The sequence below is a fragment of the Rheinheimera muenzenbergensis genome, from assembly GCF_036984005.1.
Taxonomy (GTDB): domain Bacteria; phylum Pseudomonadota; class Gammaproteobacteria; order Enterobacterales; family Alteromonadaceae; genus Alishewanella; species Alishewanella muenzenbergensis.
This window is the reverse complement of record NZ_JALAAR010000013.1, coordinates 57,672-114,076: the sequence shown is the minus strand read 5'-3', so window position 1 is coordinate 114,076 and position 56,405 is coordinate 57,672. Positions and strand designations below refer to the sequence as shown.

56 protein-coding genes (1 of these 56 only partly in view) are annotated in these 56,405 nt (G+C 49.8%); 11 read left to right on the top strand and 45 right to left on the bottom strand.

Going from position 1 to position 56,405, the window contains the following annotated elements; genetic code table 11:
- Positions 1–289: 289 nt before the first annotated feature.
- A complete protein-coding gene (locus MN202_RS15115; RefSeq protein ID WP_335736971.1) occupies positions 290–1,255 on the top strand; it encodes an integron integrase in 966 nt (321 codons plus the stop codon).
- A 41-nt stretch (positions 1,256–1,296) separates the two neighbouring features.
- On the opposite strand, the gene prpF is transcribed toward MN202_RS15115, so the two are convergent.
- The 19 genes from prpF to yceD form a co-directional block, all read right to left on the bottom strand.
- Entirely contained in the window at positions 1,297–2,484 is a 1,188-nt protein-coding gene (prpF, locus tag MN202_RS15110; RefSeq protein ID WP_335736970.1) for a 2-methylaconitate cis-trans isomerase PrpF, read from the bottom strand.
- A gap of 292 nt (positions 2,485–2,776) precedes the next feature.
- Complete coding sequence (gene acnD / locus MN202_RS15105; RefSeq protein WP_335736969.1) at positions 2,777–5,374, bottom strand: Fe/S-dependent 2-methylisocitrate dehydratase AcnD; 2,598 nt, start codon at positions 5,372–5,374, stop codon at positions 2,777–2,779.
- A 196-nt stretch (positions 5,375–5,570) separates the two neighbouring features.
- A complete protein-coding gene (prpC, locus tag MN202_RS15100) occupies positions 5,571–6,698 on the bottom strand; it encodes a bifunctional 2-methylcitrate synthase/citrate synthase (protein WP_335736968.1) in 1,128 nt (375 codons plus the stop codon).
- Between the two features lie 45 nt (positions 6,699–6,743).
- Positions 6,744–7,628 carry a methylisocitrate lyase gene (gene prpB / locus MN202_RS15095; protein ID WP_335736967.1) on the bottom strand — a complete coding sequence of 295 codons (885 nt, stop codon included), beginning with the start codon at positions 7,626–7,628 and terminating at the stop codon, positions 6,744–6,746.
- Position 7,629: 1 nt separating this feature from the next.
- Entirely contained in the window at positions 7,630–8,310 is a 681-nt protein-coding gene (locus MN202_RS15090; protein WP_335736966.1) for a GntR family transcriptional regulator, read from the bottom strand.
- Between the two features lie 530 nt (positions 8,311–8,840).
- Entirely contained in the window at positions 8,841–9,623 is a 783-nt protein-coding gene (locus MN202_RS15085) for a TatD family hydrolase (RefSeq protein WP_335736965.1), read from the bottom strand.
- Positions 9,624–9,661: 38 nt separating this feature from the next.
- Positions 9,662–9,988 carry a PilZ domain-containing protein gene (locus tag MN202_RS15080; protein ID WP_335736964.1) on the bottom strand — a complete coding sequence of 109 codons (327 nt, stop codon included), beginning with the start codon at positions 9,986–9,988 and terminating at the stop codon, positions 9,662–9,664.
- A gap of 11 nt (positions 9,989–9,999) precedes the next feature.
- Positions 10,000–10,893, bottom strand: a complete 894-nt coding sequence (holB, locus tag MN202_RS15075; protein ID WP_335736963.1) for a DNA polymerase III subunit delta' — start codon at positions 10,891–10,893, stop codon at positions 10,000–10,002.
- Positions 10,893–11,519 (bottom strand): dTMP kinase, encoded by a 627-nt coding sequence (gene tmk, locus MN202_RS15070; RefSeq protein WP_335736962.1) that lies wholly within the window; start codon positions 11,517–11,519, stop codon positions 10,893–10,895. The genes holB and tmk overlap by 1 nt, the downstream gene beginning before the upstream one ends.
- Complete coding sequence (gene mltG, locus MN202_RS15065; RefSeq protein ID WP_335736961.1) at positions 11,519–12,526, bottom strand: endolytic transglycosylase MltG; 1,008 nt, start codon at positions 12,524–12,526, stop codon at positions 11,519–11,521. Before mltG ends, tmk begins: the two co-directional genes overlap by 1 nt.
- Complete coding sequence (gene pabC / locus MN202_RS15060) at positions 12,520–13,272, bottom strand: aminodeoxychorismate lyase (RefSeq protein WP_335736960.1); 753 nt, start codon at positions 13,270–13,272, stop codon at positions 12,520–12,522. Before pabC ends, mltG begins: the two co-directional genes overlap by 7 nt.
- A gap of 122 nt (positions 13,273–13,394) precedes the next feature.
- A complete protein-coding gene (gene fabF, locus MN202_RS15055; protein WP_335736959.1) occupies positions 13,395–14,633 on the bottom strand; it encodes a beta-ketoacyl-ACP synthase II in 1,239 nt (412 codons plus the stop codon).
- 79 nt (positions 14,634–14,712) lie between these two features.
- Positions 14,713–14,949: an acyl carrier protein gene (gene acpP, locus MN202_RS15050; RefSeq protein ID WP_008223041.1), complete on the bottom strand. Its 237-nt coding sequence runs from the start codon at positions 14,947–14,949 to the stop codon at positions 14,713–14,715.
- Between the two features lie 136 nt (positions 14,950–15,085).
- On the bottom strand, positions 15,086–15,832 hold the full coding sequence (fabG, locus tag MN202_RS15045) for a 3-oxoacyl-ACP reductase FabG (RefSeq protein WP_335736958.1): 747 nt from the start codon (positions 15,830–15,832) through the stop codon (positions 15,086–15,088).
- A gap of 9 nt (positions 15,833–15,841) precedes the next feature.
- Positions 15,842–16,777, bottom strand: a complete 936-nt coding sequence (gene fabD / locus MN202_RS15040) for an ACP S-malonyltransferase (RefSeq protein ID WP_335736957.1) — start codon at positions 16,775–16,777, stop codon at positions 15,842–15,844.
- A gap of 50 nt (positions 16,778–16,827) precedes the next feature.
- Complete coding sequence (locus tag MN202_RS15035; protein ID WP_335736956.1) at positions 16,828–17,787, bottom strand: beta-ketoacyl-ACP synthase III; 960 nt, start codon at positions 17,785–17,787, stop codon at positions 16,828–16,830.
- A gap of 6 nt (positions 17,788–17,793) precedes the next feature.
- Positions 17,794–18,834, bottom strand: coding sequence for a phosphate acyltransferase PlsX (plsX, locus tag MN202_RS15030; RefSeq protein WP_335736955.1), 1,041 nt, complete (start codon positions 18,832–18,834; stop codon positions 17,794–17,796).
- Between the two features lie 6 nt (positions 18,835–18,840).
- Positions 18,841–19,005: a 50S ribosomal protein L32 gene (gene rpmF, locus MN202_RS15025; protein WP_008223049.1), complete on the bottom strand. Its 165-nt coding sequence runs from the start codon at positions 19,003–19,005 to the stop codon at positions 18,841–18,843.
- A 16-nt stretch (positions 19,006–19,021) separates the two neighbouring features.
- The gene (yceD, locus tag MN202_RS15020; protein ID WP_335736954.1) at positions 19,022–19,549 is read right to left on the bottom strand and encodes a 23S rRNA accumulation protein YceD; all 528 of its coding nucleotides are present in this window, start codon (positions 19,547–19,549) and stop codon (positions 19,022–19,024) included.
- A gap of 129 nt (positions 19,550–19,678) precedes the next feature.
- On the opposite strand from yceD, the gene MN202_RS15015 reads away from it, so the two are divergent.
- On the top strand, positions 19,679–20,278 hold the full coding sequence (locus MN202_RS15015) for a Maf family protein (protein WP_335736953.1): 600 nt from the start codon (positions 19,679–19,681) through the stop codon (positions 20,276–20,278).
- Here MN202_RS15015 and MN202_RS15010 read toward each other — a convergent pair.
- Both MN202_RS15010 and rluC read right to left on the bottom strand, forming a co-directional pair.
- Entirely contained in the window at positions 20,271–20,930 is a 660-nt protein-coding gene (locus MN202_RS15010) for an HAD family hydrolase (protein WP_335736952.1), read from the bottom strand. The two genes, MN202_RS15015 and MN202_RS15010, sit on opposite strands and share 8 nt — an antisense overlap.
- Positions 20,930–21,883 (bottom strand): 23S rRNA pseudouridine(955/2504/2580) synthase RluC, encoded by a 954-nt coding sequence (gene rluC / locus MN202_RS15005; RefSeq protein WP_335736951.1) that lies wholly within the window; start codon positions 21,881–21,883, stop codon positions 20,930–20,932. Before rluC ends, MN202_RS15010 begins: the two co-directional genes overlap by 1 nt.
- A 499-nt stretch (positions 21,884–22,382) precedes the next feature.
- Here rluC and rne point away from each other — a divergent pair, with 499 nt between their 5' ends.
- On the top strand, positions 22,383–25,508 hold the full coding sequence (gene rne / locus MN202_RS15000) for a ribonuclease E (protein WP_335736950.1): 3,126 nt from the start codon (positions 22,383–22,385) through the stop codon (positions 25,506–25,508).
- A 150-nt stretch (positions 25,509–25,658) separates the two neighbouring features.
- On the opposite strand, the gene MN202_RS14995 is transcribed toward rne, so the two are convergent.
- Positions 25,659–26,816 (bottom strand): DcaP family trimeric outer membrane transporter, encoded by a 1,158-nt coding sequence (locus MN202_RS14995; protein WP_335736949.1) that lies wholly within the window; start codon positions 26,814–26,816, stop codon positions 25,659–25,661.
- Between the two features lie 252 nt (positions 26,817–27,068).
- Here MN202_RS14995 and acs point away from each other — a divergent pair, with 252 nt between their 5' ends.
- Positions 27,069–29,033 (top strand): acetate--CoA ligase, encoded by a 1,965-nt coding sequence (gene acs / locus MN202_RS14990; RefSeq protein WP_335736948.1) that lies wholly within the window; start codon positions 27,069–27,071, stop codon positions 29,031–29,033.
- A gap of 120 nt (positions 29,034–29,153) precedes the next feature.
- On the top strand, positions 29,154–29,831 hold the full coding sequence (locus MN202_RS14985) for a response regulator transcription factor (protein ID WP_335736947.1): 678 nt from the start codon (positions 29,154–29,156) through the stop codon (positions 29,829–29,831).
- Here MN202_RS14985 and MN202_RS14980 read toward each other — a convergent pair whose 3' ends face one another.
- Positions 29,832–33,377: a PAS domain-containing hybrid sensor histidine kinase/response regulator gene (locus tag MN202_RS14980; protein WP_335736946.1), complete on the bottom strand. Its 3,546-nt coding sequence runs from the start codon at positions 33,375–33,377 to the stop codon at positions 29,832–29,834.
- A gap of 161 nt (positions 33,378–33,538) precedes the next feature.
- Between MN202_RS14980 and MN202_RS14975 the strand changes: the two genes are divergently transcribed.
- The 5 genes from MN202_RS14975 to MN202_RS14955 all read left to right on the top strand — a co-directional run bounded on the left by MN202_RS14975 (position 33,539) and on the right by MN202_RS14955 (position 38,721).
- On the top strand, positions 33,539–33,802 hold the full coding sequence (locus MN202_RS14975; protein ID WP_335736945.1) for a DUF4212 domain-containing protein: 264 nt from the start codon (positions 33,539–33,541) through the stop codon (positions 33,800–33,802).
- 7 nt (positions 33,803–33,809) lie between these two features.
- Complete coding sequence (locus MN202_RS14970) at positions 33,810–35,594, top strand: sodium:solute symporter family protein (RefSeq protein WP_335736944.1); 1,785 nt, start codon at positions 33,810–33,812, stop codon at positions 35,592–35,594.
- Between the two features lie 88 nt (positions 35,595–35,682).
- The gene (locus MN202_RS14965) at positions 35,683–36,201 is read left to right on the top strand and encodes a hypothetical protein (RefSeq protein WP_335736943.1); all 519 of its coding nucleotides are present in this window, start codon (positions 35,683–35,685) and stop codon (positions 36,199–36,201) included.
- A gap of 28 nt (positions 36,202–36,229) precedes the next feature.
- Positions 36,230–38,056, top strand: a complete 1,827-nt coding sequence (locus tag MN202_RS14960) for a DUF294 nucleotidyltransferase-like domain-containing protein (RefSeq protein ID WP_335736942.1) — start codon at positions 36,230–36,232, stop codon at positions 38,054–38,056.
- A 2-nt stretch (positions 38,057–38,058) separates the two neighbouring features.
- Positions 38,059–38,721 (top strand): 3'-5' exonuclease, encoded by a 663-nt coding sequence (locus MN202_RS14955; protein WP_335736941.1) that lies wholly within the window; start codon positions 38,059–38,061, stop codon positions 38,719–38,721.
- A gap of 10 nt (positions 38,722–38,731) precedes the next feature.
- Here the strand turns inward: MN202_RS14955 and MN202_RS14950 are convergent, their stop codons facing one another.
- The 9 genes from MN202_RS14950 to MN202_RS14910 form a co-directional block, all read right to left on the bottom strand.
- A complete protein-coding gene (locus MN202_RS14950) occupies positions 38,732–39,055 on the bottom strand; it encodes a hypothetical protein (protein WP_335736940.1) in 324 nt (107 codons plus the stop codon).
- Positions 39,056–39,145: 90 nt separating this feature from the next.
- Positions 39,146–39,724 carry a sugar O-acetyltransferase gene (locus tag MN202_RS14945; RefSeq protein ID WP_335736939.1) on the bottom strand — a complete coding sequence of 193 codons (579 nt, stop codon included), beginning with the start codon at positions 39,722–39,724 and terminating at the stop codon, positions 39,146–39,148.
- Between the two features lie 59 nt (positions 39,725–39,783).
- Positions 39,784–40,344 carry an elongation factor P gene (gene efp / locus MN202_RS14940; RefSeq protein ID WP_215399119.1) on the bottom strand — a complete coding sequence of 187 codons (561 nt, stop codon included), beginning with the start codon at positions 40,342–40,344 and terminating at the stop codon, positions 39,784–39,786.
- Positions 40,345–40,362: 18 nt separating this feature from the next.
- The gene (gene earP, locus MN202_RS14935) at positions 40,363–41,544 is read right to left on the bottom strand and encodes an elongation factor P maturation arginine rhamnosyltransferase EarP (protein WP_335736938.1); all 1,182 of its coding nucleotides are present in this window, start codon (positions 41,542–41,544) and stop codon (positions 40,363–40,365) included.
- A 14-nt stretch (positions 41,545–41,558) separates the two neighbouring features.
- Positions 41,559–41,930: a hypothetical protein gene (locus MN202_RS14930; protein ID WP_335736937.1), complete on the bottom strand. Its 372-nt coding sequence runs from the start codon at positions 41,928–41,930 to the stop codon at positions 41,559–41,561.
- Complete coding sequence (locus MN202_RS14925; RefSeq protein ID WP_335736936.1) at positions 41,930–42,469, bottom strand: hypothetical protein; 540 nt, start codon at positions 42,467–42,469, stop codon at positions 41,930–41,932. Before MN202_RS14925 ends, MN202_RS14930 begins: the two co-directional genes overlap by 1 nt.
- The gene (locus tag MN202_RS14920) at positions 42,444–42,770 is read right to left on the bottom strand and encodes a rhodanese-like domain-containing protein (protein WP_335736935.1); all 327 of its coding nucleotides are present in this window, start codon (positions 42,768–42,770) and stop codon (positions 42,444–42,446) included. The genes MN202_RS14925 and MN202_RS14920 overlap by 26 nt, the downstream gene beginning before the upstream one ends.
- Positions 42,771–42,790: 20 nt before the next feature.
- Positions 42,791–43,420 (bottom strand): LysE family translocator, encoded by a 630-nt coding sequence (locus MN202_RS14915; RefSeq protein WP_335736934.1) that lies wholly within the window; start codon positions 43,418–43,420, stop codon positions 42,791–42,793.
- A 30-nt stretch (positions 43,421–43,450) separates the two neighbouring features.
- The gene (locus MN202_RS14910) at positions 43,451–44,287 is read right to left on the bottom strand and encodes a type 2 periplasmic-binding domain-containing protein (RefSeq protein ID WP_335736933.1); all 837 of its coding nucleotides are present in this window, start codon (positions 44,285–44,287) and stop codon (positions 43,451–43,453) included.
- A 139-nt stretch (positions 44,288–44,426) separates the two neighbouring features.
- Between MN202_RS14910 and MN202_RS14905 the strand changes: the two genes are divergently transcribed.
- The gene (locus MN202_RS14905) at positions 44,427–44,621 is read left to right on the top strand and encodes a DUF3185 family protein (RefSeq protein WP_335736932.1); all 195 of its coding nucleotides are present in this window, start codon (positions 44,427–44,429) and stop codon (positions 44,619–44,621) included.
- Between the two features lie 76 nt (positions 44,622–44,697).
- Here MN202_RS14905 and glnS read toward each other — a convergent pair whose 3' ends face one another.
- The 13 genes from glnS to sucD all read right to left on the bottom strand — a co-directional run.
- Positions 44,698–46,365, bottom strand: coding sequence for a glutamine--tRNA ligase (gene glnS, locus MN202_RS14900; protein WP_335736931.1), 1,668 nt, complete (start codon positions 46,363–46,365; stop codon positions 44,698–44,700).
- 118 nt (positions 46,366–46,483) lie between these two features.
- Positions 46,484–47,194: a hypothetical protein gene (locus tag MN202_RS14895; protein WP_335736930.1), complete on the bottom strand. Its 711-nt coding sequence runs from the start codon at positions 47,192–47,194 to the stop codon at positions 46,484–46,486.
- Positions 47,191–47,916: an FTR1 family protein gene (locus MN202_RS14890; RefSeq protein ID WP_335736929.1), complete on the bottom strand. Its 726-nt coding sequence runs from the start codon at positions 47,914–47,916 to the stop codon at positions 47,191–47,193. The genes MN202_RS14895 and MN202_RS14890 overlap by 4 nt, the downstream gene beginning before the upstream one ends.
- Entirely contained in the window at positions 47,906–48,301 is a 396-nt protein-coding gene (locus tag MN202_RS14885; protein WP_335736928.1) for a cupredoxin domain-containing protein, read from the bottom strand. The genes MN202_RS14890 and MN202_RS14885 overlap by 11 nt, the downstream gene beginning before the upstream one ends.
- Positions 48,292–49,602 (bottom strand): ATP-binding protein, encoded by a 1,311-nt coding sequence (locus tag MN202_RS14880; RefSeq protein ID WP_335736927.1) that lies wholly within the window; start codon positions 49,600–49,602, stop codon positions 48,292–48,294. Before MN202_RS14880 ends, MN202_RS14885 begins: the two co-directional genes overlap by 10 nt.
- Positions 49,599–50,258 carry a response regulator gene (locus MN202_RS14875; protein WP_335736926.1) on the bottom strand — a complete coding sequence of 220 codons (660 nt, stop codon included), beginning with the start codon at positions 50,256–50,258 and terminating at the stop codon, positions 49,599–49,601. The genes MN202_RS14880 and MN202_RS14875 overlap by 4 nt, the downstream gene beginning before the upstream one ends.
- 24 nt (positions 50,259–50,282) lie before the next feature.
- Positions 50,283–50,921, bottom strand: a complete 639-nt coding sequence (locus MN202_RS14870; protein ID WP_335736925.1) for a tetratricopeptide repeat protein — start codon at positions 50,919–50,921, stop codon at positions 50,283–50,285.
- A gap of 46 nt (positions 50,922–50,967) precedes the next feature.
- Positions 50,968–51,753, bottom strand: coding sequence for an SDR family oxidoreductase (locus MN202_RS14865; protein ID WP_335736924.1), 786 nt, complete (start codon positions 51,751–51,753; stop codon positions 50,968–50,970).
- Positions 51,750–52,430: a TenA family transcriptional regulator gene (locus MN202_RS14860; RefSeq protein WP_335736923.1), complete on the bottom strand. Its 681-nt coding sequence runs from the start codon at positions 52,428–52,430 to the stop codon at positions 51,750–51,752. Before MN202_RS14860 ends, MN202_RS14865 begins: the two co-directional genes overlap by 4 nt.
- Entirely contained in the window at positions 52,405–53,901 is a 1,497-nt protein-coding gene (locus MN202_RS14855; protein WP_335736922.1) for an AMP-binding protein, read from the bottom strand. The genes MN202_RS14860 and MN202_RS14855 overlap by 26 nt, the downstream gene beginning before the upstream one ends.
- On the bottom strand, positions 53,901–54,608 hold the full coding sequence (locus MN202_RS14850; protein WP_335736921.1) for a thermostable hemolysin: 708 nt from the start codon (positions 54,606–54,608) through the stop codon (positions 53,901–53,903). The genes MN202_RS14855 and MN202_RS14850 overlap by 1 nt, the downstream gene beginning before the upstream one ends.
- 85 nt (positions 54,609–54,693) lie before the next feature.
- On the bottom strand, positions 54,694–55,731 hold the full coding sequence (nadR, locus tag MN202_RS14845; RefSeq protein ID WP_335736920.1) for a multifunctional transcriptional regulator/nicotinamide-nucleotide adenylyltransferase/ribosylnicotinamide kinase NadR: 1,038 nt from the start codon (positions 55,729–55,731) through the stop codon (positions 54,694–54,696).
- A 130-nt stretch (positions 55,732–55,861) separates the two neighbouring features.
- A protein-coding gene (sucD, locus tag MN202_RS14840) for a succinate--CoA ligase subunit alpha (RefSeq protein ID WP_335736919.1) crosses the window boundary here: on the bottom strand, positions 55,862–56,405 show its 3' portion. Its footprint extends 329 nt past the window's final position; 544 of the gene's 873 nt are visible here — the last part of the coding sequence; the start codon falls outside the window, past its right edge — the gene reads right to left on this strand; the stop codon is at positions 55,862–55,864.

Sequence of the window (56,405 nt, the reverse complement as noted above, 5' to 3'; positions counted from 1 at the left end):
AACATTCCCGGAGTAAGTGTGGTTCAATAACAGGTAGTGGCTGAGAGCTCCGCGCAGCGGCTTAGTTCAACAGCTTATTCAAAGGATCAGAACCCGCGAGTTGCGTGTTTAAGATCCCGCAAGTTACAAATTAGGATTGAGTTTATTCCGCTAGTTAAATGTAAATCAAGCATTTTTATCTTGTAGCAATTATTGAGCTTCAAAACTCGGGTTTTGCACCCGCGAGTTGTTGATAAAAAACTCAAAGCAAACTACTGTTTATTTAAACAGCTATTGTGAGCAGGTTATTATGGCTTCTATGTTTCTAAATTTTGTCCGCGAGTTTATGACTACACGGCGTTATGCGAGGCGTACGATTGACACTTACGAACACTGGATTCGATTTTATATCTTGTACCATGGTAAGAAACATCCGTCGCAAATGGCTGAAGCTGAAGTCGAAGCATTTTTGTCATATCTAAGCAATCAACGTAATGTTGCAGTGAAAACCCAGGCCACTGCACTTAATGCGCTGGCATTTTTATATCGGCATATTATTCAGCGTCCGTTATCCCTTGAAATGCGCTTTCATAAGGCACAGGTTGCGACTAAATTACCTATTGTATTAACCCGAGATGAAATTCAGCGTTTGCTGCTGTCAATTGATCCAAAGTATAAATTAGTCGCTCAGCTATTATATGGCAGCGGACTGCGTTTGATGGAAGCCGTGCGATTGCGGGTAAAGGATATAGACTACGACTATATTTCGCTGATGATTTGGCAAGGTAAGAGCAACAAAAACCGCAGAGTAACACTGGCACCTGAATTATTAGCTTTGCTACGCAGTCAATCTGATTTGGTGCAGCAATACTGGCTGCGGGACCGCCAAAGCCCCGAGTACAGTGGTGTTTGGCTGCCTAATGCACTTGCGGTTAAATATCCATCCGCCCCTTTTGAAGTGGGTTGGCAGTATCTGTTCCCTTCTGCGCAGCTTAGCGTTGATCCTGAATCGAAAACGGTTAGACGCCACCATATTGACGAAACCACGTTAAGAAAAGCGATTAAACAAGCAGCAAAGCTGGCCAGAATTCAAAAACAGGTGACTTGCCACACATTAAGACACAGTTTCGCTACCCACTTGTTGGAGTCCGGTGCCGATATCCGCACCGTACAAGAGCAATTAGGCCATACCGATGTTCGCACTACACAAATTTACACTCACGTTTTAAATCGCGGTGCAGCGGGCGTTAAAAGCCCGCTATCCCAACTGCTGTAAAAAAAGGCGCCGCAGCGCCTTGTTCAACTTATACAAAGTCGTTAAAAACAATCACCTGGCACGCGCACATAGCCTTCCATCAGTACCCGCGCGCTGCGGCTCATTATGGCTTTGGTTACCGTCCAGTGGCCGTTAACCTGGGTTGCCGCTGCACCAACCCGCAAGGTGCCTGACGGATGGCCAAAGCGCACGGCTTCACGCTCAACCCCGCCCGCTGCCAGGTTTACCAGGGTGCCGGGTATCGCGGCGGCGGTGCCGATGGCTACCGCTGCGGTGCCCATCATGGCATGGTGCAGTTTGCCCATTGATAGCGCCCGCACCAGTAAATCAATTTCACTGGCGTTTACCGGTTTGCCGCTGGACGCTACATAGCTTTGTGGTGGCGCAACAAAAGCAATTTTCGGCGTATGGGCCCGTGCGGCTGCTTGGCTGATATCCGTCATCAGGCCCATTTTAATGGCGCCGTAAGCACGGATGGTTTCAAAGCGCGCCAGTGCGGCGTTGTCGCCATTTATCGCATCTTGCAGTTCAGTACCGGTATAGCCAATATCAACAGCATTAACGAAGATGGTTGGAATGCCGGCGTTTATCAGTGTGGCACTAAAGCTGCCAACGCCGGGTACGTCGAGGGTGTCTACCAAGTTGCCGGTGGGAAACATGGCGCCACCGCCCTCGCCTTCATCTGCTGCCGGATCGAGAAACTCAATTTGCACTTCTGCTGCCGCAAACGTAACACCGTCCAGCTCAAAGTTGCCGGTTTCCTGCACCTCACCATTGGTTATTGGTACATGAGCAATAATGGTTTTGTTAATATTGGCCTGCCAGATGCGCACGGTACAAATGCCGTTTTGCGGTATGCGCTCTGCTGCGACCAGGCCATTACTGATAGCAAAAGAGCCTACCGCTGCGGTTAAGTTACCGCAGTTGCCGCTCCAATCGATAAACGGCTTGTCTATGGCGACCTGGCCAAACAGGTAGTCGACATCGTGATCTGTTTTGCCACTTTTGCTTAAAATTACCGTTTTGCTGGTGCTGGACGTCGCGCCGCCCATACCGTCGGTGTGTTTACCATACGGATCCGGGCTGCCGATAACCCTTAGCAGCAGGTTGTCGCGCGCTATACCCGGCACCTGAGCGGCCTGAGGTAAGTCGGTCAGTTTAAAAAACACGCCTTTGCTGGTACCGCCACGCATGTAGGTGGCTGGGATTTTTATTTGTGGTGCAGTCATAGTTGTTACCCATTAAAAGCTATACATTTGCGTAGAGTACGAGCCGACAACCCTATTTTGCTCGTCGCAGCAACTCGTTCCCGCTTGCGCGTTCACTCAGACACTCTGCGCCGACAAAACAGGGCATCGACTCTCCATTCGGAAAATCAATGCACTCTGCCAGCGAAGGTTAGAACCGCTGAAATGTTGTCACAGAGTGTCTGAGCCCTGCCGTAGGCATAAGGGCGAGTTGCTGTGACAAGCAGTTCAGAGCGTTGTAACCGTAGCCATATACTGCTTGAACCGCTATTGGTTAAACAGCCCCTTGCAAAAAGTCCTGTGCAAAACGCTGCAGTACACCGCCGGCTTCGTAAATCGACACCTCTTCAGCGGTATCTAAGCGGCAGGTTACCGGCACGTTTAGCGATTCACCGTTAGTGCGGTGAATAACCAGGGTTAACGTCGCCCGGGGTGTACGCTCGCCTACCACATCGTAGGTTTCTGTGCCATCCAGCGCCAGCGTAAGGCGCGTGGTACCGGCTTTAAACTCCAGCGGCAACACGCCCATACCAATTAGGTTAGTGCGGTGAATACGCTCAAAGCCCTCAGCGGCGATGGCTTCAACACCGGCTAAACGCACGCCTTTAGCCGCCCAGTCACGCGATGACCCCTGGCCGTAATCAGCACCGGCAACAATAATCAGTGGCTGTTTACGCTGCATATAGGTTTCAATGGCTTCCCACATGCGGGTAACCTTGCCCTCTGGCTCAATCCGCGCCAGTGAACCTTGTTTAACCTTGCCATCGACAATGGCCATTTCATTAATCAGCTTGGGATTGGCAAAAGTAGCACGCTGCGCCGTTAAGTGGTCACCACGGTGCGTTGCGTAGGAGTTAAAGTCCTCCTCCGGCAAACCCATTTTATGCAGATATTCACCAGCGGCACTGTCGAGCATAATGGCGTTAGACGGCGATAAATGATCGGTGGTAATGTTATCCGGCAACAACGCTAAAGGCCGCATGCCTTTTAAGCTACGCTCACCTGCCAATGCGCCTTCCCCCTCTGTCTGCCAATAAGGAGGCCGGCGAATATAGGTGCTTTGCGGCCGCCAGTCGTACAGGGGGGTTACTTTGTCGCCGTAATCAACCTCGACGGCAAACATCGGCTCGTACACTTTACGGAACTGCTCCGGCTGTACACTGGCTTTTACGACGGCATCAATCTCAGCATCTTCCGGCCAGATATCTTTTAAAGTAATGGCCTTACCGTTATGGTAACCCAGTACGTCTTTTTCGATATCAAAACGAATGGTGCCGGCAATGGCATAAGCCACCACTAAAGCCGGTGAGGCCAAAAACGCCTGCTTGGCGTAGGGGTGAATGCGGCCGTCAAAGTTACGGTTGCCGGATAATACCGCTGTGGCGTATAAATCGCGCTCTACTACTTCTTGTTGAATAACCGGATCAAGCGCGCCACTCATGCCGTTACAGGTGGTGCAGGCAAAGCCGACAATACCAAAGCCAAGTTGCTCTAATTCCGGCAGTAAACCGCCCTCTTCTAAGTACAGCTGCACGGCTTTGGAGCCAGGCGCCAGTGAGGTTTTTACCCAGGGCTTGCGCGTTAAACCGAGTTTATTGGCATTACGTGCCAACAAGCCAGCAGCGATCACATTACGCGGGTTACTGGTGTTAGTACAGCTGGTAATAGCAGCAATAATTACCGCGCCGTCGGGCATTTTGCCCTCTTCAAGCTGATACTTGCCGGCGATGCCTTTAGCCGTTAAATCGCTGGTCGATAAGCGGGCATGCGGGTTTGACGGCCCGGCCATGGTGCGGCCTACGCTGGATAAATCAAATTTAAGTACCCGCTCATACTCGGCAGTTTTTAAACTGTCGCTCCACAGGCCTGCGGTTTTGGCGTAAATCTCAACCAGTTTCACCTGCTCGCTTTCGCGGCCGGTCAGGGTTAAATAATCCAGTGTTTGCTGATCGATACTGAACATGGCTGCGGTAGCACCATATTCCGGTGTCATATTTGATATCGTAGCCCGATCACCCAGGCTTAAGCTGTCGGCACCTTCACCAAAGAATTCCAGGTAGCTTGAGACTACCTTTTCTTTGCGTAAAAACTCGGTTAACACCAGTACAATGTCGGTAGCCATAATACCAGGCTGGGCTTTGCCGGTTAGCTCTACGCCGATAATATCCGGCAGGCGCATCCAGCTGGCACGGCCCAGCATGACGCTCTCAGCCTCCAAGCCGCCAACACCAATGGCGATAACGCCCAGTGCATCAACATGCGGCGTGTGACTGTCGGTACCGACTAAGGTATCAGGAAAGGCCACACCGTCTTTGGCATGAATAACCGGCGACATCCGCTCTAAGTTAATCTGGTGCATAATGCCGTTGCCAGGCGGGATCACATCAACATTTTTAAAGGCTTTTTTTGTCCAGTTAATAAAATGGAAGCGATCGTCGTTGCGCCTGTCTTCAATGGCGCGGTTTTTGGCAAAGGCGTCTTTTTCAAAACCGCCATGCTCCACAGCTAACGAGTGGTCTACGATAAGCTGGGTAGGCACAACCGGGTTTACTTTAGCCGGGTCGCCGCCTTTGTCGGCAATGGCATCGCGCAGGCCGGCTAAGTCGACCAGTGCAGTCTGGCCTAAAATGTCATGGCATACCACACGGGCCGGAAACCAGGGAAAGTCTAAATCGCGCTTGCGGTAAATCAGCTGCTTTAATGCATCAGTAAGCATGGCCGGATCGCAGCGGCGCACTAAGTTTTCTGCGTGCACACGTGAGGTGTACGGCAGTTTGGCGTAAGCGCCGGGTTCTATGGCATCTACCGCGGCCTGGGTATCAAAATAATCCAGGTTGGTGCCGGGCAGTTTTTTACGGTATTGGCTGTTCATGGTGTTTACTCTGTCTGGCAAAAAGAGGGCTACGCCCTCTTTGAATGTATTATGGTTCGATGATGGTAGGTTGGAACCCCATTTGCGCAGCCATAGAGTGTCTGAGCCCTGCCGTAGGCATTAGGGCGAGTTGCTATGGCGAGCAGAATGGGTGTTGCAACCGATCCAAAACACCGAAGTTTATAAGCTTTTTGTCTTACCGCTCAGCAAGAGGCTTTACGCTACGTGGTTCTACACCAACGTAATCAGCACTTGGCCGGATAATACGGTTATCCGCACGCTGCTCCATCACATGGGCGGCCCAACCGGTTAAACGGCTGCAGACGAAAATCGGCGTGAACAGCTTAGTTGGAATACCCATGTAGTTATAAGCCGAGGCATGGAAGAAATCAGCATTACAAAATAGCTTCTTCTCACGCCACATTACCGCCTCACAACGTACAGACACGTCATACAGCTTAGTATCGCCGTTAGCCTTGGCCAGCTTTTCAGACCACTCTTTAATAACGGCGTTGCGTGGGTCAGAGTCTGAGTAAACCGCATGGCCAAAGCCCATAATTTTTTCTTTGCGCTCCAGCATCCCCAGCAGTTTTTGCTCAGCATCGTCCGGATTAGCCATTTTTTCAATCAGTTCCATCGCCGCTTCGTTGGCTCCACCATGCAGTGGGCCGCGCAGTGAACCTATAGCACCTGTGATGCAGGAGTGCATATCACTCAGTGTTGAAGCACAAACGCGGGCGGTAAAGGTAGAGGCATTAAACTCATGCTCAGCATACAAAATCAGTGACGCTTGCATCACTTCAACGTGCAATGCAGAGGGTTTTGCACCGTGTAACGTCCAGAGAAACTGCTCAGCAACAGAATCGGCCCCGGTTTCTACCTCAATGCGTTTGCCATGGTGGCTGTAGTTGTACCAATAATTAACCAGGCCGGGGAATATCGCTAATAGCCGATCGCTGGCATCCTGTTGCTGCTCAAAGCTTGCTTCGGTTTCCAGATTACCCAACATAGAGCAACCGGTGCGCATCACATCCATTGGATGGGCGCTGGCCGGAATACGCTCCAATACATCTTTTAATGCCTGCGGTAAGCTGCGCAGGCTTTTTAATTTGGCTTTGTACGCCGTTAACTCAGTCTCTGTTGGCAACTCGCCTTTTAAAATCAGGTGCGCCACTTCTTCAAAGCTGCAATTGGCGGCTAAATCTTTTACATCATAACCACGATAGGTTAGGCCTGAGCCTGTTTTACCGACAGTCGACAGTGCTGTTTTTCCTGCGACCTGGCCGCGTAAACCGGCACCTGTGAGTACTTTACCTGTTGACATGCTGTTCTCCCCGTTGTCTTTAATTTAAAAATTCGAACCTAAAAATCAGGATTTCTTGCTGCTAAACAGCTGATCCAGTTTTTCTTCAAAGCTGTGGTAGTTTAAAAAGTCGTATAGCTCTGCGCGGGTTTGCATGCTGTCAATCACGGCTTTTTGGTCACCATTGGCCAAAATAGACTGATACACATTTAAAGCAGCTTTATTCATAGCGCGAAACGCACTTAGCGGATACAACACCATAGCCACACCAACACTGGCTAACTCGGCTTTATTAAACAGCGGCGTTTGACCAAACTCAGTAATATTTGCCAGCACCGGCACCTTTAACGCACTGGTAAAGGCTTTATATTGCTCTAAGGTATGTACTGCTTCGGCGAAAATCGCATCGGCACCGGCATCCTGACAGGCAATGGCACGCTCAATTGCCGCCTCTACTCCTTGCTGCGCTAACGCATCTGTACGCGCCATAATAAAAAAGCTTTCATCACTGCGCGCATCGACACTGGCTTTTACCCGGTCGACCATTTCATCTAATGACACAATTTCTTTGTTGGGTCTGTGGCCGCAACGCTTTTGCGCTACCTGATCTTCAATATGAAAACCCGCCGCACCGGCGCGGCTCATTTCTTTTACTGTGCGGGCTATATTAAAAGCCCCGCCCCAGCCTGTATCTGCGTCTACCAACAACGGTAAGCTGGTGGCAGCGGTAATACGGCGGATGTCTTCACAAACATCATTTAATGATGTCATGCCCAGATCCGGCAAACCAAAAGAGGCATTGGCCACACCAGCACCGGATAAATACAATGCCTGATGGCCGGTGCGTTCGGCCATCATCGCCGTGTAGGCATTAATGGTGCCGACAATTTGCAGTGGTTGGTTGGCGCTAATCGCGGCGCGCAGTTTTTGTCCGGCAGTCAGTGTGCTCATGTTAGGTCCCCGTTTGTTGCAGTTGTTTTTCAATATTACGCCGTGATGCGGCTATATGGCGGCGCATCAGTAAATCGGCCAGTTCACCATCACGGTTGGCAATGGCATTAAGAATAGCTTTATGTTCGTCAAATGCCCGCGACACCCGCGGTCCGTTCATACCCAGCTGTACCCGGTACATCCGTACCAAGTAATAAAGTTCGTCACATAATATATTGATTAAATACTCGTTTTTACTGCCCAGGATCACGCGGTAATGAAAGTCCAGATCACCGGCTTCCTGGTAATAACTTTCGCCTTCGCGTACCCGCTGGGTGTTCAAATGTTGATCGAGCAAGGCACGTAGCTCAGCAATCTCGCTGTCGGCCATGTGTTCAGCCGCTAAACGGCAGGCCATACCTTCAAGGGTTTCACGCAACTGATACAGTGACAACAAACCCTGTGTCGACAATTTCACTACCCGGGCACCGGCATTAGGAATACGTTCGATTAAATGACAACGTTCTAAGCGGGCTAAAGCCTCCCGCAGCGGTGCCCGGCTTAAATCAAAGCGTTTGGCTAGCTCCGGCTCACTGATCTTACTGCCTGGCGCTATCTCACCTTCGACGATAGCACGCTGAATTTCTAACAGCACCCGGTCTGCAGCAGTAATAGGTGAACGCAAAGAAGGATGAAGCAACATAGATATTGTCGACACAATTAAGTAATGCGCTAGTTTTATAGCGTTTAAACGCCAACGTCAAGCATTTAGCCAACAACATTGTCGACAATTATACCAAAGTATGGCTTGCAGACTTTACAGTCTGCAGTAGCAAGGCTGTATTAGCATCCACAGTTATATGCCGGGAGCCAGACTTTTTTTAGATTTTTTGATTATTTAATATCCAGTTTAGATAATAAAAAACGCTAAAAGAGCAGGCATAAGCCATTGCCCCCAAAAAGGGTTCAACGCAGTAATGTTGCCTGCTTCATCGGATAAGCTGGGGATAACCTGCAGATAACAGGTGGGTAAAATAGCAAAATGATAAGCCGATCATCGACATCGGCTCGCGAACCGACAGAGGAAAAAATCAGTGAATTAACTACACTAAATCTTACCTTCACTTATTGCAGTATGTAACGGTAGCGCACGGCTCATTCCCTATGAGCCATTCCCCTAAGCCCGGAACAATGCGGATTGGTTCCGGGCTTCTTTTATCTGCCATAGACTATTTAAGCGGCTTTGTTTACTAAGCTGAACAACTGATAAAAATTAGCTGTAGTAACCCGGGCAAGCTCGTTCAGGCTTACACCTTTAACGTCTGCTACCGCCTGAGCGACCGCGGTAACATAGGCAGGCTGGTTGGTTTTACCACGATGTGGCACCGGTGCTAAATAAGGTGCGTCAGTTTCTATCAACAAACGGTCCAGCGGTAACTTTTTCACTACAGCGCGCAATTCATCAGCATTGCGAAAGGTCATAATACCGGATATGGAAATGTAAAAGCCCAGATCTAACGCTGCTTTTGCCATGTCCCAGTTTTCAGTAAAGCAATGCAGCACACCACCACTTTTGTCAGCCTGATGGCTGCGCATCAGCGCCAGCGTATCGGCTCTGGCATCACGGGTATGAATGATCAAAGGCTTACTTAGCTGATTAGCCACTTCGATATGGCTGACAAAGGCTGATTGCTGGCTTAACTTGCTGTCTGGCGCATAGAAGTAGTCCAGCCCGGTTTCACCTACTGCCACTACATCTGGCGAGCTGCATAGTTGTAACAGCCGCTCAGCGTCTATTGCTTCCTGCTGGTGCAACGGGTGTTCACCGCACGACACCGACACACAGTCAAAACCGGCAACCTGCTGTGCCATCTGCGCGTATTCATTCAGGCTGACACAGACACACAACATATGCTCAATTTGTTGTGCCTGGGCGTTAGCGACAACCTGCTGCAGGCTAAGGCCGAGCTTATCCAGTTCCAGCCTATCGAGGTGACAATGAGAATCTACAAACAAAACAACTTCCTGCAATAATGGCTGCGTTAAACGCCGGATTAAATGGTGTAGGTAGGATCTGACGAGGTCAGCATGCCACCGAGTAACTTTTCAATTTGTGCCCCAAGCTGGGACTTATCATCAATAAAGGTAATGCCAATGCCGGCCGGATTAGAGCTTTGTGAGCCATGCGGCGTGATCCAGGCAACCTTACCTGAAACGGTTATAGATTCCAGCGCATCCGGTAAGGTTACCGACAGCGCCAGCGACTGGCCCATTTTATAACTGCGTGCAGTGCGTACAAACAAACCACCGCTTTTTAAAAAAGGCATATAGCTGCGGTATAAATCTTTTACGTCACTGAAACTTATCGACAACTCTTCCATATGTCCTCCGCTTAGCGGCTTAATTTTTTTAAACTGGTTAGCATAGTTGTAAGCGCCAGCTGTTTATTTTGCCCTAAAATTTGTTTTTCGTCACGGCACCAGCGACTAAACAACTGATGCAGAGCCAGTAACCGGGCCGGATCTTTACCAGCCAGCGCCGGTAACAGCTGCTGATGTAAAAACCAGCCAAGTAGCGGCGTAAGTTCGGTAATACTCTCAAGTTGCTTAACGCAGCCGGTCAGCGCCAGGCTACCGTCAATATAGTGCTGTAAACTGTTTAACCCATTTTGCAAATGGTCTGCGGCGCCGGTTTCAATTAACTGTAGCGCCTTTAAGGGCGCACCGGCACAGTAGGTGAGTAAAAAATCCGGCACCGCCCGGTTGGTTTTCTGCGCCAGCCACTGCTGCGCCTGTTGGTTAAACTGGGCGGCTAACGGCCACTTCTGGCAGCGGCTTAATACTGTTGCCGGCAAGGTTGCTGGCGCTGCTGTGGTAAGAATGATAAAGCTGTGTTGCGGTGGCTCTTCCAGCGTTTTCAGTAAGGCATTCGCTGCGGGCTCGGTCAGCTTTTCTGCCTGCAGCAATAACACGACTTTATTATTTTGCTGCTGCGCGCTACCGTGCAAAAACTGGCTGAGCTGGCGCACGGCATCAACGCCTATAGTGTTGCCGCTGCTGTCTAACACCAGCAAATCCGGATGATTGCCGGCACGGCGCAATAAACAGCTTTTGCACTGGCCACACGGTCTGTCTGTCGCAGTGCACAGCAGTGCATCAGCCAGATAATTGGCCAGGATACTTTTACCAATCCCTTCGGCCCCCGACAACAATAACGCGTGCGCCAACTGTTCGGCGTTTAGCAGCGCACTAAGTTGTTGCTGTGAAGCTTGCAGCCAGGGCAACATCAGGCCAGCGCCTGATCCAGCGCAGCGCTGATTTGCTGTTGCACCTGTGCTAATGGCAGATTGGCGTCTATCACGGCAATATTCGCTTCGCGCGAGGCAATCTGGCGGTATTTATCCCGCGTACGCTGAAAAAATGCCAGTTGCTCTTGTTCAATACGGTCAAGCTCACCACGCATACGGGCGCGCTGCAAGCCTAACGCCGGATCGATATCCAGATATAAGGTCAGATCTGGCTGTAAATTGCCCAGCACCATAGCGCGCAACGGGTTGATCATGTCATCACTTAAGCCACGTCCCCCGCCCTGATAAGCGCGGGACGACATATCATGCCGGTCAGCCAGCACCCAGTGCCCTGCCGCCAGTGCCGGTTTAATTACATTGGTTATTAGCTGCATACGCGCGGCATACATCAGTAATAGTTCAGTTTCTGCCGCGACCTGTTCATTGTCACGAACTTGTTTTACCAGATCGCGTAATTTCTCTGCCAACGGCGTACCACCGGGCTCACGGGTACAAACCGGGGTAATACCGCGTGCGGCCAGCCAGCTCTTAATGTGGGCAATAGCAGTACTTTTGCCGGCACCTTCCAGCCCTTCTACCACGATAAACTTAGGCTGTGCCGTCATTATTGCTCTCCAAAAATGTATTTTTTAACCGCAGCGTTGTGTTGCTGCAAGGTTGATGAAAACTGATGGGTACCATCGCCCTTACTGACAAAATAGTATAAATCGGTTTGTGCCGGTTGTGCTGCCGCTAACAAGGATGCGGCGGATGTCAGTGCTATAGGCCCGGGAGGCAACCCTCGATGCCGGTAAGTATTATAAGGATGCGGGTTATTCAGATCGGCCCGGGTGATATTGCCATTAAAATATTGCAAACCGTAAATAACAGTGGGGTCAGTTTGCAGGCGCATATTTTTGCGCAGCCGGTTTACAAAGACTGATGCCACCAGTGTTTTCTCTGGCGGATAACTGCTTTCTTTTTCGATAATAGATGCCAGCGTAAGTAACTGATAGCGGTTTTGCAGCGGCAAGTCGCCTTGGCGCTGCTGCCAGGCGTTATCCAGTGCGTTAAGCAACGCTTGCTGCGCCCGTTTAATCAGATTGCTGGCCGGGCTATTTGCCGTGTAGTAATAGGTATCGGGATATAACAGGGCTTCTGCGCGCTCGGGCGTACTGCCCCACTCAGCTGGCCATTGCAGCAATGCCAGCACTTGCTGCTCAGAGCTAATATCAAGCTGCAGATATTCAGCAGACTGCAACCGTTGCATTGCCTGCGCCAGCGTTTCGCCTTCAATAAAGGTCAGCGAAAACTGTGCTTCGCGGCCGCTGCGAAATAATGCCAGTACGTCAAGCAAGGTGCGCTCGTTGCTGATACGATACAACCCTTGCTGCACATGCGCCGCCGCCGGATTAAGCTTCAGATAGATCCGCAGCAGCAGACAGTCAGCAGATGAGAGCCGGCCCTGTTGTTGCCAGTTATGGCACAGCTGCCCGGCCGAGCTGCCCGCAGCAACAGGATATAAATCGCTGTCTAACTGCAACTGAGCCTGCTGCAGACTGTACCAGCCCCCCCCGCCTGCTGCAGCGGCGATAACGACGGCCACCAACAACCCTGCCAGTCGTTTTAGCATGCAAGCTGCCTGCTAAGCTGCTGCACCGCTGTCAACTGAAGTGCGCGCTGCTCAAATTGCCGAACCGGCACTATCCCCATTAAGGCGTTGCAGACAAACATAGCCTCGACCTGTTCAAGTTCATGCTGCTGCCATTGCACCAGATTGCATGTAAACTGCCGCAGCAGATGCTCACGCATCACACCTGCAACTCCGGCATTTATCAGCTCTGGGGTATACCACTGGCCTGCACGGTAAAAAAACACATTGGCGGCAATGGCTTCAGTAACAAAGCCCTGTTGGTCCAGTACCAATAAATCATCACAGCCTATTTGGGCCTGCTCCTGCTTTAGCAGTACTTGCTCCAGACGGTTGTTGTGCTTTAGTCCGGCCAATAGCGGCTGAATACCAAGCCTTAATGCGGCGCACTCAAGATAAATGCCCCGCTGCTTTGCTAAGGTATGATCTGGCAATGCGGCGCTACTGATATACCAGTTGGGAGTTGTAATGCCTGCAGGGCTGTAACCCCGGCCGCCTTCGCCACGTGACAAAACCAGTTTAACGACCTGCTCTGGTGCTGTGACCGCAGCAAACACCTGTTGCTGCAACAATGCCCAGTCTAGGCTGGCAAACCCCAGTTTTGTTGCAGACAATTGTAATCGCTTCAGATGCAGCGGCCACAGCTGCAGCTTTCCGGCAGACACCCGCATAGTGGTAAAGATACCATCACCATAATTAAAACTGCGATCTGCAATGCCAGGAACCAAACCTAAACCTGCCAGGTTAAAAAATCTTTGCGCAGTATGCCTTAAATAGCCGATAAAACAAAGGCTGCATCATGCAGCCTTTGTTTAATTAACCAGCAGATTAATTGTTTTAAAACAGTAAATTAAACCCGTTTGAACAAAATAGAACCATTGGTACCGCCAAAGCCAAAGGAGTTACACAGCGCATACTCCATACTGACTTGCCGCGCCTGGTGTGGCACATAGTCTAAATCACAACCTGCATCCGGATTATCCAGATTGATGGTTGGCGTTACCAGCTGATCCTGCAGCGACAATACCGTTATTATCGACTCTACCGAACCGGCTGCACCTAACAGGTGACCAATCATTGATTTGGACGAGCTGACCATAACCTTGGCAGCACTATCACCAAATACCGACTTAATTGCCATGGTTTCAGCAATATCACCTGCCGGGGTTGAAGTGCCGTGCGCATTAATGTAGCTCACCTGCTGCGGATTGACCTGGGCATCATTTAACGCATTACGCATAGATGCCGCCGCACCGGCGCCGTTTTCCGGAGGTGATGTCATATGATAGGCATCGCCGCTCATACCAAAACCCACCAGTTCAGCATAAATTTTTGCACCACGGGCTTTAGCATGCTCGTACTCTTCGAGCACCATGACACCGGCACCGTCACCCAGCACAAAACCATCGCGATCTTTATCCCAGGGCCGGCTGGCTTGCTGTGGCGCATCATTACGGGTAGATAATGCCCGCGCAGCACCAAAACCACCCATGCCAAGCGGCGTAGAGGCCTTTTCTGCACCGCCTGCAATCATCACATCGGCATCACCGTAACTTATCATCCGGGCGGCATGGCCAATATTGTGCACACCTGTAGTACAGGCAGTAACAATACTGATGTTTGGCCCCTGCAAACCCAACATAATAGACAGGTGCCCGGCAATCATATTGATAATGGTCGAGGGGACAAAAAATGGCGACAGCCGTTTTGGCCCGCTATTTGTCAATTTAGTATGGTTTTCTTCAATTAAACCCAAACCACCTATACCCGAGCCAATAGCTGCGCCGATACGGGGTGCATTTTGCTCGGTAACTTCGATACCCGAATCGCGAAAAGCCTGAATACCAGCAGCTACACCATACTGAATAAACAGGTCCATTTTTTTGGTATCTTTAGCCGGGAAATAAGGCTCGACATCAAAATTTCTCACTAAACCGGCAAACTTGGTGGTATAGGCACTGGTGTCAAAATGATCAATCAGTGAAATACCACTTTTACCTTGCTGCAGCCCCTGCCAGCTTGAGGCAACATCATTACCCAGCGGCGTTAACATGCCTAATCCGGTAACAACCACACGACGTTTTGCCACAACACCCTCCGCCATGGAAATTTGTAAAGTCTTAAAACGAAAACGGGTAGCTTAGCTACCCGTTCTGTAAGCAGTGCGCTTATTCAGCGTGTGCTTTAATATAGTCTATTGCAGACTGAACAGTAGTAATTTTCTCTGCTTCTTCGTCTGGAATTTCAGTATCGAATTCTTCTTCCAACGCCATTACCAGCTCAACTGTATCCAGTGAATCTGCACCTAAATCGTCAACAAAAGACGCTTCGTTTTTCACTTCGTCTTCTTTAACACCCAGTTGTTCGATGATAATTTTCTTAACGCGTTCTTCGATGTTGCTCATCTTTTCTTCCTTTTTCTCATATAAATCGCAACAAATCGTGCAATTTTGTGTGGCGCTAGTTTATGCGCAAGCCAAGTTGGTTGCAAGCAGAGTGCACAGCATTTTATGCTGGTCAAACCTGCTTTACAAACCCAGCTTACACCATATACATACCGCCGTTTACGTGAATCGTTTCACCGGTAATATAGGCTGCCTGGTTAGACGCCAAAAAGGCTACCGTTGCCGCAATCTCCTCCGGCTGGCCTAACCGATTGGCTGGCACCTGACCGAAAATAGCTTGCTTTTGTTCGTCCGACAGCTCTTTTGTCATGTCGGTATCAATAAATCCCGGCGCTATCGCGTTAACCGTAATACCACGCGATGCTACCTCGCGCGCCAAAGACTTGGTAAAGCCCAGCACGCCGGCTTTGGCAGCAGCATAGTTAGTTTGTCCGGCGTTGCCCATAGAGCCCACCACAGAACCTATGCTGATAATACGGCCAAAGCGCTTTTTCATCATGCTACGCAGTACCGCTTTACTTAAGCGATACACAGAATTCAAATTGGTTTGCATAATGTCAAACCATTCTTCGTCTTTCATCCGCATCAGCAGATTATCGCGCGTAATGCCTGCATTATTAACCAGAATATCGATATCACCAAACTGGTTTTTTATCTGCTCTAAACACTGTTCTATTGATGCAGTATCGGCAACATTTAACACCAGACCACAGCCATTGTCACCTAAATATGTGCTGATATCTGTCGCACCTTTATCCGAGGTTGCTGTGCCAACCACTTTTGCACCCAGGGCAGCTAACTGCTCGGCAATAGCCCGGCCTATACCGCGGCTGGCACCGGTTACCAATACCACTTTACCTTCTAAAGAAATAAAATTTGTCATGTCGCTTCCTTATTCCGCTGCCAGAGCCGCTTGCAGCGAAGCCGCATCACCCACTGAGGTGCTGGATAGATTTTTATCTATACGTTTAATTAAACCACTTAAGACCTTACCAGCACCCAGCTCTATAACCTGAGTTACACCCTGCGCAGCCAACCATTCGATAGTTTTAGTCCACTGCACCGGGCTGTACAGCTGTCGTTCCAAAGCATCTTTAATGCCTGCTGCATCTGTTGCAATGGTCACATCAACATTATTAACCACCGGTATGACAGCCGGATTAAAATTAAGTGCGGTTAAATCTGCCGCTAATTGCTCGGCCGCCGGGCGCATTAAGGCACAGTGCGATGGCACGCTGACCGGAAGTGGTAACGCCCGTTTCGCCCCGGCAGCTTTACACAGCTCACCGGCACGTTCAACTGCGGCTTTATGGCCAGCTATTACCACCTGACCAGGCGAGTTATAATTTACCGGCGATACTACTTCACCCTGCGCTGCCTGCTGACAAGCCAATGCAATAGCGTCATCGTCCAGGCCAATAATGGCCGACATGGCGCCAACGCCGGCAGGCACAGCCTGCTGCATGTAGTTACCGCGCTTTTCGACCAGTTTTACTGCATCCGCCAGCGACAATACTCCGGCACATACCAGTGCAGAATATTCGCCCAATGAATGACCAGCAAAATAAGCCGGTGTGACGCCGCCTTGTTGTTGCCATAAACGCCATACCGCAACAGATGCCGTTAACAGTGCCGGCTGGGTACGGTGAGTTTCATTTAATTCGGCTTCCGGCCCTTGCGATACCAGCGCCCATAAGTCATAACCTAAGGCCGCTGACGCTTCAGCAAAGGTGTGTTTGACAATGTCATACTGCTGATAAAGCTCTGTTAGCATGCCCACAGACTGCGAACCCTGCCCCGGGAATACGATTGCAAGTGTGTTTGTCATTGTTGTTCCTGCAAATAAATTAATTAAGCTGCACTAATTCTGGTTGCGGATCAGTAACGTACCAGCGCTGAGGCCCAGGCAAAACCGCCGCCAAAAGCTTCCAGCAATAACGTCTGCCCGCGTTGAATACGACCATCACGAATGGCTTCATCCAGCGCTGTCGGTACTGTTGCGGCGGAGGTATTACCGTAACGGTCCAGATTTATGACAACCTGATCCATCGACATATCCAGTTTGCGTGCTACAGCTGAAATAATACGCAGGTTTGCCTGGTGCGGTACCAGCCAATCGATTTGCGACTTATCCAGATTGTTGGCGGCCAGTGTCTGTTCTACCACTTCGGATAACTTCGTTACCGCCACTTTAAACACATCGTTGCCCTTCATAGAACCCCAGGACTGATGTACTGACTGCTCGTCACCGCGAATAGGGTTATCAACATAGAGTAACTCTGAATATTTACCCTCAGCGTGAATATGCGTTGATAAAATACCGGGTTGCTCTGAGGCTTCCAGAATGACGGCACCGGCGGCATCGCCAAACAAGATCACCATGCTTCGGTCTTCCGGTGAGACTAAACGTGATAAACAGTCTGAACCTATCACTAAAATACGCTTTGCTATGCCGCTTTTAATATACTGATCGGCCACGCTTAAGCCATAGCAGAAACCGGCACAGGCGGCGGCAATATCAAAGGCTGGTATGGCAGGAATTTCCAGCTCACGCTGAATTTCGCACGCGGCGCTTGGTAAAGCACGCGAGGCGCTGGTGGTGGCACAGATAATCATATCAATGCTGTTTTTATCAATGTCTGCCGCTTCGATGGCTTTTAACGCAGCCTGAGCCCCCATCGTTGCTACGCTTTCATCATCAGCAATAATACGGCGCTCTTTAATGCCCGTACGCTCAATAATCCATTCGTCTGTGGTTTCAACCATAGACTCGAGATCAGCATTGCTGCGGACCTGTGACGGGAAATAACTCCCGGTACCTATAATGCGTGAATACATTCGGACCTACGCTTTATCAATTAATACGTGTTCCAACCGGTCTTTAATCTTTGCGGGCACCTGGCGTTCAACCTCGCGCACCGCTTGCCGGATGGCACTAAGAAAAGCATCTTTCGACGCATTTCCATGACTCTTCACTACAATTCCGCGCAATCCTATCAGACTTGCGCCGTTGTAGTGGTCGGGGTTCACGCCCTGATAAAGGTTTTTTATAAAAGGTTTGATTAACCAGCCGAATAATTGCGCAGTTACTTTATCTTTAATGCTGGCTTCGAAGCGTCGCAAAATAAGTTTGGCTACGCCCTCGCAGGTTTTTAGCGCCACGTTACCGACAAAACCGTCACAGACGATTACGTCAGCTTTACCCGTGAAAATATCATTACCTTCGATATAACCAATGTAGTTAATATCGTGGCATTCAGACAACAACATGGCGGCACGTTTAATTTGATCAGAACCTTTAATCTCTTCTTCGCCCATATTCAGCAGCGCTACCTTGGGCCGGCTAATGCCAATAACCTCTTCGGCCATCACGGCGCCCATTACGGCAAACTGAAATAAAGTATCAGCATCGCAATTTACCGTTGCACCCAAATCCAGCATATATACCGGGTTGGTTTCCATTGCCGGCAAAGCGGTAATTAACGCTGGGCGGTCTACACCATTGAGCATTTTCAGCACAAAATGCGCCATGGCCATCAGGGCGCCGGTATTACCCGCACTTACGCAAGCCTGCACTTCGCCTTTGTCGACTAAATCCAGCGCTATCCGCATGGAAGAATCGCGTTTTGACCGCAGCGCAACTGCCGGTTTATCGGCCATAGCAACGGTTTGGCTACAATGACGAATGCTTAACTGCGGGTGCGGAAATACGCCGTGCAACTTAAGTTGTTCGGTCAGTATGGCTTCATCACCACACAAAATAAGATGAAGATCAGAGAATTCGCAAACAGCTGCCAGGGCAGCAGGAATAGTAGTATGGGGGCCGTGGTCGCCCCCCATCATGTCTAATGCAAGTGTCAGCTTAACCGGCTGCACCCGATGCACTCAGACTTATTTTACTTTACGGCCTTTGTAGTAACCATCGGCAGTAATGTGGTGACGACGGTGTGTCTCACCAGTAGTAGAATCAACTGACAGCGTTGGGCCAGTTAATGCATCGTGTGAGCGGCGCATATCGCGACGAGCACGTGATTTTTTGTTTTGCTGAACAGCCATGGTATATCTCCTAAACTCACTTTTTCTTTAATTCTGCCAGTACAGCGAAAGGATTGGGTTTTTCTGGTTCTGGCCCTATATCACCAAAGCTCATCGTTGCCGCACTAACGGCGCAAACCGCTTCGTCGTGCATCGGGAACAAAGGCAAAGCCAAAATCAACTCATCTTCCACTAACTGCCGTAAATTTATTTCGCCGTGTTCGTTTTTCTCGATCACGTCATAACGCTCAGGAATTAACTCCAAAGCAGCGTCATCATCCGGCTTAACCGGAGTGTATGCAAAATTGCAGTCCAGCGCTACTGTCATGGCTTCGCCGCAACGTTCGCAGGTTACACTCACTTCGCAAGATGCGCTGCCCTGTATTACAGTCAGGCCTTGCTGGTCAGTACCGCATTCAACTCGTACCGTTACTTCGCCCGCTGATTGCAGCAGACTTTCGCTTAACCGGGTTAAATTAACTAGTGGAATAAAACCATCATAGTCAGAGCGTTTTTGCGCTGCTTTAACCGGATCTATAGTAACGGGCATTTTTACTTTTTGCATAAGGCGCGCATCATATAGAAGCGCCCCCGCGCTGTCAAAGGGATCAGACAGATATTTGTGGTTTTTCTCGCGCATTTTTTTCAATCTGTTTATAGTGCCGCATATTTTGTATAAAAAGGCTAATAATCAATGACTGAGCCCGCTTTACCCACGCTGTATCTGGCCTCCACATCAAGTTACCGCCGCCAGCTGCTAAATAAGCTAACGACAGAGTTTCACACCGCCAAACCGCAGGTTGATGAAACACCGTTGGCCAACGAAACCGCAGAGCAGTTGGTACACCGTCTGGCGCTTGCTAAGGCCCAGGCTGTCGCTGCCGGTTTAAGCTCGGGTTTGGTGATTGGCTCAGATCAGATGGCCGTTTTTAACCAGCATATTATCGGCAAGCCGCATACGGCAGAAAACGCCCTGGCGCAGCTGCGCCGTTTTAGTGGCAACAGTGTTACCTTTGTTACCGGCCTGGCACTGGTTAACGCCCAAAGTGGCAATATACAACTGTGTGTTGAGCCGTTTACCGTTAGCTTTCGCACTTTGACCGATGCTGAAATTACGGCCTATATCACCAGAGAACAACCGCTGGATTGCGCCGGCAGCTTTAAAAGCGAAGGCCTGGGCATTAGCTTGTTTAGCAAACTCAGCGGTGACGACCCCAATAGCCTGATTGGCTTGCCACTGATCCGGCTAAACCAGATGCTGCTAAATGAAGGTGTTAATGTACTGCTTAAATAACCTGCAATAATTCCGGCATCGTATCGATAATGGCTTTGGGCGCAAACTGGCTTAATACGTCGCGGCCGTGCACACCATGAGTTACACCAACCCGTGGCATGGCAATCGCTTGTGCCATTTTCATATCATGGCTGGTATCGCCTACCATTACGGCCTGCTCAGCAGGTATATCCAGCTCAGTCAGAATTTGTTGCAGCATCTGCGGGTGCGGTTTCGACTGCGCTTCGTCAGCACAGCGGCTGGTATCGAAATATTTCTCCAGCCCGGTCTCTGCAAACATGCGGGCCAGGCCTCTGCGCTGCTTACCGGTCGCTACAGCAAGTTTGATATTACTGTCTTTTAACTGGCCAAGCACTTGCTCGACACCTGCAAACAACGGCGTTGGCGTGGTGTCATGCAGCATATATTGCTCACGATAATGCTGAAACATTAACTGGCGTTGGCCATCTGTAATACCGGGAAACAGAATATCGAACGCCGGGTCCAGGCTCAGACCAATAATTTGTTTTGCAGCAAATTCTGTTGGTACGGCAAGCTCACTTATTCTGGCAGCCGATCGCAACGACGACACAATACGGCCCACCGAGTCCATTACGGTGCCATCCCAGTCAAAAATAACCAGTGCTACCTTATCTGCTACTACTGTCTGCATTACTTTTTCGTTAATTTAGTCAGGGCTTGCTCCAAAACCGGATCAAGCGGCGCTTCTACCCGCATGGTGGTTTCTGTCATCGGATGCATAAAGCTTAACGTTTTCGCATGCAAAAATAAGCGGTTTAAGCCAACTTGTTGCATCTGTGCGGTAAAGGTGTTGTCACCATATTTATCATCACAGGCTATAGGATGACCTTTGCAAGCGGTGTGCACCCGGATTTGGTGAGTACGGCCAGTTACCGGAAAGGCTTCAACCAGAGTGCCCTGCTGATAGCGCTGCAGAATACGAAAACGGGTTTCAGACGGCTTACCTTCTTTTTCATCTACCCTGACCACCCGCTCACCGGATTGCAGAGTATTCTTTTTCAATGGCTCGGTCACTTTGCGTACTTTATTGTCCCAATCACCAGCGACCAGTGCCCAGTACTTTTTTTCTACCGTTTTATTGCGTAATTGCTCATGCAAATGGGTTAGCACTGAACGCTTTTTTGCAATCAGCAAACAGCCTGAGGTGTCGCGGTCAAGCCGGTGCACCAGCTCAAGGTGTTTTGCCAAAGGCCGCAGCGCACGCAGCGCTTCTATTACACCAAACTGTAAACCACTGCCGCCATGCACTGCCATGCCGGATGGTTTATTGAGCACTATCAAGTCGTTATCCTCAAACAAAATATGCTGTTCAAGGTTCTTTACCATCGACAACTTTACGGAGATCGGTTCGGCTGCGGCAGTAACAGTGATCGGCGGAATACGCACCACATCGTCAGCCTGTAATTTGTACTCAGGTTTAATGCGCTTTTTGTTCACTCGCACTTCACCTTTACGCAAAACCCGATAAATGACACTTTTCGGCACACCTTTAAGCCGTGCCAACAGAAAATTGTCTATACGCTGACCAATAAAATCAGGTTCTATTTCAATCATTTGTATTGGTAACTTGATTTCATCGCTCATGTATTTTGAATACTCTGCTAATATTAGATTTCAGTTGCTATCGGCTGCACATTAGTGGGATAATCCCCCCGCTAATTATGCCAAAAACTGGCTATTAGGGCGCTCAAAGTGACGTAAGAGAATTTGTGCGGCAGCGCTCGGGGGACAGATCATACCGAATTCGTGGTGAAAACCAACGTTTTTTATACCCCGACGTAAACCAAACGCCATTTGCCTGAGATAATGCTGCGTAATCTGTTATCAATAAAGGCAAAACATGAGTTCCGGTCAACCAGAGCATAAAAAATATTGCTATAACGCAGCGCCGCAAGGCGGTGTGTTTCAGATCCAAAAACGAAAACAGCATAAACTGCAAAGCCAACATAAAAGCGAATGCAGTGACAATTTGGTTTCTTCAGACATTCCAGTCGTGAGACTGCACCCATTAGTGTTTGATAACGTCTGAACACGCAGGTGCCCATAGGGCTGCGTTGTGGCTGCAAAATGCGAGTCACTAACGATGAAAAGAATGTTAATTAACGCGACGCAGGAAGAAGAAATCCGCGTTGCGCTGGTCGATGGCCAGAAACTGTATGACCTGGATATAGAAAGCCCGGGCCATGAACAAAAAAAAGCCAATATTTACAAAGGTAAAATCACCCGCGTTGAGCCAAGCTTAGAAGCAGCTTTTGTTGACTACGGTGCTGACCGTCACGGTTTTTTACCCCTGAAAGAAATCTCCCGCGAATACTTCCCTGCCGGTTACAGTTTTGACGGCCGCCCTAACATTAAAGAAGTGGTTAAAGAAGGCCAGGAAGTTATTATCCAGATTGATAAAGAAGAACGTGGTCAGAAAGGCGCTGCCTTAACCACCTTTATCAGCCTCGCCGGTTCTTATTTAGTACTGATGCCTAACAACCCGCGTGCTGGCGGTATTTCGCGCCGTATTGAAGGTGACGAGCGTCAGGAATTAAAAGATTCTTTAGGCCAGTTAGAAATGCCGGACGGCATGGGTTTAATTGTACGTACTGCCGGTGTAGGTAAATCCTACGAAGAGCTGGACTACGATTTAAAAGCCTTGTTAAAACACTGGTCGGCCATCACTGAAGAAGCACAAAAGCGCCCTTCACCGTTTTTAATCCATCAGGAAAGCAATGTGGTATTTCGCGCTATCCGCGATTATCTGCGTCGTGATGTTGGCGAAATCCTGATCGACAATCCACGTATTTTCGAAGAAGCCAAAGTCTATATTCAACAATTCCGCCCCGATTTCACCCACCGCGTGAAACTGTATCAGGGCGAAGTGCCGCTGTTTATGCATTTTCAAATTGAAACTCAGATCGAGTCGGCGTTTCGTCGCGAAGTCCGCCTGCCTTCAGGCGGCTCTATCGTAATCGACAGTACTGAAGCATTAACGGCCATTGATATCAACTCGTCCAAAGCGACCAAAGGCGGCGATATTGAAGAAACCGCCTTTAACACTAACTTAGAAGCCGCCGATGAAATTGCCCGTCAGTTACGTCTGCGCGACTTAGGTGGTTTAATCGTTATCGACTTTATCGATATGACGCCGGTACGCCATCAACGCGAAGTAGAAAACCGTTTAAAAGATGCCGTAAAACACGACCGCGCCCGGGTACAAATTGGCCGCATCTCGCGTTTTGGCCTGCTGGAAATGTCACGTCAACGTCTACGCCCGTCATTAGGCGAATCGGCAACGCATGTTTGCCCACGTTGTCATGGCCGCGGTACTATTCGCAGCACTGAGTCATCTGCGCTGTCAATTCTGCGGTTGATTGAAGAAGAGTCGATCAAAGACAATACCAGTCAAATTCATGCTCAGGTACCGGTATCGGTTGCCACTTATCTGATGAATGAAAAGCGTGAAGCCGTACGCCGGATAGAAACCCGTCATGGCATCCGCGTCTTTGTTATTCCGAACGAACATCTGGAAACACCTAACCATGAAGTGATCCGTATTCGTATCGACGAAGAAATTGACGACGTCAGCTACAACATGGTGAAAGCCCCGGAAGCGACTACTACGCTGTATCAACCGGCTTCAGATGCCGTAAAAGAGAAGCCGGCTATTTCTGCTATTAATATTGCCGACAGTTCAGCACCACGTCCGGCACCTAAAGCAGAACAGCCAGCTGCACAGCCGCAAAACAGCGGTCTGTTTAAAGCTATTAGCAACTGGTTTGCTAAAGTATTTGGCCCGGCCGAACAAACCGAGCAGCCAAAACAGCAGCAACGTCAGCCAGAGCGCAGCAATAACCGCAACTCTCGTGACAATAAAGATGGCCGTACCGATGCCAACCGCGACAATAACCGTCGTCGCAACAATAAGCGCCGCCGTAATGACGCTGAAGACAGAAACAGCCCGGTACAACGTGACGACAGCGTGAAGCAAGAGCGCACTGAACGTCCTGAGCGCACTGAACGTGCAGACCGCCCGGCGCGGCCACAACAGGACGCTCGCCCTGCCCGTAATCAGGAAGCGAAAAAACCGCAGGAGAAAACCGCGGATAAAGTTGCGCCGGCCAAAGAGCAGGATGACGATGCACCACAACGTGTCGCCGAGCGTCGTCAGCGTCGTAATATTCGCAAATCTGTACGGATGGAAAAAGCCGCTGATGCGCAACTGGTTGCGCCGGTAGTTATCGCAGAAGCGCCGCAAGCACCTGCCGCCGAGCACGCTAAGCCAGCAGTGGTTGCAGAGCATCCTGATACTGCAGTTAGCGCAGCGCCTGCTATCGAGACTGCGGTTGTAAGTGCAACTGACACCACTGCCGAAGCCGGTGTAACAGCCGCTACTGACAGTACAGATACCGCAGTGCAGACCGAGGTAGTTGACAGCGAAAGCACAGAGCCACGCAGCCGCAACCGCCGCTCACCGCGTCATCTGCGCGCAGCGGGCCAGAAGCGTAAAAAAGAGCAGGAACAAACTGAAGCTGGCGACCTGACTGACAGCAACAGCGATAGCAATGTAACTGCAGACAGTGCCGATGCCGTAACAGCAGAAATCGCTGCTGAAGCACCGGTTATTGCAACTGAAACTGAAGCAGCTGCTGAGACAGTCGACGCTGCTGAAGTAGAAGTGGCAGAAAAACCGAAAAGCCGTAGCCGGCGTAAGCCAGCGAAAAAAGCTGACACCGCAGTCGTTGCTGATGCAGACGTGAAACACGCCGAGGTTGTTGCTGATGCCGTTGCTGAGGTTGCGCCAGCCGTAACAGCAGAGCAAACGCCAGATACCGCCGCTGCGACAGCTGCACCGGCAGCCGCCGAGCAAGCGGTTGCCGCCAAGGCAGCAGAGGTAGTTGAAGCTGTAGTGCCGGCAGAACCCGTTGTTAGCGCTAAAGCCGATGTCGTGACAAAAGCGGCCGAACCGGTAACACCAGCTACACCGGCCGCACAACCGGCAAAAGCTGCAGCACCGGCAAAAAGCCGTTTTGCGCAAATGGTCGTGGCAACCATGACCAAACCTGAACAGCCACAAACTGACGATACCAGCGCAGCTGAAGCAGCGCCGGTTATGCCAGCCCAGGCCAGGCCACAGGTTGCCAGCTCGGAGCGTCCGGCCGGATCAGCTTTTGCCCGCCAGGCCGCCAGTGCGCCGATGACCAAACCCAAGGCAGATGAATAAGCCAAGGTAACGTCATAACATGGCGACGCAGCACCGCGTCGCCAACTAACAAAAAGGGCGCTTAATGCGCCCTTTGTTTTTTTGATATAGCGACAGGCAAAATAAGGGGCGCATCAAGCGCCCCTATTTTTTGTAACTTGCAGTATCCGCTTAGAAATCGTACTTGGCGCTAAACTGAATGCGGTTCATATCACCTTCCAGGCCAGATTCAACTTCCCGGTTGGCAAACTTATATTCGACACCAAACATCAATTTTTTTGCCGCCTGATAAATCAGGTTGGTTGTCCAGCTACTGGTCGTTTTGGTCACGCCGGCACCGGTCAACGCCACATCGTTGTCAACACTCAACATCGAATACACCAGGCTGCTACGCCACTGGCTGTTCCAGTTGTGCTTATAGGCAATGGCAAAAGCGGTTGAGTCGATAGCTTCTAACTCGTTATTGGCATCCAGTACAGCGCCATTAGCGGTATTTAAGCCAATGTAGCGGCCAATACCAGAACCTGTGGTGGCCGTTAAACGGATATCATTGTTATTACTTAGCAAAATTTTTGCTGTGGCGCTAATACCGAAAGCTGAAGTGGTACTGTCGATGGTGGCCGTTTCATAGGCCAATTGACGTGCTAAAGCCGATACCGACCAATTACCCCAGGAGGTTTTTTGTCCGTACTTAAAGACTAAATCTGGTACTGCATTGTCGTCCGTTGTAATTCTGCCACCACCGCCATTAGGCGTTACCGTGGTTTCCGGGTTTTCAATAGCGACCTGGAAATTACCGCTGGTATAACGGATTTGCGCCTGACGGCCAAACACCATAGCGTCGGTATTACCGATAAAATCCAGCGTATCCGGTAACGCGTTTAAATCCATGAAGGTGGTCCAGGTTTGTCCGAACAACCAACCATCGTAGGTAATAAAAGCTTGCCGTAAGCGCGGCGAATAGCTGTTGGTTATCCGCTCGTCACCACCTGCTGTTGCCATAAAATCAAGTTCAATATGGCCGCCCAGCGTTTTACCGTTGTCCAGTTTTGTGCTGGTTTTGAAGAAAAAGCGCGACTGGCGGGCATGAAAATCAAAAGTACCGCCTTCATCAGCGCCGCCTACCGGGGTCAGACTGGGAATATAAAAGTCACGGCCAATACCTGTTGCTATCTGGCCGTCAGAACTGTCAGTATACATAGCATCAAGTTTTACATAGCCACCAAAGGTTACATCGGTGTCACCTATATTAAAACCGTTAGCCTGGACGTTGCCTGCACCAAGCGCGATGCAGGCTGCAAGGTAGGATACTTTTGTTATGTTTTTCATTTGCCGTCTCTCCGTCTTTTTCTTGTAATGGTAATTTTGCGTTTCAACTGTGGTGCAGTGTTGGCATTCCTGCAATTAGCCTTTAGTCGCAGTTTTTAACACTGCGGCGTTACATTACTGTTAACTTAGGGCGGTTAGCGGCCTGGCTAAAGTTTGGCTAGACTAATGTCTAATTTAAAATGACGCCGTGCTTCGATAGAACGTCTGTATATTTTTTTATTAAATTTAACACTGCTTTACACAGGGGAAGTTATGTCACATGCAACAGTTTATCCGGTACCAGCCAGCGCAACGGAGCGCTCTTTACTGACCAATACGCAGTACATGCAAATGTACCAGCAGTCAGTGACCGAACCGGACACCTTCTGGGCAGAGCATGGTAAACGGCTACATTGGTTCACGCCTTTCAGTCAGGTAAAAAGTACCAGTTTTGCCGCTGGCGATGTCAGTATTAAATGGTTTGCTGACGGTATATTAAATGCCAGCTACAACTGCCTTGACCGGCATCTGCCAGAGCGTGCCGATCAGGTAGCCTTTTATTGGGAAGGCGACTCACCTGAAGTGCAAAAAACCGTTACTTATGCCCAGTTGCATCAGCAAGTGTGCAAACTGGCCAACGGTATGAAAGCTTTAGGTGTAAATAAAGGTGATCGCGTAACTATATACTTACCGATGATCCCGGAAGCCGCTGTGGCACTGCTGGCCTGCGCGCGCATAGGTGCTGTGCATTCCGTGGTATTTGCCGGTTTTTCGCCTGATGCGTTGGGCAGCCGCATTGTTGATTGTGATTCTAAACTGGTTATTACTGCAGATCAGGCATTGCGCGGCAGCCGTGTAACAAACCTGAAAGACAACACTGACATGGCGTTGGCGCACTTAGGCAGCGATTCTCCGGTGCAAAATGTGATAGTCGTAAAGCATGTCGGCAAAAATGTTGACATGAATGCCGGCAAAGACGGCCGCGATGTCTGGTATCACGAGCTGCTAAGCCAGCACAGCAGTGATTGCCCGGCTGAGCCGATGAATGCAGAAGATCCGCTGTTTATCCTCTATACCTCCGGCTCTACCGGCAAGCCTAAAGGCGTCTTACATACTACCGGCGGTTATCTGATGTATGCGTCTATGACGCATCAGTATGTGTTTGACTACCACGACGGCGATATTTACTGGTGTGCAGCCGATATTGGTTGGGTAACCGGCCACAGTTATATCGTGTATGGCCCGCTGGCTAACGGTGCCAGCAGTGTGATGTTTGAAGGCGTGCCTAATTACCCCAGCGTAAAACGTATGGCGCAAATTGTTGATAAATATCAGGTTAACATTCTTTATACCGCCCCTACCGCCATCCGTGCGTTAATGGCACATGGCGACGCACCGGTTGAGGGATGTTCTTTAAGCTCATTGCGAACCCTTGGTAGTGTAGGAGAGCCGATTAATCCGGAAGCCTGGAGCTGGTACCACGAAAAATTTGGTAAAGGTAATTGCCCTATCGTCGATACCTGGTGGCAAACAGAAACCGGCGGTATTTTGATTACGCCTTTACCCGGCTGTACCGAACTTAAACCAGGTTCTGCTACCCGTCCCTTCTTTGGTGTAGTACCGGCTATTGTTGATAACGAAGGTAATGAGCTAAGTGGAGAGTGCGAAGGTAACCTTGTCATAAAAGACAGTTGGCCCGGCCAGATGCGCACGGTTTACGGCGATCACGAGCGTTTTGAACAAACCTATTTCAGCACTTATCCCGGGCTGTATTTCACCGGTGACGGCGCCAAACGCGATGCTGACGGTTACTACTGGTTAACCGGCCGGGTAGACGATGTGCTTAATATCTCCGGCCACCGCTTAGGCACCGCCGAGATTGAAAGCTGCCTGGTAGCACACGATGCCGTAGCCGAAGCGGCAGTGGTAGGCTATCCGCATGACATTAAAGGCCAGGGTATTTATGTTTATGTTACGCCGCGGGTTGGCGTTGAACCCAGCGCCGAGCTGACCAAGGCACTGCGCGACTGGGTGCGCGAAGAAATTTCCCCTATTGCTACGCCGGATCTTATTCAGTGGGCGCCGACCGGCCTGCCAAAAACCCGCTCTGGTAAAATTATGCGGCGGATCTTACGCAAAATTGCCGCCAATGAGCATGATCAGTTAGGTGATATCTCTACGTTGGCCGATCCATCTGTGGTCGAAACCCTGGTTGATAACAGATTAAACCGTAAGTAGCAGACAACTTAAGTGTATGCTTGACAGCAGGCAGCACTAACCGCAGTATAAAAGGCCGCAACAGCGGCCTTTTGTTTCAACCTAATATAATAATTATAATTCCCGTCGCCGGAGGACAAGATGGCAAAACTGATCGTCGCAGACGACCATCCATTGTTTCGCAATGCGCTGATTAACGCCATCAGCAGTACTTTTGCCACCAAGGCCACTATTGAAACCGATAGCTTTGACAGCACCTGTGAAGCATTGGAGCAACACCCCGATACCGATTTATTGCTGCTGGATTTGCATATGCCGGGCAATTGCGGTTTTCTCGGGCTGATACAGCTGCGTAAAACCTTCCCTGCTTTACCGATAGTGGTTATTTCTGCCAGTGAAGAGTTAGATGTTATACGCCGGGTTATGGCATTTGGTGCCTCGGCTTATGTCCCTAAGTCGGCCAATCCGGCGGATATCAGTGCGGCGCTAAACGCGGTGCTGGCCGGTGAGCTATGGGTGCCACAAAATATTAAAAAGCAGGTGTTAGAACATAGCGACCACGCAGCGGAAGAAGATCTTGATTTGGCGGCTAAAGTTGCCCAGCTTACCGCGCAACAATACAAGGTGTTGTATTATCTGACTGAAGGTTGGCTAAACAAGCAAATTGCTTACGACTTACATATTTCTGAAGCCACAGTTAAAGCCCATATTACCGCTATATTCCGAAAATTAGGCGTAACTAACCGCACCCAGGTGGTGATCCAGGCTCAGCGTTTAACCCTGGAACCGCCGGTCAATAAAGCCATGGCACAGCATTGATTACTGCTGCGCCCGTTTTAGCATTTTAAGATGACTTAAACTGGCACGCAGCGCAGCCGGTTTAATGGGTTTGGCCAAAAACATCAAGCCCTGTTGCTTAGCTTTCATCGCCAGGCCCGCTTCGGGCGAAGCAGACACCAAAATGCCATGTACGGCCCCCCAAACCAGTTTTACCCGGTTGTACAGGCTTAAACCATCGAGCTGCTGGCCCAGCTGGTAGTCAATTAACAGAACATCCGGTGCCGGATGTGTTCTGGCATAGTCCATCAGGCTGTCATCATCGTAAAAACATGCCACATCGTCTATCTGCCATTGCTGCAGCAACACTTTAAGTGCTGCCAGATTCGCCGCATCGTCGTCAATACACACTACTGACAGTCCGGGTACCGGCCGCTGTGCGCTATGCCCCGGCAACGGTAACGACTGGCGCATTGTCGCGCTGACTAGCGGCAAGCTGATGCTAAACATACTGCCTTTGCCAGGCCAGGATTGCACTTTAAGCGGGTGTCCAAGCAGTTTTGCCATCCGGTTTACCACCCCCAGGCCCAAACCAACCCCCTGCTGGCCTTTCGCGGTGGCATCTATGCGGTAAAAATCCTCAAATATACGCAGTAAATCCGGCTCTGCGATGCCCGGACCACTATCCCATACCTGAATAAGCAATTGCTCACCACGTTTTCGGCAACCAAGTAAAATACGGCCCTGTTTAGTGTATTTTATCGCGTTGGATAACATATTCTGTAGTATACGTCTGAGGTAAGTCGCATCGGTATTGACCATATAATCTGCCGGTCGCACCGTAAACTGCAAACCTTTTTGCTGCGCCAGTAAACCAAATTCATCCGCCAGCTGGCTTAGCAATTCTTGCAGTGACACAGCCTGTACATCTGGTGTCAGTTTGCCATCGTCCAGCTTGGCAATCTCCAGTAAGGTTGAAATCAGCTCTTCAGAGGCTTTAAGTGAATTGTCCAGCTGACTGATAATATGTTGTTGCTGCTGTACGTCTTTGCTGCCACCAAGAGCGGCAGTAAATAAGCGGGCAGCATTTAACGGCTGCAATATATCGTGGCTGGCCAGCGCCAAAAACCGCGTTTTTGATGCATTGGCGACCTCTGCCTCGGCTTTGGCCTGCAGTAGTTGCTGCTCCGTTTCCCGCCGCCGCCTGACCTCAGCCAACAGTTCGTGGTTGATCTCCGAGATGGTTTGGGTACGCTCCTGCACCCGATCTTCCAGATGCTGCTTCGCCTCTGCCAGCGCCTGCACCGCCTGCACATGGTCGGAAATATCGGTAAAGCTGGTTACAAAACCGCCGCCGGGTATAGGATTACCACGCATTTCAATAACTTTGCCATCTGGTCGCACCCGCTGAAACACATGTGCTGTGCCCTTTTGCATATGCTGGATACGTTTTTCGACATGTTCGTCGGCACTGCCCGGGCCACACAAGCCACGTTCAGCATTGAAACGCACTATATCGGCAACCGGGCGCCCTACCCGCACCATGGCTTCGGGATAAGCAAACATTTCCAGATAGGCTTTGTTCCAGGCTACCAGTTTCAGTTCTCTGTCAACCACACTGACCCCCTGGCTCAGGTGCTCCAGCGTCGAAAACAGAATTTTACGCGAGAACTGAATGGCCTGGGTGGTATCGTCAAACAGGGTAACCACGTCTTCAAAGCCAAGCTGACGCCCCTCCAGCACCGCATTTACCATGGCCGCAGCAGACGAGGCGCCGATAACACCGGCCAGTTCGCGCTCGACATGCTCTACCAGACCAACGCTGGGATAGTCATCCAGTTGTAAGCTTTGTTGCTGCTTTTTGCCGTATTCCTGCAGGCACTCTGCCGCCCGGTTGGCGCCGACAAAGCGCTCCAGCAGAATTTTTAAATCGGTATTACGGATACGAATTCGCCGCGCCGGTGTGTCCTGATGGTTTACCGGTAAATTCGGTTTCACAAAGGCCACTGCCTGCAGCCTGTCCTGTAAACTGACCTGGGTGAACAAGGAGCCGGCAAGGTAAAACAGCAGATTAAAGCCGGTAGAAAACAGCACGCCATGGCTCAGGCTATCCAAACTGGTGCCAAATAAGGCCGTTGGCACCAGCCAGGACCAGCCAAACAACCCGGTTTGCATAATATTGCTGTCTATCGCGCCGGTACTGACCAGCTGTGGCAACATCAGGGTGTAAAACCACAACACGCAGCCGGTGGTTAAGCCCAGATACACGCCCCAGGCATTGCCGCGGCGCCAGTACAGGCCGCCAATTACTGCCGGTGCCAACTGGATCACCAGCGCAAACGCCAGCAAGCCGGTTTCTGCCAGTTCATAGTTACGGGCAAACATGCGGTAATACAAATAGGACAACAGCATTACCAGCACCACCATGCTGCGCCGTACTAATAAGATCAGCAGGCTGTAATCATGTGGCAGCCCCTGGCGTTTACTGCTACGCAGCAGTCCCGGCATAATCACATCGTTACTGATCATCGTCGATAGCGCCAGCGTGGCGATAATAATCATTGAGGTTGCCGCGGAAAATCCGCCAATAAATACCAGCACGCTGAGCATATCCCAGCCTGACTGCGCCGGTATTTTCAGCACAAAGCTATCTGCCGAGCTCAGTGCCTGCGGAAACAACTGCATGCCGCCAATGGCGATGGGGATCACGACAATAGTCACCATAAACAAGTACAGCGAAAACCAGCGCCGCGCATGGCGTAAATGGTGGTGGGAGACATTTTCAACAAAGGCGACATGAAACTGGCGCGGCAATAAAAATACCGCCGTGGTGGCCAGTACGGTTTTGGTGATAAATTCGAGCACGCCATAGCTGTTGCGGTCTTGCTGTGCGATGGCATGATCAGCAAAGCGGCTAAATACACTGCCAACATCCGACAGCACAAACACGTAAACGGCCAGCCCCAGCGTCAATAGCGCAAATAGCTTAACCACGGATTCAAAAGCAATAGCGACCATGACACCGCGGCTTTGCTCTGTCAGGTGCAATTTACGGGTGCCAAATAAAATGGCAAAAAACGCCATAGCCAATGCACTTAAAAAGGCACTGTCCTGCCACCAGTTGGCTGCATCGTCAGAAAAATCGCCGCCCAGCAGCACCTGATACGAACTGGATACCGCTTTAAGCTGCAGTGCAATATAAGGCACTACCACCACCAGACAAACCAGTGACGCTAACAGGGCTATGTTTTTTCGCTTACCGTAACGCGCGGCAATAAAGTCGGCGATGGAGGTGACATTTTGTTTTTTGGTGACATACAGCAGTTTAAACAAAAACGGCTGAGCGAAAATAAACAGCAGCACCGGCCCCAGATAAATAGGAATGTAATCCCAACCCTGGGTAACCGCAGTACCTACAGCGCCGTAGTAAGTCCAGGAGGTGCAGTATACCGCCAATGCCAGACTGTAAATTACCCCCCCATACTTTCGTATGAGTTTGTCATCGGCATGTCGCTCGCCCCAGTTGGCAATCAGAAACAATCCACCGACATACAACAATGCCAATAAGGCAACTACCCAAGCAGCCACTGCGCTCTCCCGTAATTATTTAACTGATACTTTTGGCTTAACGCGGCGCACAAGTCAATTATCTGCGCTCAGGCTTCGACTAAAGTCGGGCTTTCACTTGTGTTAACAACTGCTAGATTAACTTTGCAAGATAAAAATAACAAAGGAAAAGGAGTGTATTTATGACAGAGCACGATCGTAACGCGGCGGCTTACTGGTCAGCGAATCTTCGCTTGATCGTCGGCAGCCTCATCGTCTGGGCCCTGGTGTCCTACGGCGGCGGTATTTTATTCCGCCCGCTGCTTGCAGGCATCAGTGTAGGCGGTACCGACCTTGGCTTCTGGTTTGCACAACAGGGGTCTATCTTAACCTTTATCGCGTTAATCTTCTTCTATGCCTGGAGAATGAATAAGCTCGATAAAGAATTTGGCCTGCACGAGGAGTAAGTTCGTCATGAGTCAATTTGCAATCAATCTGATTTTCGTTGGCGGCTCCTTCGCGCTCTATATCGCTATTGCGATCTGGGCCCGGGCCGGCTCTACTAAAGAGTTCTATGTTGCCGGCGGCGGGGTAAACCCGGTAATGAACGGTATGGCGACTGCCGCTGACTGGATGTCGGCGGCATCGTTTATTTCTATGGCCGGTTTAATTGCTGCCGGTGGTTATGCTAATTCAACCTTCCTGATGGGCTGGACCGGTGGCTATGTGTTACTGGCGATGCTATTGGCACCTTACTTACGTAAATTCGGTAAGTTTACTGTGCCAGAGTTTATCGGCGACAGGTTTTATAGCAAAAATGCCCGCTTAGTCGCGGTAGCCTGCTTAATCATCGCTTCAGTAACTTACGTTATTGGTCAGATGACAGGCGCAGGTGTAGCGTTTTCGCGCTTTTTAGAAGTAGAAAGCGACACTGGTCTGATTATCGCCGCAGTAATCGTATTTTTATACGCTGTTATGGGCGGTATGAAAGGCATTACCTATACCCAGGTCGCGCAGTATGTGGTGTTAATTATCGCCTACACGATTCCTGCGGTGTTTATCTCGTTACAGTTAACCGGCAATCCTCTGCCACCACTGGGTTTGTTCTCTGAGCATACAGCGTCTGGTATGCCACTGCTGCAAAAATTGGATTTAGTAGTCCGTGACCTTGGCTTTACCGACTACACGGCCGATGTGTCAAATAAACTGAATATGGTACTGTTCACGCTGTCATTAATGATAGGTACCGCGGGTTTACCGCACGTTATTATCCGTTTCTTCACTGTACCTAAAGTATCTGATGCACGCTGGTCTGCCGGTTGGGCCCTGGTGTTTATTGCTCTGCTGTATTTGACTGCGCCAGCGGTTGCCTCTATGGCACGGTTAAACCTGCTGAACACCATTTACCCTGCAGGCCCTACTGCTGATGCCATTCAATATGCTGAACGGCCAGACTGGATTAAAAACTGGGAACAAACCGGTTTAATTAAGTTTGACGATAAAAACAGCGATGGCCGCATCCAGTTATATAACGACAAGTCGGAGTCATTCAAGCAAACGGCCACAGAGCGTGGTTGGAATGGCAATGAACTGACCGTTAATAACGATATTCTGGTACTGGCTAACCCTGAAATTGCCAATCTGCCAGGCTGGGTTATCGGCTTAATTGCTGCCGGTGGTTTAGCTGCAGCGCTATCAACCGCAGCAGGTTTGCTGTTGGCGATATCGTCTGCTGTCAGCCACGACCTGATTAAGGGTTCGATTAATCCGCAAATCACCGAAAAAGGCGAACTGCGTGCCGCACGTATTTCGATGGCAGTAGCGATAGTCGTCGCCACCTGGCTGGGGATGAACCCACCCGGCTTTGCGGCACAAACAGTAGCACTGGCCTTTGGTATAGCTGCAGCGTCTATTTTCCCGGCATTGATGATGGGTATCTTTTCAAAACGGGTAAATAACAAAGGCGCCATTGCCGGTATGCTGGCAGGCTTGATCGCTACGGTCACCTATATCTTCCTGTACCTTGGCTTCCTGTTTATTCCGGGCACCAATATGTTTGACAATGTACAGGCGAACTGGTTATTTGGGTCTTTCGGTTACGGTATTTCGCCGCTGTCATTTGGTGCTGTTGGTGCGATGATCAACTTTATCGTTGCCTTTGCAGTGTCGTCAGCGACAGAGCAACCACCGCAACATATCCAGGAACTGGTAGAAAGCGTGCGTTACCCTAAAGGTGCCGGCGCAGCAACTGACCACTGATAACGGATTGTTGCTTTACCAGCTAAAGTTACACCACAATAGCAACGGGCTTTCATACTGAAAGCCCGTCTTATTCAGGAATAAATATATGTTATGGGAACTGATTGCCACCGTTGTAGCAGGTTTAGGCGGCGCAGGCATAGCACTGATTTTACGTAACATCAGCGCCAATAAAGCCCCGCGCTGGTTAATACCGGTATTTGCCGGTGCCACTATGCTGGGTTTTCAGATCCACAGCGAATACACCTGGTTTGAGCATCAGGCAAGCTTACTGCCATCAGGCGTAGTCGTAGTAAAAACGGTGCAGGAACAAGCGGCTTGGCGGCCCTGGAGCTACCTGTACCCGCAAACGCTGCGCTTTATTGCTGCCGACGTTAACAATGCGGCAGAAAATCAACTTAATAACCAAATTATGCTGGTCGACCTGTATTTTTTTCAGCGTCGTGCCACTGCGCGCCGTGTGCCTGTTGTACTACACTGCCAACAACATGCCCGGACCGAGTTCAGCGAACAGCTGGCAGTACCTGCTGCAGATGCACCGCTTAACAGTGACTGGCAAAAACTCTCTGCCGATGATCCTCTGTTAACAGCAGTGTGTAACAGTTAACCACAGCAACTTTATAGGCCGCGTTAAAATGGAAGTTGCAGACGTCACCCGTTTTTTGGCTGATACCACGCCCTTCGATCAACTGAACGAGGCGGCGCTGGCACAATTAGCCAGCCAGATTAATGTGCATTATTACCAGGCGCATGACAGAGTAAATGTCAGCAGCGACAGGTTAATACTGGTGCGTACCGGCATTTTTACCTTGTACAGCGACCAGCAACAGCTGCTGACCAAACTGCAGGCCGGCGATTTTTATGGCTATCAGCAGTTGTTAACCGGCCTGACTGACAACGACACCCTGTTATGTGAAGAAGACGGCCTGATATTCTTTGTGGCAGCAGATGCCTTTCATCAAAGCCGCTATCAATACAAAAACCTCGACATTTTTTTCCAGCGCCTGTTCAGCCGCCGCTTGCACCAGTACCGTGAGCAACAACAAAGCTCACGTTTTACGCTGAAAATCAGTGATATTGTGCAACAGCGTAAAATTGCTATCCGGCCGGAACAAAGCGTACAGGATGCCGCCAGACTAATGTCTGATGCACGCGTATCGTCACTGCTGGTAGAAGAGCACGATAAGCTGGTTGGTATTATCACCGATCGTGATCTGCGCAGCCGGGTATTGGCGCATGCCCTGCCCGCCAATACCCAAATAAGCCAGATCATGACGCGCCAGCCACATAGCATTGACCGCCATGCTTATTTGTATGAAGCCGTGCAGCAAATGAGCCAATATAATATCCATCATTTACCGGTATTGGATCAGGGCTTGTGCTGCGGCATGTTAACCGCAACCGATATTATCCGCAGTCAGCAGGATCATCCGGTATATCTGATTGGTGAAATTCACCGCCAAACCAATCTGGATGGTCTGGAGCGCTGCAGCCAGCATATTGCCGATCTGGCTGTAACACTAAGCAAACAACAGGTGCCGGCACATGAAGCCGGCCACATTATTACCACTATTACCGATGCGTTAACCCAGCGGCTTATTTATCTGGCGCAGCAACAACTGGGCGAGGCTCCCTGTGTGTTCAGCTGGCTCGCATTTGGCTCACAGGCGCGGATGGATCAAAGTTTAAACGCTGATCAGGACAATGCCCTGTTGCTGGAAAAAGAGCCGCAGGGCGAAGTTGGCGACTATTTTAGCGCGCTGGCAGAATTTGTCTGTAACGGGCTGGCACAGTGCGGTATTACGCTGTGCCCGGGTAATATTATGGCAACCAATAGTGAGTTACGGCTGAGTTTAAAAGGCTGGTCTGGTCGTTTTGCCCGCTGGATAGCCACGCCAACGCCTGATGCCTTGCTAAAAGCCAGTATCTTCTTTGATTTACGTGTTATTGATGGCAGCAAGGGACTATTTAATGCGCTGCAGGAAGACATTTTACAGCGCACAGCTCAGGCACCGCTGTTTTTATATCATCTGACACAAACCGCACTGCAGCGCACTGCACCGCTGGGATTATTTAAAAACTTTATTCTTGAGCAAGATGGCAAGCAGAAAAAAGGCCTGGACTTAAAAAAACGCGGCATTTCGCTGATCACTGATTTAGTCCGTGTTTACGCCCTGTCAGCCGGTATTCATCAGGTTAATACCCGCAGCCGCTTAGCCAAATTAGTTACCGATGGCGTTATCAGCAGTAAAGACAGCCAGGACTTGCAGGATGCGTTTGACGTATTAGCGCAACTACGCTGGGAAAAACACCAGCACGATTTGGCGCAAGGCCATAATGTCACTAATCTTTTAGATCCGGCAGAAATTTCCGGCCTGTCGCGTCATCAGCTCAAAGACAGCTTTGCCGTTATTAATGAGGCGCAAAGCCGGCTTAAACAGCGTTTTTGCCGGGAGTTGTAACCATGCTTAACTGGTTGGCAGCCAAACGCCGCCCTATTCATCAGGCGGTAGGCTATTTTTCCGCGACGCCTTTTCCATCCGCCAACATGGCGGCAAAAGACGCCAGGTTTCTGGTATTAGATTTTGAATTAACCGGCCTGAATCCGCGCAAAGATCATATTGTCAGTATTGGCTGGGTGCCGGTGCACCAGCACGAAATAGTGTTAGCTGACGCTAAACATTATTTAATTAACAGCCCTGTCAGCGTTGGTCAAAGTGCGGTGTATCACGGTTTACACGATCATCAGTTAAAAGACGCGCACGAATTGGCCGACGTGCTCACCGAGCTGTTAAGCCGTTATGCCGGCTATGTATTTGTAGCTCACCATAGCCAGTTAGATGAACAGTTTTTACGCGCAGCTTGTTTGCGTTGTTTTGGCAAAACCCCACGCTTTAAGTTTATTGATACCATGCAAATTGAATGGCAGCGCTTATTGCGTCAGGGCAAAGTAGTAAAACATGATGCGTTGAAACTTCCCAGTTGTCTGAAAAGGCATGGTTTGCCGGCAATGGCCAACCATCACGCGCTGGAAGATGCTTACAGCACCGCCTTGCTGCTACTAGGCCAGCTTAAACCGGGCGGCGCTGAGATGACACTGGCAGACTTATATCTGTTGTCACGCTAAGTTAAATCGCTTAGCGGTTTTGTTGTTTTGACCAGATGGCGGTAACTTTACCGGCTTGCAAAGTTAACGACACCAGATAGTCGTTACCCATATCGTTTTTCAACTTATACGACCAGGTCTCAATCGTTTCGCCTTTTACCGGCTCACCGGTATCTACGCCCAAGGTTTCAACATCCTTTGCAGCTGGCTCTCCTGCCAACGCCAGTACTTCTATGCGCGGCATGCCGCAACTTAACAACTTGCCACTGCTCAAACGAAAACCGCACGCCTGTGACGGCCAGGCCGCTATCGTTAGTATTACACTGCTGATGGCCAGCATCGATTTTAATCGCATCGTATCTACTCCTGCTAAAAGACGAAAATGCTTTTCCATTATAGATACACCAAGATAATCAGCAACAGCTTTACGCATTAACCTTACATTTTAATCACATTTATTTTCTTGCTCAGCGACATTTCGCAGCACCCGGCACGGATTGCCGCCAGCCACTACACCGGCCGGCATATTTTTAGTCACCACACTGCCGGCAGCAATTACAGTGCCCGCGCCAATGGTCACACCTGGTAAAATAATGGCCCCACCGCCAATCCAGACATCATCGGCAATGGTTACCGCTAACGCCTGCTCTTGCAAGCTGCGCCGTTCAGTCGCGTCCAGCGGATGATTCACCGTATAAATTTGTACCGCCGGGCCAAAGAATACATTACTGCCGATAGTCACCGGCGCCACATCCAGCACCACGCAGTTGTAGTTAAAAAACACCTTAGCACCGGTTTTAATGTTATAGCCATAGTCACAATAAAATGGCGGCTCGACATAAAAATGCTTGCCGCTGTTGGGCAGCCATTGCTTTAACAGTTGCCGGCGCAGGGCTTCATCATCCGGCGTGCTGTGGTTAAATAGATGCTGTAACTTGCGCGCCGCCAAACGCTCAGCGCTCAGCGCTTTATCCAGCGGGTTATACCAGTCGCCGCTTAACATTTTTTGTTTTTCAGTTGGCATTGCTTATCTCCGGGTAATAAAAAAGGCGCCTAAGCGCCTTTTTGTGTCAACCGGCCAAATTACTTGGCGCGGCTGCGGTACTCGTCAGTACGGGTATCGATTTCAATCTTGTCACCTTCTTCTACGAAGGCCGGTACCATCAGTTCAAAACCAGTTTCAATTTTAGCTGGCTTCATCACTTTACCTGAAGTATCGCCACGGGCTGCTGGCTCAGTGTAAGTTACAGTGCGTACTACTACTGTTGGCAGGTCTACCGAAATTGGGCGCTCGCCGTAAAACACTACTGAACACTCCATACCGTCAACCAGGTATTTCAGTGCTTCGGTCATGTTTTCTGCTTCAACTTCAAACTGGTTGTATTCCTGATCCATAAATACGTACATAGGATCAGCGAAGTAAGAGTAAGTTACTTCTTTAGTTTCCAGCAGTACCTGTTCAAATTTGTCATCAGCACGGTATACGGTTTCCATGCCCTGACCATTTAACAGGTTTTTCATTTTCATTTTTACAACGGCAGCGTTACGGCCCGATTTGTTAAATTCGGCCTTTAAAATTACCATTGCTTCAGTGCCAACCATAATCACCTGGCCAGCACGCAGTTCTTGAGCTGTCTTCATCATGACTGAAATATCTTCTCGTTAGGAAAAATTGCGTCGCATTATAAATTTTTTTTCAACAAAGTGCACGAGGTTGCTGGCAAGATCTCCGTTTGCCGTTAACTCCGCGCGCCATTGCTGGTTATAGTCGGCGATTTGCGGCAATAATGCACTAAATTTCTGCCAGCTTTCAGCAAGTGGTGTGTCGGTATTCCAGGCTAACCAATATTGTTGCACCGCCTGCGCCATCTCAGCGCTCATTTGTGCACAGTAACGCTGCATAAAGGCATTAAGTTTATCCAGATGGGTGTGTTCACTCTGGCGGTATATTTGCCAGATAAAGGGTTTTGCCGCCCAGTGCGCACGGATAACCGAATCTTCACCGCGGACAAAGTTGATATCACAAGCCCACAACAGCTTGTCGTAATTATCCTGCGCCATAAATGGCAGTATGGTGATAGTAAGTGCGCCCAGCGTAATGGTGTTATTATCGCCAAGTGCCGGATACAACCCGGTAAGCTGCTGAGCCAGCACGCCCTCGGGCACCAGGCATAACACCGGCTCTGCGCCAGCTTGCCAACTGGCTAACAAGGTGTCCAATTGTGGATGGTCATAGGCAAACAGTGAAATTTTCTGCCGGTAGCCGGTACTGTCTGTAACGCCCAGCGCTGTCCAGAATGCCTGCTGTGCCGTGTTGTCGGCAATGAATTCACCCGCCTGCTGCTGCAAGCTGGCTTCTTGCAGTAAGCCGCCGCTGGCAGCGGTAAAGCCAGGGAAAAAAAAGTATTTATTCAGTGGCAAATGCGGTTGTGGTGATGGCAAAGCATGGCAGCCTTCAATCCACGCCTCAGCTGACAGGTATTCCAGATTTAGCCACAGCGGCTGGCTTGGCTGTTGTGCCATCGCCTGTTGATACGCCAGAGGTATGGTGCAGGCCAGCGCTTCTATTACCACGTCAGCCACCTGCTCTGCCGCCCAGTCTGTATCAGCTGGCCACTGTCGGATAATGACATTATTAAGCTGCTGCTCTGTTTTAGCCGTATCGACCAGCGCACAGATTTTTTTAAAGCTGGCTAAGTCATCGACCCAGAGCCGCACATTAATACCATGCTCAGTGGCTAATTGCCGGCTTAAGCGCCAACAAATGCCAATGTCGCCAAAGTTATCGATAACCGCGCAAAAGATATCCCAGCGCAAAAGAGGTGTAGAGGCCAAAGTTGTCAAGGTAGGCGTGCCTGTCAGAAAAATGCGGCCGCTATTATACCCTTAACGGCGCGCAGGCCAAGATAGAGAGTGGTTATCAGTATCAGGCTAAATAACATTGCCAGCAGATAGTAAGCGGCCAATAACAAACGGTATTTTAACCGCTGCCACAGTGACGCGTCTGGCGGACAGGCAGCCAGCTGGCGGCAAAACAAGGTGGCCCACAGCCACAGTACAGCACAGCTGATAGCGAACACTACACTGCTAAGCTGCCAGCGCGCGCTCAGCGCTGCGTCGGCGGCAAATAACAACCAGACGAATACGCCCAGCGCGGCGCCAGCACACAGCAACAATACGCTGCGTAAAGGTTTAAGCCGGCAGGCCCAGCGCTGATAAAATGCCAACATCAGCCGTGCTCCAGTGCCGTTAATGCGCTTGGGTATAATGCCAGGATCCCGCTTTGCCCCTGCAGATCACCAATCAGCCAGATTTGTTCAAACGGATGCTGCTTTGGCATATGCAATTGACGGTAATGCTGCAGAATATCGCGCCGGGTCCACAACGGGTTAGCGTTACGGATCACCAGCCAGACACGCTCCGTTTGATAGCTCTTTTCCGCTTTATTACTAATTAGCCGGTTTAGTGCGGTAAGTAACCTGTGCTCTGATGGCGTACGAAGCAGCGCCAGCAGCTCTTTGTGGGTATTGTGGCTAAGCTCACGCCCCAGTATATGCATCGCTTCAACTTCGCTGCCATACAAGTGCGCAATTTCCAGATCCAGTTTTTGCTCGTCATAATAACAGGACACATCAGGCCTGGCTGGCTCGTTGTGCCAGATATGACGCATAGTGATACCAAAGCGCTGCTCGTATAACCGCATAAACAAACGGGCCGCTTCGTGCTCCAGCCTTATTTTTTCTTCATTGCCGTTCATCTGCTGCAACATGCTTTTGCTTTAGTGTGTCATAACCACCGTGATTGCTAAGTTTGGTGTAGCCCAGTTGCTGCAGTGTTTCCATTGCTATGCCGGCCCGGCGGCCACTTTTGCAATACAGCGCTATATCAGCGTCTTTGGCTAGCTTTAGCTCGTTTATCCGCTGTGCAATTTCAGTGTGCGGAATATTAATGGCGCCGCTCAAATGGCCAGCGGCAAATTCTTCAGCACTGCGCACATCCAACCAGATAGTTTGCGGTTTTGTCGCGGCGCAGCTGCAAAGTAGCAGCAAAGATAAAATGATTAGCCTCATGCTCGCCAACTCCTGTTGTTTTAGCCGCCTGCGGCCGGCGTAAAATAATAGTACCAAATCTCGATCATAACCGGGATTACAGATATCACTAAAATAAGCGCCATACAAATATTAAAAATACGCTGAAACAGCGCTTTAGTTAACACTTTGCGCAGCGCTGCCCCAAATACCAACCACAGGCCAACACAGGGAAAGGCCACCAGTAAAAAAGCAGCGCTAATCACGCTGACTTCCAGCCAGTACACACCACCTACACTGGTAAAGGCAGCGACAGCGCCGCTTGCCATTACCCAGGCTTTGCCGTTAACCCACTGAAATAATGCCGCTTGCATAAAACTAAAGGGTTTAGACTTGCCCTGCTCTATCGCTTTGGGCTCGGCACTGGCGATATGCCAGGCTAACCAAATTAGGTAGGCCACACCCAACACTTTAATTAGCTGATGCAAATGCGGAAAACGTTCAAAAACCACGCCAAACCCTAGCCCCACCAGCAATACCATCAGCGGAAAACCAAAACAAATGCCGAGCCAGTGCGGCATACTGGCTTTAACACCATAGTTTACGCCGGATGACATGATCATCACATTATTCGGCCCGGGCGTAATAGTGGTAGAAAAAGCAAAAAACAATACGGCTAAGAACAATTCCATCTAAACTCTGCACTAAAAACTGGATAGGTGCTAAGGATAATACCAGAGTCGGCGGTCCTTAATAGGTGTATGTGCCGGTAATAACGGGTTTTTTAACTCGATTAGCCGGCGTTGCGGTAATTTTAGCTCTGACAAATGGCTGGCAAAAAACTGCTGAAATAAGCGATCAAAGCTGCCGTCGTTTATCATTTGCAGCAAGCCGTTTTCAATGTCCTGCGCCAGTTGCTCATTGGCTGGATTAACAAAAAAGTAGCTGGCGGTTGGATAATACAATAGCCAGTTTTGCTCTATCACAATGTTGCGCGGTGACAGCATAATGGCTTCGTCGGCTATCTCGAGGGCGTTGCGGGGCACCGCATCAACTCTGCTTTTCTCCAACAGTAGAAACAAATTGTCATAATGGGCCGCGCCAACCACTTTAAAACCGTTTAACTGCAGAATTTTGCTATCTACCCAGTCATGTCCCTGGGCATACACCAGGCGTTTGATGCTGTCGACGGCTGCAGTGCTGCTGAAGTTTGCCTGCTGCGCTGCATTGATAAGCAAAATACGGTAGCCGCTCAGACCTTTAAAGATAGGGATCCGAATAGGTCTTAAATCTAATTCCCGCTCTACCGATGTCATAGTCCACAACACATCAACTTCGGCATTCTCTTTTAAAAACACCATACTGCGTGATTTTGACATCGGTTGCTCGCTGCTTTGTAAAAGATACTGCCGTTCAGAGCGTGCTAACGCCATCTCCAGCAACGCCAGGGGATAAACTGAACGGGGATCTTCAACATGCGCCACTGCCGGGTAACGCACCAGCTCAGTAGCCTGCACAGGCAATATCAGACAAAGCAAGCTGAGTATAATTAATCGCATAGCTGTTCAACTTGTGATAACTGTGCCATGTTGTAGTAGCGAGTATCGTTAAGGATGAGAAAAAATAATCATCTAAAAGCTGATAATTGCCTTATAAAAATGCTGCTTCAGCGCGAAACAACAAAAATGAGAACTGACTATGAATAAAATCTTAGGACTTGCAGCCTTAGTGGCTGGCGCCATATTGCTGTATTTTGGTTACACCGAATATAACTCTCATGCTTCACAAGTAACCGAGCTGGTTACCGGCAACCCTACAGACAATGCAATCTGGTTTTTAGTCGGTGGTGCCATTGCTGTGATAGTAGGCCTGGGACTGGTGTTAAAAAAGTAATGCCGTTATTTTTACCCGGCAGAATAAACAACCAAGGCCGCAATGCGGCCTTGGTTAATTACAGCTAAAGCGGGGTTTATTCTTCTTCCTTGCCCCAGCTGTCGCGTAAACCTACAGTGCGGTTAAATACCAATTTATCTGCTGTTGCATCACGGTTATCCGCGCAGTAATACCCTTCGCGTTCAAACTGATACGCTTGTTCAGGTTTAGCGTCTTTTAACGATGGCTCAACCAGACCATGCTTAACAACCAGCGATTGCGGGTTTACTACCGTCAGAAAATCCTCTTCGGCTGCCGGGTTGGCTACGCTAAACAAACGGTCATAAACACGGAACTCTGCTGGCAAGGCATTAGCCGCTTCAACCCAATGAATTACACCGCGTACTTTACGGCCATCAGCCGGGTTTTCGCCCAGTGTCTCGGGTAAATAACTGCATTTTAGCTCAACAATATTGCCATCAGCGTCTTTTACCACCTCGTCGGCATGAATAACATAGGCATTACGTAGACGTACGTCACCGTTTAATACCAGGCGTTTATACTTTTTATTCGCTTCTTCACGAAAATCGGCACGGTCGATATACACCACAGCGCCAAACGGCAGTTTACGGCTGCCCATGTTTTCGTCTTTCGGATGATTAGGCGCATCCAGCCATTCAAGACCATCAGCCGGATAGTTAGTAATGGTGACTTTAAGCGGATCTAACACGGCCATAGCACGCGGCGCTACTGCATCTAAATCCTCGCGGATACACGCTTCCAGCGCACTCATTTCAATCACATTGTCTTGCTTGGTCACACCAATGCGTTTGGCAAACTCACGAATAGCAGCCGGGGTATAACCACGACGACGCAAGCCAGCAATGGTGGGCATACGCGGGTCGTCCCAACCGGACACCAGGTTTTGTTCTACCAGAGTTTGCAGCTTACGCTTGCTCATTACCGCATATTCCAGATTTAAGCGGGAAAACTCAATCTGTTGCGGGTGACAGGCGATAGTAATGTTGTCCAGGATCCAGTCGTATAAGCGACGGTTGTCCTGAAACTCCAGCGTACACAAAGAGTGCGTAATGCCTTCAAGCGCATCGGAAATACAGTGGGTAAAATCGTACATCGGATAGATGCACCATTTATCGCCGGTTTGATGGTGATGGGCAAACTTTACCCGGTATATCACCGGATCACGCATGCACATAAAGCTGGACGCCATATCAATTTTGGCACGCAGCGAACATTCGCCCTCTTTAAAGCCACCGGCGCGCATTTTTTCAAATAGCGCCAGGTTTTCTGCCACACTGGTATCGCGGGTAGGACTGTGCTTACCTGGCTGGGTTAAATTGCCGCGGTATTCGCGCATTTGCTCGCCGTTTAAAAAACAAACATAAGCCAGGCCTTTATTGATCAGCTCTACCGCATAGCCATACAGCGCATCAAAGTAGTCAGACGAATACCGTACGTCACCACTCCACTGAAACCCCAGCCAATTGACGTCGTGCTGAATTGAGTTTACAAACTCGACGTTTTCTTTTTCCGGGTTAGTGTCATCAAAGCGCAGATTGCATTGGCCCTGATAATCCTTTGCAATACCAAAATTCAAACAGATAGATTTAGCATGGCCAATATGCAGATAACCGTTTGGCTCGGGCGGAAAACGGGTTTGCACCGCGTTATGTTTGCCGGATGCTAAATCGGTATCAATAATTTGCCGGATAAAATTGGTTGGGCGATGTTCAACGTCCGCCATAAAATATGTTGTCCTTTGCTCGTTGAAACTTAGTTAAGATGCGGCATTATAGCAGCAGAAACCGCGCTGACTACTGGCAAGCGCAGGCATTTGCGTAGAATTTCCAGCGAAACTGGCGTTAAAACTGGTAAGAAATAGCAAAACGCAGTGTACGGTCGATAGTGTCATTATCCAGCGCAAATACCATAGCGGCTTCCCACTTTAATTGCCGGGTCGGGCTAAATTTATGTACGCCCATAAAGCCCGGGCCCGCTCCTTTGTAATTCTCGCCGGAGTATATTTCTATCGACGGTTGCAGTGCCGGTAAATAGCGGTAGCGATATTGCAGACGAAACTCGGTTTCCAACTCGTTTTTAATGCTCGCCCCCCATTCATAAACCAATAAGGTATTGATTGTCAGACTGGTGTGGGTAAATTCTTTTTCCATTAACAAGCCAGTCGTAATCTCATTGGTGTTTGTTTGTTGCTGATGTTCATATTCAAACAACAAGCCCCAGTCCCAGTTATACTGTCCCTGCTCGGTTAGCATATAGCGCAGTTCAACTTCATAACTTGCCACCGTATAATCGTCCGGCATCACCCGCTCGGCCAGCAGGTAAAAGGCCAGCGCAGCCCGTTCAGACACGGCAAAGCCATAACCGAGTTTTTGTGCCAATGAATTGTTATCCGGATGCTGCGATTGGCGCTGATACAAGGAGCGGTATTCAACATCACGCTCTAAGGCGCCGACATAAGGGTGATACACCTTATCTACAACACGCCCATCAGCAAGTGCGGTAAAACTCAGCGCCAGCAGCACGATGCCAGCCAGCCAGAATAAAGATCTCATCTCATTTGCCTCTGCCACATCAGTAGCATCAGAATAAAAGTACCGGCCCAGGATAATAATTGAATAGCATCCGGTGTGGCTTCATAGCCAAACCAGGCATGAAAAAACACACCAAGCTCAGACTGCTCTGCCAACAAATTACTGCTGTCCCACAACGTTGTCTGCTGTGGTATCACATCAATTTGTGCCAATAAGCCAATTGCCTCGCTACTTTGTCTGGCGGCGATCAATGCCAGCATTATGCCCAGGCACCAACTGGAAAATCGTTTAAGCTCCGCCAGTACCTGATAGGTCAATACCGCAATACTGCTGCAAATACCCAGCCCCAACACAGCGCCAAGCCACAGGCTTTCTGTTGCTCCAGCAACGCCGACACTGGTCAGGCTGAACAACACCAGATTGATAGCGCAAATAATTGTTTGCAGTGCCAGTGCCAGCATCATCGTTGCAGTACGATAGCGCCAGGTGATGCTCAGTAACGACAAACACAGTAACAAAAGGGTCAACAACAGAATAAAGAACAGTTCAAGGCCGTTGCCATCGGCTAAACGGGTAATAGCCGCCAGAGCTGGCGTAATCAGCAACATTCCCGCTGTCGCAATTAACCCTGTCCTGATCAGTAGCCAACGTTTTTCGGTTAGGGTCAACTGCAGTAACACCGGCAGCAGAATAAACAGCGGCAATAAATCACGGGTAAACACCAGCACCGTATTAATCAACATGCGGTGTCTCCGTCTCGTTGTTTTCTGTTTGCTGTTGTTGGTACGCCCGCCATTGAGCATCGGCCAGTGCTATCAGCACACCTTTAGCACTGTCAGGGTGAAAGTCTCCAAAAAACGGATACTCGCCCGGCTGCAGCGGCCCAAGATAAATAACCGCTTGTGACTGCCCCAAAACCACTTTTTCCCGGTTTAAGCTAAAACTTTCAAATTCCTCAGGCGTGTCGTCCTGATTAATCAGACGGATTTTTATTTTTTCTCCGGCGGGTACTGTTAACCTGGCCGGGCTAAACAAATGATCTTTTAGCTTAAGGCTAAATTCCTGCCGCGCACTTAGTGCAAAGCTCCCGAGCAGCAAAAGCCAAAGATACTGTCGGCTTACACGCATAATGGCAGCTCCACGCTAACCTTAAGCCCGCTGCTAAATTCGGAGCGGCCAAGACTGATACTGCCACCATGCAGCTGCACCAACTCTTTGACAATAGCCAGCCCCAAACCTGAGCCCGGCGTTGCAGACTGATGCCTGTCGCCGCCAACACGGTAAAACCGGTTAAAAACATGAGGATACTCTTCCGGCGCAATACCAGGGCCTGAGTCAGCCACGTCCAGCACGGCGTTGGTTGCCGTTGTGCTAAGTGTCAGTTTTATTTGCCCTCCTAGTGGCGTGTATTTAATAGCATTACCCAGCAAATTAGCCACCAGCAATCGTAACGCGAATTCATCAGCTTTCACTGCAAGATGCTCCAGCCCCTCAATACTGATTTGCTGCTGACGCGCTTCTATCTGGCTGTAATGCTCTGCGACGACAGCCCGACAGAGCGCAGCCCAATCCAGCGGTTTAGTATTAGCCTGAAAATTATCCGGATGGGTGCGGTTAAGCAGCATAATTTGTTCAATTAGCTGACGCATACGCTCAACACCATCCTGTAAAGCCTGCATTGCAGCATCATCTTGCGGTATGCCCTGCTGGCGGGCATGTGTTATGGCGTTATGTAGTGTAATTTGCAATACACTTAACGGCGTGCGTAATTCATGCGCCACATCTGAGGCAAAGCGTTTTTCACGGGTAAAAGCCGCCGACAACCGCTCAAACAGCCTGTTTGTAGCCTGTATCACTGGTTGCAGCTCCTGTGGTACCTGATTTAAGGTGACCGGTGTCAGCTCACTGGCTTTACGCGACGTAAGCTCGGCGGACAACAATTGCAGGGGTTTTAATGCCCGGCTTACCACCAACCAAATCAGTATAGCCTGCAGCGGTAAGCTAAACACTACAGGATACAAAGAGGCAGTAATCACTTCATCGGCCAGCTGCAGACGTTGTTGCAGTGGCTGCGCCACCATGATCTGCCATTCTGTGCCACTTTGGCCGATATATACCCGCCAGCGCTTACCAAGAAAATTCTGTTCAGAAAAACCAACAGGCGCAACCAATGCTGTAGCCGGTGCTAAGCCATTTTTAAACACCAACTGGTTATTTTTGATCAGCTGCACAGCCAGACCCTGCTCTGGTTCAGTGTTGCTGGTTTGATAATGTTGCAAAATACTGGCCGCAACCAACTGTAGATCCTGATCAAATAGCGCACTGGCGCGCGCAGCACTGAGGCGGTAACTTTGCAATGCTGCCAGAAAGCTGGTTAATACCAACAGCGCGATCAACACAGAAATAAGGTAGCGGCGAACGGATGTCATGGTCTGGCGATACTGTAGCCCACGCCACGCACAGTGCGGATAAAATCGGCGGGTAGTTTTTTCCGTAAGTTAGAAATATGTACCTCCAGTGCATTACTGGCAACCTCTTCCCCCCAGCTATACAAACTGGCTTCCAACTGCTCACGGGTTTTAATACGACCTGCTGACTCCATTAACTCTTTAAGCAGTACATATTCACGCCGGGATAAACCTGTCACATGACCATTAATATTCAATTGCATAGCGCTGGTATCTAACTCCACATCGGCAATAGACACTAAATGGGTTGCCGCTGTGCCTAAACGCCGTTCAATCACCCGCAAGCGGGCGAACAGCTCCGCCGCGGCAAAGGGCTTTACCAGGTAGTCATCGGCGCCTAAATCCAAGCCACTGATCCGGTCGTCCAAACCATCGCGGGCAGTTAAAATAAGCACCGGTAACCTGGTCCATTTTTGCCTGAGCTGTTTAAGTACAGTTAAACCGTCGATATCCGGCAAACCTAAATCCAGGATCACACAGTCACAATCACCGCTACGGGCTACAGCCAGTGCCTGACCGCCAGTTGCAACGGCATTAACGGCGAAGCCCTGTATCGTTAAGGCCTGCTGCAGGCCTTCACGCAGTGCTACATCGTCTTCAACCAGCAATAACCGCATATCACCTCACCTGGACATCAACAACTATTTCATTTTCTTTTGCAGTTTTTGTTCAAGCGCGGCAATTTCCTGCTTGCGCCCTTCATCAGCCAACGGCCTGTCTGGCCTTGCCGGTGCCTGTTTAGCTAATTGAAGATAGCGCATTGCGCTTTTATAGTCGCGTTCTTCTGTTAAAAATTCCGCGTAAAAATAATTTGGATCAATACCTTGCGGGTTTACTTCCAACGCCTTAGTAAGCAATTGTCGGGCCTTTTTATCACTGCCAAAACCAACTGGCCAGCCGGGCACCTTGTAATACAGCACGCCCAGGCTGGTGTATGCCGAGCCTTGCAGAGCCTGCGGCGCTATACTCAGTGCCTGCTCTAAATCGGCTTTGGACTGTTTTGTCAGCGACAGAGCCCCCAGACCACCTTTAGCGCCGGCATAACTTGAGGCAATAATGCCCCGCCATATAAAAGCCTCTGCTTTATCTGCATTGTTGCTTACCACTGCATCAGCCTGCTTTAATAACTCAGCAAAGGCTTGCTCACGCTTATCTTCATCCAGTTGATAATTAATCTCTGCCCAGCGTTGCTGCAGAGGTTTTATATCCGTCAGCACATCAGCGCTGGCGATACCCTGCAACAACAGTAATGGTAACACTATAATTTTTAACGCTTTCATGGGATTGCTCCAATTTTATCTTTAGTTAACGTCTATTACTGTGCCGTTATGCTTTTGCCGCAGTAAAAAACTGTTTAATTTGTTTCAGCTTGGCGGCAAGCGCATTGTCTACTAAGCCTGGAAACAGCGCGTTTAAGCGTATAAATACCTTTTCGGCTGTGCCCAGATAACAGCGCACTGTCTTACGCTCCAGTTGCCTGATCATAGCTGCGGCTACCTGTGCCGGACTGTCGACACCTTGTCCCAGCGCTTGATTTAGCGCATCAACTGCAGCGGAATTAATGGCTGTCCTGGTGGCTCGGGGTGCCATGTAAAGCACGCTTACGCCACTATCGTTCAGTTCACGTCTAAGCGCCTCGGTAAAACCGCGTAAGCCAAACTTACTGGCACAGTAACCGGTAAAGCCGGCATAGCCGATACTGCCAAACGTCGATCCCACCATTAAAATACTGCCATGACGCATTTTAATAAGTGGCAATAGCAATTGTGTTAGCTGCATAGGAGCCAGTAAATTAGTTTGGATGAGCCTGGCATAATCCTGCTGCTCGTGAGCGGCGAATTGGCTTATGCCGGCATTGTTGATAAGTACATCTATTCCGCCAGACGCAGCGCAGTATTGATACAGTTCCTGACGGGCAACCTCATCAGTTAAGTCAGCAGCAAAGGTGCGTATACTGCCTGGCGCAGTGTCTGCAAGTTGCGCCAGAGCTTTGGCATCACGACCACTAATGAGCACTTCAGCCCCAGCCTGTAATAACTCGTTAAGCACAGCGCGACCAATGCCGCCGGTGGCACCGGTTAGCAACACCCGCTTATTTTTTAGCGAACTCATGCTGCCTGCTCCACAGTACGTAAACCATGCGGTTGTTCCAGCGAGCGGAAAATATCACCATACAAGCGATAGAACCGGTTTGCTGCATGAATAACAACGGCTTGTTCCTGTGGATCGGTAATTTGGTTCATCAGGTTTTCATAGAATTTAATATGTTCCTGATCTAACGCGCCATGCGAATTAAGATAAGTAAAGGCTTTACGCGGCAGGTTAAGTTTAGTGGCAATTTGACTGGCGGCCTGTTCAGCCAGATTTATTGAAGTGCCTTCAAGCACCAGCACCATACCAAAGAACGCCAGCGGGTTAGTTCGATTTATCGCATCATACGCGTAGGCCACCATCATTTCTGTGGCAAAAGCCGGCGTACTTTTGCGCGCCTGTTCTTTATCGTAACCACAGGCGGCAATATCATTAAGGATCCATTCCTGATGGCCCAGTTCCTCTTCGATATATTCAGCTACCGCTTCGCGCAGCCATTCCTTGTCTTCGGTTAAGCGTGCGCCTACCGCCATTAACAGCGGTACTGTGTGTTTTACATGGTGATAAGCCTGTTGTAAAAATGCCACGTAGTGATCAAGTGTAAAATCGCCGTCAAAACACCGTTTAATCATGGGTGCGCTTAACAGGTATTGCCGGGCTTCAGTGGTCGTTTCAAGCAATGTGGGATAAAAGGTCATACTGTTCTCCTGTTACAGGGACGTCTGCAGATAACTGATTCGCAAATAGCGAAATAATGTCAGCAGCATACTTTTGATTAATACTCTCGCGGCGCAGCCGGCCATTATCGGTAAGGGTGCCATCTGTGGTGGAAAAGGCCTGTTCCAGCCGCTGATAACGCACAATGCGGGCATAATCTGGCAAGTTGTCGTTCACACTGGCGATACTGGCAGCGACAGCAGCGTCACTGACAGTTGGATGGGCAAAAACCAATGCAGCACAATACGGCTCGGCGTCACCGAACACCATTGCCTGGCTTATCAGGCCGCTATCGGTCAGAGCACTTTCAACCCACTCGGGTGAAATATTGCGGCCAAAACTGTTGATCAACAGGTTTTTGCGCCGGCCTAAAATACGTAGCTCACCCTGGCTGGTAAATTCAGCTAAATCGCCGGTATAAACTTTATCTGAGGCAGAACCATCCTGGCCCAAATAGCCTAAAAACGGAGTATTAACAACCAGTTCGCCATCGATAATTTCAACGCTGCGACAGCTTAACGGCAGGCCAACAGTGTCAGAGGCCATCTTTGCCGCCGTGTCAGAAAGTGCAACCACAGAAGCACATTCACTTAATCCATAGCCCTGATACACCGGTAGATGTACACCAGCGGCCCGCTGCAACAGGGCTGGCGACACATAAGCACCGCCAACGGCAATAAACTGCAGGCTTTGCGGCGCAACCCAGCCTTGCTCAGCTGCCTGGAGTAATAATTTCAGCAGCTCTGGTACTAAAATCAGGCTTTTCGGCTGAATTGTGCTAATAAGTTGCAGTAAAGCCTGAGGCTTAACTAACCTGCTACCGGCAAAACCTCGCAGCGTGTCCGGCGCGATTATCACCTCTCCTCCGGCCAGCAAAGGTGCGTAGACACCGGCTATACTTTCCAACAAGGTTGGCAATGGCAACATACACAAATGCCGCGGAGGACCTTCGCATAACCGCTCTACTCTGGCTTTCAGCCCCAATGCCACATCCAGTTGCGCATGCAAAGATAAGCACACGCCTTTGGGCGCGCCGGTAGAACCAGAAGTAAAGGTTATTTTTTGCGTGCCCGCTGGCACAACAACTGCCGATTGCACCTGACGTTGATACAGTAATAAGCCGTCAAATTCGTCAAGCAAGCTACAAGCCGGATCCAACACTGGCGTGTCACTGAGCCAGAGATCAGGCTCTAAGCTCTTAATAACACTGTGCCGCTGCGCGTCACTTAAATAGGTTGGTAAAGCTGTTAACACCAGTCCTGCGCTCAGGCAGGCTAAATCGGCCAATACCCAGCTGATGCTGCTATCTGCTGTTATGACAACGCGCGTTGCGCCATAGCCTTGCAGTAACGTTTGCCACTGAGCGATTTTGGCTTCAATTTCAACGGCAGACAGGCTGGTATCACTGCCAGCGTCGGTCAGCCTGGCGCTTTGCGGTAACGATATTTGCATCAGACGGACTCCTTTAATGTATCGACCAGACTGTGTAACTGCGGCCAGTGACGAAAGATCAACTGTTGTAACCTGTTATCGCCATGGATACGTTCTGCAGCCTGAGGCAGCGACAAGACACAGACCTGAGGCTGCTGCAAATAGTAGCTGCCCCAATCTTTGGCTTTATCGCCAAGACGTGACGGATCGGCCTTAGCAAGCACGCTAAGTTTAAGGCCATGACGTTGCAGCATGCGTTGCAAATCAGCAGTTGCGGCGAAAACCAAATGCCGAATATTAAGCTGGTGTAATGCCTGCACTGTCAGCACAAATAATTGCATCAATGCCACTGCACTTTCTGCGTACAAATGGCCAATTTCGGCAATGTCAGCACGGCACGAAACGATACCGTGCTGCTGCAATACCCTTTCCGCAGCCGACGGCAAATATTGTTCAGTAAACAATCGGTGTTGACGTGCAAAACGAATACCCAGTGCAGCCTGAAATGCACCAGCCTGCTGCACCCCCACCAGATAAGGCATAAACTGCGACACAGTGGCCTGATAATGACGGGCAAAACCCTGGGCAATAAAGTGTTGCAGCGCTTGGCGGTTTGGATGTTGGCTATCAATAAGTTGCAACACAGCATGCAAGCTGTCTGCGGTTGCTTGCTGCGGGCTGTCAGATGCGACCGCAGCGCTGGTAAGTGCTAGGTTGGTACTGTTCATAACGGACTCCTGAATTACCGTTATAAACAGTGTGTGGTAGAAACCTTAAAGTAGTCTTAAGAATTAAAAATAATCTGCATACACTTTAGCCACCGCAAAGCAGTTGCTCTACACTGGCGATACATTGCTCCAGCCGCTGGTAATAATCAGCTGCATCGATCACCACAAAACGTTCTGTCGCAAAGCCATAATGCCGGTACAGTGCCATCAGTTTATCGAAGCTCAGCGCTCTGACTTCTGGCGTACCTAACTCACGCATACCATCAGCTACCCAGGGCACGGTGGGTTTAAGCGCTATAACCAGATCATATTTTGCCGGATCTATAAAACTCTCGACCCGGCTGGCTATCTGCCCCATAAATACATCACTGAAAAACGCTGTAACCACGGCATCGGTATCAAAAAAACAAACTTTGTTGGCACTGCGCAGCGCTTTGACATCCTGCTCGTACTGCAGGTGGGTAATGCGGTTGAAGTCTTCTAAGTCAAACAAGTCGCCGTTACCACCGACAACGTCATGCTGATAATCCCGTCCTAACTCTTCTGACCAGGAGGTGCAATATACCTTGGCCAGTTTACGGGTTAAGGTGGTTTTACCGCACGACTCGGGCCCGGTAATTAACACCTTGCGGGCAAAAAATGGCCTGGCGGCGCCGGCAATATAATCCCAATGTTTATACGGGTGCTCACGAATTTCGGTGCCGCTAATCGGCCATTGCGTGCGCTGCGGATCCAATACCTGATAATCAATGCCGGGGAAAAACTGATTGTGGCCGTCGCGGTAGCTCTCTTCACCGCCAAAAATCACACTAAAGGGCTCCGGCACCGTTTGCTTAAGCTGACAGGCGTACTCGCCCCAGCCTTGTGGAAAAGGCGGTGATGCATCATCGTTTTGCAGCAGCACTTCAATGCCCAGTCCCTGCAACTCTTGTGATAGCCAGCGCTGACGTAGCACACCGCTGATATAAGGCAGCTGTGCCTGGCGGCACAAGTCACCATCTTCTACTGTGCGCTCACTTATCACTACATAGAGTTTGTCGCACAGCGCATGCGCGCGCAGTATAGCCGTGATATGGCCGCGATGTGGTGGTAAAAACTTACCCGGAAATACCCCTGTCTTCATGTATCTGGCTCACGAAAAAATGCTGGCAATACATTACACGTCTTTTACCAGAAACACCAAGCCAGCCTGACTGACACCCAGCCATAAAAAAACCCGCTGAAAAGCGGGTTTTTTCCGATGACAGCTGAAATTACCAGCCTGTCACTTCTTTCAGTGCTTTACCGATGTCAGCTAAGCTCTTAACAGTCTTAACGCCTGCATCTTCCAGAGCAGCGAATTTCTCATCAGCAGTACCTTTACCGCCAGAGATAATGGCACCAGCGTGGCCCATACGCTTACCAGCAGGTGCAGTAACACCGGCAATGTAAGATACGACAGGCTTGGTCACGTGTTGCTTGATATAAGCAGCCGCTTCTTCTTCTGCAGAACCACCGATTTCACCGATCATAACGATGGCTTCAGTTTGTGGATCTTCCTGGAATAACTTCAGGATGTCGATGAAGTTAGAACCCGGGATTGGGTCACCACCGATACCAACACAGGTAGACTGGCCGAAACCGTAGTCAGTAGTTTGTTTTACCGCTTCATAGGTCAGAGTACCTGAACGAGACACGATACCTACTTTACCTGGCTTGTGGATGTGGCCTGGCATAATACCAATTTTACATTCGCCTGGCGTGATTACGCCTGGGCAGTTAGGGCCGATTAAGCGCACGCCTAATTCGTCACACTTA

What these genes read in the sequence shown, in the direction of transcription:
- MN202_RS15115 (WP_335736971.1), top strand. Translation starts at nt 290, where the DNA reads ATGGCTTCTATGTTTCTAAATTTTGTCCGCGAGTTTATGACTACACGG.
- prpF (WP_335736970.1), bottom strand. Translation starts at nt 2,484, where the DNA reads ATGACTGCACCACAAATAAAAATCCCAGCCACCTACATGCGTGGCGGT.
- acnD (WP_335736969.1), bottom strand. Translation starts at nt 5,374, where the DNA reads ATGAACAGCCAATACCGTAAAAAACTGCCCGGCACCAACCTGGATTAT.
- prpC (WP_335736968.1), bottom strand. Translation starts at nt 6,698, where the DNA reads ATGTCAACAGGTAAAGTACTCACAGGTGCCGGTTTACGCGGCCAGGTC.
- prpB (WP_335736967.1), bottom strand. Translation starts at nt 7,628, where the DNA reads ATGAGCACACTGACTGCCGGACAAAAACTGCGCGCCGCGATTAGCGCC.
- MN202_RS15090 (WP_335736966.1), bottom strand. Translation starts at nt 8,310, where the DNA reads ATGTTGCTTCATCCTTCTTTGCGTTCACCTATTACTGCTGCAGACCGG.
- MN202_RS15080 (WP_335736964.1), bottom strand. Translation starts at nt 9,988, where the DNA reads ATGGAAGAGTTGTCGATAAGTTTCAGTGACGTAAAAGATTTATACCGC.
- holB (WP_335736963.1), bottom strand. Translation starts at nt 10,893, where the DNA reads ATGTTGCCCTGGCTGCAAGCTTCACAGCAACAACTTAGTGCGCTGCTA.
- tmk (WP_335736962.1), bottom strand. Translation starts at nt 11,519, where the DNA reads ATGACGGCACAGCCTAAGTTTATCGTGGTAGAAGGGCTGGAAGGTGCC.
- mltG (WP_335736961.1), bottom strand. Translation starts at nt 12,526, where the DNA reads ATGCTAAAACGACTGGCAGGGTTGTTGGTGGCCGTCGTTATCGCCGCT.
- acpP (WP_008223041.1), bottom strand. Translation starts at nt 14,949, where the DNA reads ATGAGCAACATCGAAGAACGCGTTAAGAAAATTATCATCGAACAACTG.
- fabG (WP_335736958.1), bottom strand. Translation starts at nt 15,832, where the DNA reads ATGACAAATTTTATTTCTTTAGAAGGTAAAGTGGTATTGGTAACCGGT.
- fabD (WP_335736957.1), bottom strand. Translation starts at nt 16,777, where the DNA reads ATGACAAACACACTTGCAATCGTATTCCCGGGGCAGGGTTCGCAGTCT.
- MN202_RS15035 (WP_335736956.1), bottom strand. Translation starts at nt 17,787, where the DNA reads ATGTATTCACGCATTATAGGTACCGGGAGTTATTTCCCGTCACAGGTC.
- rpmF (WP_008223049.1), bottom strand. Translation starts at nt 19,005, where the DNA reads ATGGCTGTTCAGCAAAACAAAAAATCACGTGCTCGTCGCGATATGCGC.
- yceD (WP_335736954.1), bottom strand. Translation starts at nt 19,549, where the DNA reads ATGCAAAAAGTAAAAATGCCCGTTACTATAGATCCGGTTAAAGCAGCG.
- MN202_RS15015 (WP_335736953.1), top strand. Translation starts at nt 19,679, where the DNA reads ATGACTGAGCCCGCTTTACCCACGCTGTATCTGGCCTCCACATCAAGT.
- MN202_RS15010 (WP_335736952.1), bottom strand. Translation starts at nt 20,930, where the DNA reads ATGCAGACAGTAGTAGCAGATAAGGTAGCACTGGTTATTTTTGACTGG.
- rluC (WP_335736951.1), bottom strand. Translation starts at nt 21,883, where the DNA reads ATGAGCGATGAAATCAAGTTACCAATACAAATGATTGAAATAGAACCT.
- rne (WP_335736950.1), top strand. Translation starts at nt 22,383, where the DNA reads ATGAAAAGAATGTTAATTAACGCGACGCAGGAAGAAGAAATCCGCGTT.
- MN202_RS14995 (WP_335736949.1), bottom strand. Translation starts at nt 26,816, where the DNA reads ATGAAAAACATAACAAAAGTATCCTACCTTGCAGCCTGCATCGCGCTT.
- acs (WP_335736948.1), top strand. Translation starts at nt 27,069, where the DNA reads ATGTCACATGCAACAGTTTATCCGGTACCAGCCAGCGCAACGGAGCGC.
- MN202_RS14985 (WP_335736947.1), top strand. Translation starts at nt 29,154, where the DNA reads ATGGCAAAACTGATCGTCGCAGACGACCATCCATTGTTTCGCAATGCG.
- MN202_RS14975 (WP_335736945.1), top strand. Translation starts at nt 33,539, where the DNA reads ATGACAGAGCACGATCGTAACGCGGCGGCTTACTGGTCAGCGAATCTT.
- MN202_RS14970 (WP_335736944.1), top strand. Translation starts at nt 33,810, where the DNA reads ATGAGTCAATTTGCAATCAATCTGATTTTCGTTGGCGGCTCCTTCGCG.
- MN202_RS14965 (WP_335736943.1), top strand. Translation starts at nt 35,683, where the DNA reads ATGTTATGGGAACTGATTGCCACCGTTGTAGCAGGTTTAGGCGGCGCA.
- MN202_RS14960 (WP_335736942.1), top strand. Translation starts at nt 36,230, where the DNA reads ATGGAAGTTGCAGACGTCACCCGTTTTTTGGCTGATACCACGCCCTTC.
- MN202_RS14955 (WP_335736941.1), top strand. Translation starts at nt 38,059, where the DNA reads ATGCTTAACTGGTTGGCAGCCAAACGCCGCCCTATTCATCAGGCGGTA.
- MN202_RS14950 (WP_335736940.1), bottom strand. Translation starts at nt 39,055, where the DNA reads ATGCGATTAAAATCGATGCTGGCCATCAGCAGTGTAATACTAACGATA.
- MN202_RS14945 (WP_335736939.1), bottom strand. Translation starts at nt 39,724, where the DNA reads ATGCCAACTGAAAAACAAAAAATGTTAAGCGGCGACTGGTATAACCCG.
- efp (WP_215399119.1), bottom strand. Translation starts at nt 40,344, where the DNA reads ATGATGAAGACAGCTCAAGAACTGCGTGCTGGCCAGGTGATTATGGTT.
- MN202_RS14930 (WP_335736937.1), bottom strand. Translation starts at nt 41,930, where the DNA reads ATGTTGGCATTTTATCAGCGCTGGGCCTGCCGGCTTAAACCTTTACGC.
- MN202_RS14925 (WP_335736936.1), bottom strand. Translation starts at nt 42,469, where the DNA reads ATGTTGCAGCAGATGAACGGCAATGAAGAAAAAATAAGGCTGGAGCAC.
- MN202_RS14920 (WP_335736935.1), bottom strand. Translation starts at nt 42,770, where the DNA reads ATGAGGCTAATCATTTTATCTTTGCTGCTACTTTGCAGCTGCGCCGCG.
- MN202_RS14915 (WP_335736934.1), bottom strand. Translation starts at nt 43,420, where the DNA reads ATGGAATTGTTCTTAGCCGTATTGTTTTTTGCTTTTTCTACCACTATT.
- MN202_RS14910 (WP_335736933.1), bottom strand. Translation starts at nt 44,287, where the DNA reads ATGCGATTAATTATACTCAGCTTGCTTTGTCTGATATTGCCTGTGCAG.
- MN202_RS14905 (WP_335736932.1), top strand. Translation starts at nt 44,427, where the DNA reads ATGAATAAAATCTTAGGACTTGCAGCCTTAGTGGCTGGCGCCATATTG.
- glnS (WP_335736931.1), bottom strand. Translation starts at nt 46,365, where the DNA reads ATGGCGGACGTTGAACATCGCCCAACCAATTTTATCCGGCAAATTATT.
- MN202_RS14895 (WP_335736930.1), bottom strand. Translation starts at nt 47,194, where the DNA reads ATGAGATCTTTATTCTGGCTGGCTGGCATCGTGCTGCTGGCGCTGAGT.
- MN202_RS14890 (WP_335736929.1), bottom strand. Translation starts at nt 47,916, where the DNA reads ATGTTGATTAATACGGTGCTGGTGTTTACCCGTGATTTATTGCCGCTG.
- MN202_RS14885 (WP_335736928.1), bottom strand. Translation starts at nt 48,301, where the DNA reads ATGCGTGTAAGCCGACAGTATCTTTGGCTTTTGCTGCTCGGGAGCTTT.
- MN202_RS14880 (WP_335736927.1), bottom strand. Translation starts at nt 49,602, where the DNA reads ATGACATCCGTTCGCCGCTACCTTATTTCTGTGTTGATCGCGCTGTTG.
- MN202_RS14875 (WP_335736926.1), bottom strand. Translation starts at nt 50,258, where the DNA reads ATGCGGTTATTGCTGGTTGAAGACGATGTAGCACTGCGTGAAGGCCTG.
- MN202_RS14870 (WP_335736925.1), bottom strand. Translation starts at nt 50,921, where the DNA reads ATGAAAGCGTTAAAAATTATAGTGTTACCATTACTGTTGTTGCAGGGT.
- MN202_RS14865 (WP_335736924.1), bottom strand. Translation starts at nt 51,753, where the DNA reads ATGAGTTCGCTAAAAAATAAGCGGGTGTTGCTAACCGGTGCCACCGGC.
- MN202_RS14860 (WP_335736923.1), bottom strand. Translation starts at nt 52,430, where the DNA reads ATGACCTTTTATCCCACATTGCTTGAAACGACCACTGAAGCCCGGCAA.
- MN202_RS14855 (WP_335736922.1), bottom strand. Translation starts at nt 53,901, where the DNA reads ATGCAAATATCGTTACCGCAAAGCGCCAGGCTGACCGACGCTGGCAGT.
- MN202_RS14850 (WP_335736921.1), bottom strand. Translation starts at nt 54,608, where the DNA reads ATGAACAGTACCAACCTAGCACTTACCAGCGCTGCGGTCGCATCTGAC.
- nadR (WP_335736920.1), bottom strand. Translation starts at nt 55,731, where the DNA reads ATGAAGACAGGGGTATTTCCGGGTAAGTTTTTACCACCACATCGCGGC.